This is a genomic window from Natronospira proteinivora, assembly GCF_024170465.1.
GTDB lineage: Bacteria > Pseudomonadota > Gammaproteobacteria > Natronospirales > Natronospiraceae > Natronospira > Natronospira proteinivora.
In genome coordinates this window covers 1033068-1088439 of sequence record NZ_JALJYF010000002.1, presented here as the reverse complement: position 1 = coordinate 1088439, position 55372 = coordinate 1033068, and the positions used below count along the sequence as shown (strand labels likewise).

The 55372-nt window shown below is 60.6% G+C and carries 58 protein-coding genes and 1 riboswitch (2 of these 59 only partly in view); of the genes, 28 read left to right on the top strand and 30 right to left on the bottom strand.

What is annotated here, in order from left to right; all coding sequences use genetic code 11:
• A protein-coding gene (locus J2T60_RS11945; protein WP_253450513.1) for an adenosylmethionine--8-amino-7-oxononanoate transaminase crosses the window boundary here: on the top strand, positions 1 to 328 show its 3' portion. 1025 nt of this gene lie to the left of the window's left edge; only the last 328 of its 1353 coding nucleotides appear in the window; the start codon falls outside the window, past its left edge; it ends in the stop codon at positions 326 to 328.
• A gap of 5 nt (positions 329 to 333) precedes the next feature.
• Here the strand turns inward: J2T60_RS11945 and J2T60_RS11940 are convergent, their stop codons facing one another.
• From J2T60_RS11940 to J2T60_RS11910, 7 genes are all read right to left on the bottom strand, one after another.
• Entirely contained in the window at positions 334 to 1047 is a 714-nt protein-coding gene (locus J2T60_RS11940) for a 16S rRNA (uracil(1498)-N(3))-methyltransferase (RefSeq protein WP_253450510.1), read from the bottom strand.
• 44 nt (positions 1048 to 1091) lie between these two features.
• Positions 1092 to 1595 (bottom strand): chemotaxis protein CheW, encoded by a 504-nt coding sequence (locus tag J2T60_RS11935; protein ID WP_253450507.1) that lies wholly within the window; start codon positions 1593 to 1595, stop codon positions 1092 to 1094.
• A 1-nt stretch (position 1596) separates the two neighbouring features.
• Positions 1597 to 7287 (bottom strand): FimL-related protein, encoded by a 5691-nt coding sequence (locus J2T60_RS11930; RefSeq protein WP_253450504.1) that lies wholly within the window; start codon positions 7285 to 7287, stop codon positions 1597 to 1599.
• Positions 7288 to 7346: 59 nt separating this feature from the next.
• Positions 7347 to 9632 (bottom strand): methyl-accepting chemotaxis protein, encoded by a 2286-nt coding sequence (locus J2T60_RS11925; protein ID WP_253450501.1) that lies wholly within the window; start codon positions 9630 to 9632, stop codon positions 7347 to 7349.
• 66 nt (positions 9633 to 9698) lie between these two features.
• On the bottom strand, positions 9699 to 10268 hold the full coding sequence (locus tag J2T60_RS11920) for a chemotaxis protein CheW (protein WP_253450498.1): 570 nt from the start codon (positions 10266 to 10268) through the stop codon (positions 9699 to 9701).
• Between the two features lie 6 nt (positions 10269 to 10274).
• Positions 10275 to 10640, bottom strand: coding sequence for a response regulator (locus J2T60_RS11915; protein ID WP_253450495.1), 366 nt, complete (start codon positions 10638 to 10640; stop codon positions 10275 to 10277).
• A gap of 69 nt (positions 10641 to 10709) precedes the next feature.
• Complete coding sequence (locus J2T60_RS11910) at positions 10710 to 11117, bottom strand: response regulator (RefSeq protein WP_253450855.1); 408 nt, start codon at positions 11115 to 11117, stop codon at positions 10710 to 10712.
• A 426-nt stretch (positions 11118 to 11543) separates the two neighbouring features.
• Here J2T60_RS11910 and gshB point away from each other — a divergent pair, with 426 nt between their 5' ends.
• The 9 genes from gshB (at position 11544) to J2T60_RS11865 (ending at position 18322) form a co-directional block, all read left to right on the top strand.
• Positions 11544 to 12515 carry a glutathione synthase gene (gene gshB, locus J2T60_RS11905; protein ID WP_253450493.1) on the top strand — a complete coding sequence of 324 codons (972 nt, stop codon included), beginning with the start codon at positions 11544 to 11546 and terminating at the stop codon, positions 12513 to 12515.
• A 13-nt stretch (positions 12516 to 12528) separates the two neighbouring features.
• Entirely contained in the window at positions 12529 to 13569 is a 1041-nt protein-coding gene (locus J2T60_RS11900) for an FAD:protein FMN transferase (protein WP_253450490.1), read from the top strand.
• On the top strand, positions 13566 to 13937 hold the full coding sequence (locus tag J2T60_RS11895; RefSeq protein WP_253450487.1) for a NusG domain II-containing protein: 372 nt from the start codon (positions 13566 to 13568) through the stop codon (positions 13935 to 13937). The genes J2T60_RS11900 and J2T60_RS11895 overlap by 4 nt, the downstream gene beginning before the upstream one ends.
• Positions 13918 to 14442 (top strand): Gx transporter family protein, encoded by a 525-nt coding sequence (locus J2T60_RS11890; RefSeq protein ID WP_253450483.1) that lies wholly within the window; start codon positions 13918 to 13920, stop codon positions 14440 to 14442. Before J2T60_RS11895 ends, J2T60_RS11890 begins: the two co-directional genes overlap by 20 nt.
• 7 nt (positions 14443 to 14449) lie before the next feature.
• Positions 14450 to 15388: an energy transducer TonB gene (locus J2T60_RS11885; protein ID WP_253450480.1), complete on the top strand. Its 939-nt coding sequence runs from the start codon at positions 14450 to 14452 to the stop codon at positions 15386 to 15388.
• Between the two features lie 81 nt (positions 15389 to 15469).
• A complete protein-coding gene (locus J2T60_RS11880; protein ID WP_253450463.1) occupies positions 15470 to 16036 on the top strand; it encodes a YqgE/AlgH family protein in 567 nt (188 codons plus the stop codon).
• Positions 16033 to 16494: a Holliday junction resolvase RuvX gene (gene ruvX, locus J2T60_RS11875; RefSeq protein WP_253450460.1), complete on the top strand. Its 462-nt coding sequence runs from the start codon at positions 16033 to 16035 to the stop codon at positions 16492 to 16494. The genes J2T60_RS11880 and ruvX overlap by 4 nt, the downstream gene beginning before the upstream one ends.
• Positions 16491 to 17411, top strand: a complete 921-nt coding sequence (locus J2T60_RS11870; RefSeq protein ID WP_253450457.1) for an aspartate carbamoyltransferase catalytic subunit — start codon at positions 16491 to 16493, stop codon at positions 17409 to 17411. Before ruvX ends, J2T60_RS11870 begins: the two co-directional genes overlap by 4 nt.
• Entirely contained in the window at positions 17408 to 18322 is a 915-nt protein-coding gene (locus J2T60_RS11865; protein ID WP_253450454.1) for a dihydroorotate dehydrogenase electron transfer subunit, read from the top strand. Before J2T60_RS11870 ends, J2T60_RS11865 begins: the two co-directional genes overlap by 4 nt.
• 293 nt (positions 18323 to 18615) lie before the next feature.
• Here the strand turns inward: J2T60_RS11865 and J2T60_RS11860 are convergent, their stop codons facing one another.
• The 3 genes from J2T60_RS11860 to J2T60_RS11850 are packed head-to-tail and all read right to left on the bottom strand — an operon-like array spanning position 18616 to position 21975.
• Complete coding sequence (locus J2T60_RS11860) at positions 18616 to 19671, bottom strand: PilT/PilU family type 4a pilus ATPase (protein ID WP_253450451.1); 1056 nt, start codon at positions 19669 to 19671, stop codon at positions 18616 to 18618.
• 58 nt (positions 19672 to 19729) lie between these two features.
• Complete coding sequence (locus tag J2T60_RS11855) at positions 19730 to 20896, bottom strand: PilT/PilU family type 4a pilus ATPase (protein WP_253450448.1); 1167 nt, start codon at positions 20894 to 20896, stop codon at positions 19730 to 19732.
• A gap of 41 nt (positions 20897 to 20937) precedes the next feature.
• The gene (locus J2T60_RS11850) at positions 20938 to 21975 is read right to left on the bottom strand and encodes a type IV pilus twitching motility protein PilT (protein ID WP_253450852.1); all 1038 of its coding nucleotides are present in this window, start codon (positions 21973 to 21975) and stop codon (positions 20938 to 20940) included.
• A gap of 173 nt (positions 21976 to 22148) precedes the next feature.
• Between J2T60_RS11850 and J2T60_RS11845 the strand changes: the two genes are divergently transcribed.
• From J2T60_RS11845 to J2T60_RS11825, 5 genes are all read left to right on the top strand, one after another.
• A complete protein-coding gene (locus J2T60_RS11845; RefSeq protein WP_253450445.1) occupies positions 22149 to 22856 on the top strand; it encodes a YggS family pyridoxal phosphate-dependent enzyme in 708 nt (235 codons plus the stop codon).
• A 57-nt stretch (positions 22857 to 22913) separates the two neighbouring features.
• Positions 22914 to 23741, top strand: coding sequence for a pyrroline-5-carboxylate reductase (proC, locus tag J2T60_RS11840; RefSeq protein WP_253450442.1), 828 nt, complete (start codon positions 22914 to 22916; stop codon positions 23739 to 23741).
• 2 nt (positions 23742 to 23743) lie between these two features.
• Complete coding sequence (locus J2T60_RS11835) at positions 23744 to 24322, top strand: YggT family protein (protein WP_253450439.1); 579 nt, start codon at positions 23744 to 23746, stop codon at positions 24320 to 24322.
• 90 nt (positions 24323 to 24412) lie between these two features.
• Positions 24413 to 24847, top strand: a complete 435-nt coding sequence (locus tag J2T60_RS11830) for a DUF4426 domain-containing protein (protein ID WP_253450436.1) — start codon at positions 24413 to 24415, stop codon at positions 24845 to 24847.
• A gap of 144 nt (positions 24848 to 24991) precedes the next feature.
• Complete coding sequence (locus J2T60_RS11825; protein WP_253450433.1) at positions 24992 to 25336, top strand: HU family DNA-binding protein; 345 nt, start codon at positions 24992 to 24994, stop codon at positions 25334 to 25336.
• 209 nt (positions 25337 to 25545) lie between these two features.
• Here J2T60_RS11825 and J2T60_RS11820 read toward each other — a convergent pair whose 3' ends face one another.
• Entirely contained in the window at positions 25546 to 26181 is a 636-nt protein-coding gene (locus J2T60_RS11820) for an alpha/beta hydrolase (RefSeq protein WP_253450431.1), read from the bottom strand.
• An 84-nt stretch (positions 26182 to 26265) separates the two neighbouring features.
• Here J2T60_RS11820 and J2T60_RS11815 point away from each other — a divergent pair, with 84 nt between their 5' ends.
• Entirely contained in the window at positions 26266 to 26895 is a 630-nt protein-coding gene (locus tag J2T60_RS11815) for a YbhB/YbcL family Raf kinase inhibitor-like protein (RefSeq protein WP_253450428.1), read from the top strand.
• Between the two features lie 70 nt (positions 26896 to 26965).
• Here the strand turns inward: J2T60_RS11815 and J2T60_RS11810 are convergent, their stop codons facing one another.
• The gene (locus tag J2T60_RS11810) at positions 26966 to 27451 is read right to left on the bottom strand and encodes a TonB family protein (RefSeq protein WP_253450426.1); all 486 of its coding nucleotides are present in this window, start codon (positions 27449 to 27451) and stop codon (positions 26966 to 26968) included.
• 355 nt (positions 27452 to 27806) lie between these two features.
• Here J2T60_RS11810 and J2T60_RS11805 point away from each other — a divergent pair, with 355 nt between their 5' ends.
• Complete coding sequence (locus J2T60_RS11805) at positions 27807 to 28445, top strand: c-type cytochrome (RefSeq protein WP_253450423.1); 639 nt, start codon at positions 27807 to 27809, stop codon at positions 28443 to 28445.
• A 97-nt stretch (positions 28446 to 28542) separates the two neighbouring features.
• Positions 28543 to 28629, top strand: a riboswitch (cyclic di-GMP riboswitch).
• Positions 28630 to 28801: 172 nt separating this feature from the next.
• Here J2T60_RS11805 and J2T60_RS11800 read toward each other — a convergent pair.
• Positions 28802 to 29368 (bottom strand): hypothetical protein, encoded by a 567-nt coding sequence (locus J2T60_RS11800; RefSeq protein ID WP_253450420.1) that lies wholly within the window; start codon positions 29366 to 29368, stop codon positions 28802 to 28804.
• 135 nt (positions 29369 to 29503) lie between these two features.
• On the opposite strand from J2T60_RS11800, the gene J2T60_RS11795 reads away from it, so the two are divergent.
• Complete coding sequence (locus J2T60_RS11795) at positions 29504 to 30733, top strand: TraB/GumN family protein (protein ID WP_253450417.1); 1230 nt, start codon at positions 29504 to 29506, stop codon at positions 30731 to 30733.
• 34 nt (positions 30734 to 30767) lie between these two features.
• On the opposite strand, the gene J2T60_RS11790 is transcribed toward J2T60_RS11795, so the two are convergent.
• On the bottom strand, positions 30768 to 30965 hold the full coding sequence (locus J2T60_RS11790) for a hypothetical protein (RefSeq protein WP_253450414.1): 198 nt from the start codon (positions 30963 to 30965) through the stop codon (positions 30768 to 30770).
• Between the two features lie 115 nt (positions 30966 to 31080).
• Between J2T60_RS11790 and J2T60_RS11785 the strand changes: the two genes are divergently transcribed.
• The 3 genes from J2T60_RS11785 (at position 31081) to azu (ending at position 32276) form a co-directional block, all read left to right on the top strand.
• Positions 31081 to 31488, top strand: a complete 408-nt coding sequence (locus tag J2T60_RS11785) for a DUF4156 domain-containing protein (protein WP_253450411.1) — start codon at positions 31081 to 31083, stop codon at positions 31486 to 31488.
• Positions 31481 to 31717: a DUF2835 family protein gene (locus J2T60_RS11780; protein WP_253450409.1), complete on the top strand. Its 237-nt coding sequence runs from the start codon at positions 31481 to 31483 to the stop codon at positions 31715 to 31717. The genes J2T60_RS11785 and J2T60_RS11780 overlap by 8 nt, the downstream gene beginning before the upstream one ends.
• Before the next feature lie 103 nt (positions 31718 to 31820).
• Positions 31821 to 32276, top strand: coding sequence for an azurin (azu, locus tag J2T60_RS11775; RefSeq protein ID WP_253450407.1), 456 nt, complete (start codon positions 31821 to 31823; stop codon positions 32274 to 32276).
• 85 nt (positions 32277 to 32361) lie between these two features.
• Here the strand turns inward: azu and J2T60_RS11770 are convergent, their stop codons facing one another.
• On the bottom strand, positions 32362 to 32736 hold the full coding sequence (locus J2T60_RS11770) for a PilZ domain-containing protein (RefSeq protein WP_253450404.1): 375 nt from the start codon (positions 32734 to 32736) through the stop codon (positions 32362 to 32364).
• A 68-nt stretch (positions 32737 to 32804) separates the two neighbouring features.
• Positions 32805 to 33224, bottom strand: coding sequence for a DUF4168 domain-containing protein (locus J2T60_RS11765; protein ID WP_253450401.1), 420 nt, complete (start codon positions 33222 to 33224; stop codon positions 32805 to 32807).
• Between the two features lie 209 nt (positions 33225 to 33433).
• Between J2T60_RS11765 and J2T60_RS11760 the strand changes: the two genes are divergently transcribed.
• Positions 33434 to 34189, top strand: coding sequence for a hypothetical protein (locus tag J2T60_RS11760; protein WP_253450398.1), 756 nt, complete (start codon positions 33434 to 33436; stop codon positions 34187 to 34189).
• 17 nt (positions 34190 to 34206) lie between these two features.
• Here J2T60_RS11760 and J2T60_RS11755 read toward each other — a convergent pair whose 3' ends face one another.
• From J2T60_RS11755 to J2T60_RS11735, 5 genes are all read right to left on the bottom strand, one after another.
• Positions 34207 to 35214, bottom strand: coding sequence for a YbgA family protein (locus J2T60_RS11755; RefSeq protein ID WP_253450395.1), 1008 nt, complete (start codon positions 35212 to 35214; stop codon positions 34207 to 34209).
• Positions 35215 to 35227: 13 nt separating this feature from the next.
• A complete protein-coding gene (locus tag J2T60_RS11750) occupies positions 35228 to 36436 on the bottom strand; it encodes an NHL repeat-containing protein (RefSeq protein WP_253450392.1) in 1209 nt (402 codons plus the stop codon).
• 133 nt (positions 36437 to 36569) lie between these two features.
• On the bottom strand, positions 36570 to 36797 hold the full coding sequence (locus J2T60_RS11745; protein WP_253450389.1) for a hypothetical protein: 228 nt from the start codon (positions 36795 to 36797) through the stop codon (positions 36570 to 36572).
• A 223-nt stretch (positions 36798 to 37020) separates the two neighbouring features.
• Positions 37021 to 38307, bottom strand: a complete 1287-nt coding sequence (locus J2T60_RS11740; protein ID WP_253450385.1) for an amidohydrolase family protein — start codon at positions 38305 to 38307, stop codon at positions 37021 to 37023.
• Positions 38307 to 39734, bottom strand: a complete 1428-nt coding sequence (locus J2T60_RS11735; RefSeq protein WP_253450382.1) for an amidohydrolase — start codon at positions 39732 to 39734, stop codon at positions 38307 to 38309. Before J2T60_RS11735 ends, J2T60_RS11740 begins: the two co-directional genes overlap by 1 nt.
• A 125-nt stretch (positions 39735 to 39859) precedes the next feature.
• On the opposite strand from J2T60_RS11735, the gene J2T60_RS11730 reads away from it, so the two are divergent.
• On the top strand, positions 39860 to 41494 hold the full coding sequence (locus tag J2T60_RS11730; protein ID WP_253450378.1) for a cation:proton antiporter: 1635 nt from the start codon (positions 39860 to 39862) through the stop codon (positions 41492 to 41494).
• Between the two features lie 9 nt (positions 41495 to 41503).
• Here J2T60_RS11730 and J2T60_RS11725 read toward each other — a convergent pair whose 3' ends face one another.
• Positions 41504 to 43105 carry a Na/Pi cotransporter family protein gene (locus J2T60_RS11725; RefSeq protein WP_253450375.1) on the bottom strand — a complete coding sequence of 534 codons (1602 nt, stop codon included), beginning with the start codon at positions 43103 to 43105 and terminating at the stop codon, positions 41504 to 41506.
• Positions 43106 to 43149: 44 nt separating this feature from the next.
• Here J2T60_RS11725 and J2T60_RS11720 point away from each other — a divergent pair, with 44 nt between their 5' ends.
• Positions 43150 to 43542 (top strand): hypothetical protein, encoded by a 393-nt coding sequence (locus J2T60_RS11720; RefSeq protein ID WP_253450372.1) that lies wholly within the window; start codon positions 43150 to 43152, stop codon positions 43540 to 43542.
• Between the two features lie 63 nt (positions 43543 to 43605).
• Here the strand turns inward: J2T60_RS11720 and J2T60_RS11715 are convergent, their stop codons facing one another.
• From J2T60_RS11715 to J2T60_RS11700, 4 genes are read right to left on the bottom strand one after another with little or no spacing between them, the layout of a single operon-like run.
• Entirely contained in the window at positions 43606 to 44523 is a 918-nt protein-coding gene (locus J2T60_RS11715; protein WP_253450369.1) for a hypothetical protein, read from the bottom strand.
• Positions 44520 to 45398, bottom strand: coding sequence for an ABC transporter ATP-binding protein (locus J2T60_RS11710; protein WP_253450366.1), 879 nt, complete (start codon positions 45396 to 45398; stop codon positions 44520 to 44522). The genes J2T60_RS11715 and J2T60_RS11710 overlap by 4 nt, the downstream gene beginning before the upstream one ends.
• A gap of 12 nt (positions 45399 to 45410) precedes the next feature.
• Positions 45411 to 45770: a GntR family transcriptional regulator gene (locus J2T60_RS11705; protein WP_253450363.1), complete on the bottom strand. Its 360-nt coding sequence runs from the start codon at positions 45768 to 45770 to the stop codon at positions 45411 to 45413.
• Between the two features lie 59 nt (positions 45771 to 45829).
• The gene (locus J2T60_RS11700) at positions 45830 to 46147 is read right to left on the bottom strand and encodes a hypothetical protein (protein WP_253450360.1); all 318 of its coding nucleotides are present in this window, start codon (positions 46145 to 46147) and stop codon (positions 45830 to 45832) included.
• A 224-nt stretch (positions 46148 to 46371) separates the two neighbouring features.
• Here J2T60_RS11700 and J2T60_RS11695 point away from each other — a divergent pair, with 224 nt between their 5' ends.
• A complete protein-coding gene (locus J2T60_RS11695) occupies positions 46372 to 47346 on the top strand; it encodes a malate dehydrogenase (RefSeq protein WP_253450356.1) in 975 nt (324 codons plus the stop codon).
• Between the two features lie 219 nt (positions 47347 to 47565).
• Positions 47566 to 49050, top strand: a complete 1485-nt coding sequence (locus J2T60_RS11690; protein WP_366518311.1) for a rhomboid family intramembrane serine protease — start codon at positions 47566 to 47568, stop codon at positions 49048 to 49050.
• An 8-nt stretch (positions 49051 to 49058) separates the two neighbouring features.
• On the opposite strand, the gene J2T60_RS11685 is transcribed toward J2T60_RS11690, so the two are convergent.
• On the bottom strand, positions 49059 to 50357 hold the full coding sequence (locus tag J2T60_RS11685; RefSeq protein ID WP_253450353.1) for a tol-pal system YbgF family protein: 1299 nt from the start codon (positions 50355 to 50357) through the stop codon (positions 49059 to 49061).
• A 104-nt stretch (positions 50358 to 50461) separates the two neighbouring features.
• Here J2T60_RS11685 and J2T60_RS11680 point away from each other — a divergent pair, with 104 nt between their 5' ends.
• Positions 50462 to 51151: an SDR family oxidoreductase gene (locus tag J2T60_RS11680; RefSeq protein WP_253450350.1), complete on the top strand. Its 690-nt coding sequence runs from the start codon at positions 50462 to 50464 to the stop codon at positions 51149 to 51151.
• Here J2T60_RS11680 and J2T60_RS11675 read toward each other — a convergent pair whose 3' ends face one another.
• The 3 genes from J2T60_RS11675 to J2T60_RS11665 form a co-directional block, all read right to left on the bottom strand.
• The gene (locus tag J2T60_RS11675; RefSeq protein WP_253450347.1) at positions 51152 to 51619 is read right to left on the bottom strand and encodes a DUF6491 family protein; all 468 of its coding nucleotides are present in this window, start codon (positions 51617 to 51619) and stop codon (positions 51152 to 51154) included.
• Positions 51620 to 51688: 69 nt separating this feature from the next.
• Positions 51689 to 53341: an ABC-ATPase domain-containing protein gene (locus J2T60_RS11670; protein WP_253450344.1), complete on the bottom strand. Its 1653-nt coding sequence runs from the start codon at positions 53339 to 53341 to the stop codon at positions 51689 to 51691.
• 43 nt (positions 53342 to 53384) lie between these two features.
• Entirely contained in the window at positions 53385 to 54239 is an 855-nt protein-coding gene (locus J2T60_RS11665) for a M48 family metallopeptidase (protein ID WP_253450341.1), read from the bottom strand.
• Between the two features lie 161 nt (positions 54240 to 54400).
• On the opposite strand from J2T60_RS11665, the gene J2T60_RS11660 reads away from it, so the two are divergent.
• Positions 54401 to 55372, top strand: the beginning of a protein-coding gene (locus J2T60_RS11660) for a DUF305 domain-containing protein (protein ID WP_253450338.1). The gene runs 1434 nt beyond the window's last position; only the first 972 of its 2406 coding nucleotides appear in the window; the start codon lies at positions 54401 to 54403; the stop codon falls past the right edge of the window.

The following is a 55372-nucleotide window of genomic DNA, read 5'->3' as shown; positions in this document are numbered from 1 at the left end:
CGACGTCATTCAACGGAATCGAGTCCTGGCGGATCGAACGGCCAAGGCCTTCGCCCCTCTCGCGGATCATCCCCATATCCGGGAAGTACGCCAGCACGGCATGATCCTGGCAGCGGAGATGATGAAGGACCCGGCCAAGAAAGAGCCCTACCCCTGGCAGGAGCGACGCGGATTGACGGTCTATAAACACGGGCTGGAAAATGAAGTGCTGATGCGCCCTCTGGGCCATGTGGTGTACTTCATGCCGCCTTATGTGATCAGCGAATCACAGATCGATCATGTGGCCAGGGTGGCACTGGAAGGCGTGGACCGGGCGACGCGGGACTAAATCCTTCAGCCCAGATCCCCCCACAGGGTCTGAATGGCGGCCAGGGCCGCGACGCTGGCCGTTTCGGTGCGCAAGACCCGGGGGCCCAGACGGGTGCCCCGGTAAGCGGCCGCTTTCAGGACCCGGATTTCTGCATCACTGAGCCCGCCTTCCGGCCCGATGACCAAACTCAGGGCCTGGGGGCGGGCGACAGTGGCCAGGGATTGCTCTGCCGACGGCGCTAGAAAAAGCCCCTCGCCGGTGGCCGGTTTCTCGATATGGATCAAGCTGAATGGTGGCTGGAGTTCGGGCACATAGCTACGCCCCGACTGGGCACAGGCTGACTCGATCACGCCCTGCCAATGATCCAGGCGCTTTTTCAGACGCTTGTCATCCAGGCGAACCACACTGCGCTCACAGAAAGCCGGCCGGATGGCCGTCACCCCCAGCTCCACCGCTTTCTGCAGAGCGTAATCCATCTTCTGCCCCCGACTGATGCCCTGAATCAAGGTGACCGGCAAGGGGGATTCGGCTTGATGATCAATGGCCTGAAGGATTCTGGCCTGTTCGCCAGGCCCCAGTGTGGCTTCGTACTCCTCACCCACCCCATTGAAAATCCGCAGGGGGTGCTCGTCCTTGAGTCGAAGCACACGCCGCAGATAGTGAACCGTGGAACCGTCCAGAGGAACGATTTCGCCGTCTTCAAACGACCCTCGGGCAAGGACGCGGGGAATACGCATGGGGCTGCATACCTAGCTTGGAGCTCTCGGCAAGTACGGCCGGGTCAGGCGTCGCTAACTTCCGCATCGCCGCTACGAGCCGGCAAAAATTCCCGGATTCGCTCTTCCAGGCTTTCCATATCCGGCACCAGGGGCCGCTCATTGGCCATGCGAATACGGGCAATCACCGGCGCATGCTCAAGCTCTTCGGGCTTCTCACTGGGACTCAAGACCCCTTCAGTGACCCGCACCAGATAAGGGTAGCCCTGGGTCATCAGAGCAATAATGGGTGGATTGAGACGACCCTTGAGTGCGTGAAAATAGGTAATACGGGTTCGACTGCTGCTTTCTGGAATACCCCGGCCACAGGCGGCCTCAAAACAGATCAAGGGGACTTCCGAGCGTTCCCAGCGGACCATGCCCAAAAACCATTCCGGCGCATTATCCGGCCGGCTATGGGGTGGGGTATAGCCCATCACCTCACTCACCGCCGTGCGCGGGACAATCAGCTTGCCGCCGCTGATGGGCACCAGCAGGCTGTAGACGTCTTTAATCGGCTGCTCTGCCATTTTATTCACTGCCCCAACGGGTGTTCTGCGGATCAAAGTCCCCCACCAGGGCCCGGATGTTCTCCATCAATTCCGTCTCCTGGTAAGGCTTGCCGAGATAGCGATCAACACCGATCTCAAAGGCTCGGTTACGGTGCTTCTCCCCGGTCCGGGAGGTGATCATGATGATGGGCACTTCCTTGAGCTGTTCATCATTGCGCATATGGGTGGCCAGTTCATAACCATCCATCCGCGGCATCTCGATATCCAGCAGCATCACATCCGGACGCCGGTCCTGAAGCTCGGCCAGGGCATCCACCCCGTCCTTGGCGGTCATCACTTCATAACCCTGGCGCAGCAGCAATCTTTCCGTTACGCGGCGCACGGTAATGGAATCATCCACCACCATCACCATGGGGACTTGGGCCTTGTGGGGTTCGGTGCGAATATCCTTGTTGCTATCCGCCATGTCGGTGGTCACCGAACGCATGCCACCGCGGACCATGCCGCCCACATCCAGAATCAGAACGATACTGCCATCCCCCATGATGGTGGCGCCGGAGATACCGCGCACATTGGCAATCTGCGGGCCCACGGACTTAACCACCACTTCCCGACTGCCACGCATGCCTTCAGTGACCAGGGCCGAGGCATGATCACCCACCCGGACCAGCAACACCGGCAGGGAGGCGGCATCATCCGGCAAATCCGGCCGGCCGAAGCCCAACAGGCCACTCAGGTGCTGGAGCTCGTAATCCCGGCCACCATAGCGGAAGCGGGGAGATTCCTCGGCCAGCTTTTCCTGAACTTCCTTTTGCGGAATCCGCACAATGCCCTCAATGGACGGCAAGGGAATGGCGAAGACTTCATCGGCCACATTCACCATCAAGGCCTGGGTAATGGCCAGGGTGTAGGGCAGGCGAATAGTGAAACGACTGCCCACCCCTTCGCTGGAGGTCATGTGCAGGCTGCCGCCCAATTGCTTGATCTCGCTATGGACCACATCCATGCCCACACCGCGACCGGCGGACTGGGTCACCGTCTCGGCAGTGGAGAAACCGGGCTCCAGAATGTATTGAATAATGTCGGATTCAGGCAATTGGGCGCCGTCACGAATCATGCCCATTTTCTCGGCCCGCTTACGGATCTTGTCCACGTTAAGGCCACGACCATCATCCATGACCTCAATCACCACTTCCGAGCCTTCACGATGTAGCTCGATGGCGATCAGACCTTCTTCAGGCTTGCCCTCCTTGTCCCGGTCCTGGGGAGTCTCCAGGCCATGGATGACCGCATTGCGAAGCATGTGCTCCAAGGGGGCAATAATCCGTTCCAGCACCTGCCGATCCATCTCCCCTTCGCCACCGATCAAGCGCAATTCCACTTCCTTGCCTTCTTCCTGGGCGGTCTGGCGCACCAGACGACGCAGGCGCTGGGCGTGGCGCGAGAAGGGCAGCATACGGGTGCGCATCAACCCATCCTGCAAGTCGGTATTCACACGAGATTGCTGGACCAGCAGCGTTTCGGCTTCCCGGGCATGGTTGGAGAGCAGGCCTTGGAGACTCACCAAGTCACTCACCGATTCCTGAAGCGCTCTTGAAAACTGCTGCAGCTGGGAGTAACGATCCAGCTCCAGGGGATCAAACTCGGGATTCTCACCACCCTCTTCCTTTTCCCACTGGTAGCGGACCTGGGCTTCAATCTCGATCTCCAGGTTCCGGAACTGTTGCCGCAGACGATCCACCGTCTGATCCAGCTCCTTGAGGTGGAAATCCATATTGGACAGCTGCTGCTCTACCCGGGCGCGATAAATGCTGACCTCACCGGCGTTGTTCAGCAGATTTTCCAGCAGGTCGGCGCGCACGCGGACCACTTCCTGCTGGACCCGCGGACTGGCGCGGCGCTCGCCATGTTCGGCTACCGGATCATGGCCCTTGTCCGCTGTTTCGACTCGGCCGGTAGCTGCTGCAGGCTCAGTGGGGGCGGCAGCTTGATCCACAGCGGCTTCATCCGGCCCCGTTTCAGCCGGGCTCGGCTCAAGGGATTCCTCACCGGACCCGCTTGCTTGGGGCGGTGTTTCAGCGGGCTGGTGCTCCGCCGCCGGCGCCTCGGTCTCTTCCGAGGATTCCGGCATCTCCAGAGTGGCGTCATCCTCGTCTTCAAAGACCTGACCACCACGGGCATCCAGGCGCTGCAGCTCGTCGATCAAGTCGTCGCCGGTGATGATGGCATCGCCACCCTCCACCTGTTCGATCATGCGATGAACCCGGTCCACGCAGCGCTGGATGAGATTGGTCATCTCGCCACTGATGGGCAGCTTGCCATCCACCGCCTTGGTCAGGATGGTCTCCATCTCATGACTGAGATCCCCCATGGGGGTAATGCCGGACATCCGGGCCCCGCCCTTGAGGGTGTGAAGATGACGTTGCAGAGCCGCCACCAGGGCGGCATCATCATGACTCTGATGCCATTCCTGCAGCGCCTCGTCCATGGCCTCCTGGAGCTCATTGGCCTCTTCCATGAATACACCGGCCAGCTCCTGGTCATAATCGAGCAGGTCGTCCAGGGGAATGTCCGCCGGTGTCGGCCCCGGAGGACCGGCGGCTTCCTCTTGCACCGAAGGCTCGGCCCCGTCCGGGGTGAGTGTTTCAACCGGGGGCGGCGTCTGCGCTACGGGCGCCTCGGTGGGCAGGGCTCGAATACGGTCCAGCAAGGCCGGGTCGGGTGCGGGCGCGCCCTCGGGGGTGGCCAGGCCATCCAGCATGCCGCGGATCGCCGCCACCGCATCACGCAGTACCTCGGCCATTTCCGGCCCCGGCGCAACGCCGTTTTCGTTCATGGCCAGCCCCGCATGCTCCAGTGGACCGGCAATTTCAGGAATCTCGTCCACGTCGGCGGTATGGGCGCTGCCCTTGAGGGTATGCAGGGCACGCAACAGTTCGGCACTGACCTCGGAAGCGTCTTCAATCTCCTGGAGTTCGCTTTCTACCGTCCCCAAGTGACGCTCGGTTTCCTTGCGGAAGATGTCATAGAGCACCGGATCCATGGCCGGCTCGGGCTCATCCTCTCCCACTTCCAGCCCGTCCAGGGACAGCGCATCATTCTCGTCACCGAGGTCAAGGACATCGTCCTTATCAGCCGCGTCCCGGCTGTCGACTTCTTCAGCTGAAGCTTCACCGGAAAACTCACTGCTCAGGGCATCCAGGGCGGCGTCCAATGCGTCGTCCCGCTGTCCCTCGTCTTCCAACTTGAGATCCGCATCCGGCTCATCCTCGGCTGAGGTCGAGAGATTGGCTTCGAGATCGACATCGGCGGCGGCGAGATCGGAATCCGTTTCGGTCGCGAGATGACCGGAATGCAGATCCGGCTGCTGAGCGTCGGCAGGCGGTCCTGCGGGTTCTTCACCACGGCTGTAGGCATCGGCGGCTTCCATCAAGCCGATGGCATCCACTTCCGGTTCGCCTTCACCCTTGAGTTGCGCCACCAGTTCTGGAATAGCCTCAATAGCATCCGACACCATAGAAACCATGGCCGGCTTGGGCTCGATGGTCTTGTCGATAATCCGATTGAGCAGATTCTCGAAGGACCAGGCGAACTCGCCAATGAATTCCGCTCCGACCATCCGACCTGAACCTTTGAGGGTATGGAAGGAACGGCGAATTGTGGTCAGGGCATTCTCGTCGTCAGGATTATTCTGCCAACGCGGGAAATACTCGCGCAGGGAAGCCAGCTCTTCCTCGGCTTCTTCCAGGAAAATCTCGACAATCTCCGGCGCCACCTCGTCCGGCTGGGGAATACGCTTCTTCTCGGGCTTGGGCGGTCTCGGCACATCGGCGGCCGCTGGCTCAGGATCCGCCTGCTCCGGCTCGGTAGCTACTGTCTCATCCTCGATGGACAGATTCGGCGTCTCAGAGGCTGCTTCAGAAGCCTCCTCCTCGCTCTCGGGCAAATCAATACTCAGCTCATCGGATTCCGATGGCATAGCCGATGGTGCTTCAGGCTCATCAGCCTGGGTGACCTCCGTGGCCGACTCCGGAGGCTCGGTAGGCAAGGCCCCGGGACGATAACCTAGCTCAGAAATGCATTGCTCGGCGTTGTCCAGCATGGACTCGGGCCGGCCGCGACCCTGTTGAATGGTTTCCAGATAGAATTCGGTACTGACAATGGCATCGGCCAACAGATCCAGGGATTGCTGGGTGGGCGCCTGCTCGGCGCCGAAGATGCGATCCCGGATGAAAAACGCCGCAGCCTGCAGGATTTCCCCCACTCGATCCAGGTCCAACAGGCTCAGACCAGCACGAATCTGCTGAACCAGCTCGGGCACGTTTTCCAGCTCACCACGGCGTTCCGGGGCTTTGACGTAGTCCTGAACCTTTTCCTTGACCCGGGCCAGATTGACGATGCATTCGCGGATGACCGCACCGGATGCCTGTTCAAAGTCCTCGCTGTCATCCTGATCAACAGCGGGTACACCGACCATTTGCCGGTCCAGCCGCTGCTCCACTTCCAGCAGGGTGCTGGCTGTGCGCATCAAACTGTCATCATCCACGCTTGCCTGGCCACCACTCATTTGCGCCAAGCTTTCCTGCTCACCGGCAACCTGCTCCTTGAGCTTGTCCAGGCCCAGCATTCCCAGGGTATCGGAAACCTTGCGCAGCAATTCCGACAGGGGCTGCAGTTCCTCGGTATCCGCCTGCCCGGTACGCACATAGATATCCAGGGTGTCCTTGACCCGCGCCAGGTCTTCTTTCACCGCCGCCGACACCGTCTGCATCAACGCGGCGTTGGGGCCGGACAAGGCGGCCTCCACGGACTTGACCTTCTCCTCGTCCGGCAGGAATTCATCCAGGCCGAAGGATTCCCGAATACCACTGACTCGATCACCACCGGCGGTGGCCCGGGCAATGTAATACAGGAGGTTGTTGATGAGTTCTTCCGGCGGATCCGCCTGAATGGCGCCCTCACCGTCAGTGGCCAAGCGTTTGATCTCCCGGTCCACGCGACCCATCAGCTGCTTGAAGCTCACATCCGCTTCCAAGCCGCCATGGGCCAGGGCTTCCAAGGCACCACCCACGACCCACCACAGCTGAAACACCGGAGGCGATTCGGAGGCTTCTTCAAGCTTCTCGGAGATCTTGGCCAGGGCCTTGAGGTATTTGCCGGCGGTGGGTTCCCGATACCAGCCCAACAGGGCCTTCTGGAATTTACTACGAAGCTTCTGGGCCAGTTGCTGGCTATCGCCCACGGCAGTGCCAGGGCGGGCAACCTTCTCCGTCAGGCCGCGACCCCCGATATCACGGGCAAAAATGGCGCTTTCGCTCAACAGGGGACGACCACGAGCGGCGCGCATGTCATTGATCAGGGACAAAAGGGCCATGGGCATATCCGGCTGCCCGGCCGCAATGCGCTCCAGATAGTCGGGCAGTTGCAGCAAGCCCCGGGTCAGCACTTCCAGACCCGCTTCTTCTTCCTTGAGCTCCCCGGAGGAAACAGCCCGACCCAGGGCCGCCATTTCCTCGGCCAGCATGGCGGCCCCATAGACTTCCACCATGCGCAAGGTGCCATGGGCCTGGCGCAAGGCCTTGAGGCACTTTTCCAGGCCCTCCGGGCGCTCATCCTCAACATAGCTTTCAAGGCCCTGCCGGGCCTCGGTGAAGATGGTGTCGAGCTCGCCCTTAATCCAAAGCAGCGAGTCGGAAGCGGCCTGTGTCATGGCTCTTAATCCCGGTCCCTAAATCACGCAATCAAATGGCCGCTCCGCGGCCATTCGCTTTAATCCACGCGTTCCGCCTTGCGGGACGCATCATCATCCCCCTCGGCATCATCATCCTCCGCCCAGTCAAGGTCATCGGCGAAGTCACTGTCCTGTTCGGAATCCAGCTCTCCTTCCCCTGACAGATCGGAGAAATCCTCCTCCTGCGCGGCCCCATCCTGGCCTGAATCTTCCAGATCCACACTATCCTCCTGCGCCAGAGTGTCCAACCCGCTTTCAGGAGAGTGGTCACCGGAAGACATGACCACAGTCTGATTCTCTTCCTTGCCCGGCAGCTTGAAGCCGGCAACCGACTTACGCAGTTCAGTGGCCAATGCCGCGAGCTTGCCAATATTGTCCGCGGTGGCCGTAGTCCCCTCATGCGTCTGGGAGGTGATCTCCTGAATCACCTGCATGGTGCGGGAAACATCAGTAGCCGCCTTGGCCTGCTGACGGGCCGCCCCGGAAATGCTCTGAATCAAGGTCGCGATATGGTTGGACACCTTCTCGATCTCATCCAGAGCCTCACCGGCATTTTCAGCCAACTGTGCCCCGTTCACCACACCAGAAGTGGAATGCTCCATGGAGATCACGGCTTCGTTGGTGTCGGTCTGAATCGTTTTCACCAGGGCTTCAATCTGCCGGGTCGCGTTACCGGAGCGTTCAGCCAGCCGCTGCACTTCATCAGCCACCACCGCGAAACCGCGACCTGCCTCACCAGCTGCCGATGCCTGAATCGCGGCATTCAGCGCCAGAATATTGGTCTGCTCGGCAATATCGTTAATCAGCTCCACAATATCACCAATTTCCTGGGAACTCTCGCCCAGGCGTTTGATTCGCTTGGAGGTTTCCTGAATGTTTTCCCGGATATTGTTCATGCCGTCGATGGTGCGACGCACCGCGTCACCGCCTTTATGGGCGATCTCCACCGACTGCTGAGCCACTCGGGTAGAACGTTCGGCGTTCTCGGACACCTGCTCAATGGAGTTGGCCATCTCCTGAATCTGGCGACTGGCGGAAGAAATCTCCGAACTTTGATGTTCGGACGCTTCCGCCAGATGGGACGCCGTGGCCCGGGTCTGCTGGGCCGTGGCATCCACCCGCACAGCCGTATCATTAATAGTGACCACCAGCTCCCGGAGGGCGTCAACGGCATAGTTAATGGAGTCGGCAATGGCACCGGTAATATCCTCGGTCACCGAGACCTGCACGGTGAGGTCACCATCAGCCAGACTGCCCAGCTCATCCAGCAGGCGAAGAATGGCCTCCTGGTTCTTTTCATTTTGTTCCTGCTGCAAGGCAGCGGCTTTCCGTGTATCGGACGTCAGCACGTAGATGTAGATCATGATGGTCATGATCAACAGAGCCAGGCCACCAAAGATATAGCCGTAAGTGGCGGAGAACATGCGATCATCCATGGTGCTGCGGTAGGTGCTTTCCACACTCCGCGTCCCGGACAGCAAACGGTCACTGAGTTCAGCCAGCGTCTGGTTAGCGCCATGGATCTGCACCAGATCGGCACGCTGGCCTTCTACCCGCTCCACCGCATCGTCGATACGGCCGTAATAGAATTGGATATCATCGATGATTGACAAGGCTTCGCTATCGGCAATGGGTTCAATGCCGAGGTCATCCTCACCATCCAAAAAGCCGTTGAGCACTCGCTGGAAGAAAGCATTGTCATTGCCCAGTCGGCGGGCTGCCACGGAGGGCTCCCCGGAACCGGACACCAGGGAGTCCGTCCATTGCTGGATACGAGGCGCCAGCTGTGCCAGTCGGCCCTGATAGAAGACCTGGCTGGCCCCCAGATTCAACTCCAGCATCCGATCCCCCAGAGCCTCGATGTTGCTCTGGAGTTCAGGCATATTCTCTTCCACCACGCCCCGGGCTTCATTGCCGCGACGCAACAGGTCACTGTTCTCGAGAATCCGCTGGGCAGCGTTTCGGCCCCGGTCCCAATCTTCCTGAACCCGGGACACTTCCTCACGGACCGCCCGAGGCGGTGGGTTGATAATGGCATCCCCTCCCCCGCGGCGCATGATCTGCAGGGCCCGGTCAAAACGCTCCCGGTCCGTATAGAGATTCTGAATAGCTTCCCGATCGCCACCAATGGCCAACTGGGCGTTCTTGGACACACTCTGGGAAAGGACCGCCGATTCAGCCGCCAGACCCAGAAACTCCTCATCCTGCGCCACTCGCTGAGTCACGAAGAAGAAGTTCACGATTGCCGCACCCAACAGGGCGAGGACTGTGAGAATCAGTACCCACAGTAGTTTATTGGATGTGCTTTCCGAGGACTTAGCCATGGTTTGTCACCTGGTATCGTTCATCATTCCCGTTGCAGGGGCCGTAGCCCTCAAACTGTCGAATTGTCATTTGGCTGCCTGCAAAAACAACTGGCTTTCCACCAGATCCCGCAGACTCAATACTGCCCAGTAATCCTTGCCCCGCTTAAAGCCGCCGCGGAAAAAATCGCGGAACTCTTCACTGAAGACATCGGGCACTTCCTGAACGGCCTCATCAGGCTGGAATCGGCGGAAACCTCGCACCTCGTCCACCATCAATCCGGCCGGGATTTCGGGGTGTTTAACCGCGACCACGCGACTGGAGCGCGAGATCGTTGCGGGCTCCCCCCCCGCCAGTTCCTGAAGGTCCACCACGGACAAGAGCTGGCCACGTACATTGGCCAGCCCCCGTAACCAGGAACGCGCGCCCGGCACCCGGGCCATTGAAGGCACGGTCAACACCTCCCGGACTTCATCGCGCTCTACCAGAATACTGACATCGCCAATTCGAATCCCCACACCGACCCACTCGTCACCGTCTTCCAGCGTCGCGTCCTGCTGGCGTCCTGCGGCCGCCTGACGGCAACGCCGGTCCAACTCCTGAAGCAGCTGAAACGGCTGATTGGCCAAATCGGCCAGTGTGGTGATTTCGGCCATGGTGACTTAGCTCTCCAGCACCTCTTTCACCTTATCGATCAGGGCTTCTTCCTTCACCGGCTTGACCAGATAGGCGATGGCACCCTGGCGCATGCCCCAGATCTTGTCGGTTTCCTGATCTTTGGTGGTGATGATAATCACCGGGATGTCCCGGGTGGATTCATCCTTGGCCAGTTGACGAGTAGCTTGGAAGCCACTCATTCCCGGCATGACCACGTCCATGATGATGGCGTCCGGCTTCTCAGCGCGGGCCTTTTCCAGGCCTTCCTCGCCATTTTCGGCGGAAATGGCGTCATAACCATGTTTTTCAAGCTGGGTCTTAAATACATGCACCTCTGTGGGGGAGTCATCAACGATCAACACCGTCGCCATCAGCCTGTTCCTCCAAAATCCGTTGCGATAAGTTAAAAGTACTGCCTAGTCAATTTGCCGAAAGCATGATCAAGCCGTGCGGCGCACATGATTCTCGATCGCCCCCAAAAGCTCATCCCGGGTAAAAGGCTTGGTAAGGTACTCCTCCGAGCCAACGATTCGTCCCCGCGCCCGGTCAAACAGACCATCTTTGCTGGAGAGCATGATCACCGGAGTCGCCCGAAAACTGGTATTTCGCTTGATCAAGGCACAGGTCTGGTAACCGTCCAGACGCGGCATCATGATGTCCACGAAGATAATATCCGGCCTGGATTCGGCGATAATGGACAAGGCCTCGAAGCCGTCCACTGCGGTAAGCACTTCACAGCCAGCCTTCTTGAGCAAGGTTTCAGCCGTGCGGCGAATGGTCTTGCTATCGTCAATGACCAGAACCTTGAGCCCAGTCAGATCACCCTCATTCGCCACCGGCACCTCCATCATGTTGCGCATCCTGGATTGGTTGACTGGCGGGCGTGCTGTCTCGCTTGCCCTTTCGGCAGAGGCGGCCTCCGTGCGAATCATATCTCGTCACCCCCCCTGGGGCGGCCCCTTGTAAGACACTGTACGTCATTTTGGTGTCGAAAACCGCCCCACGCTATGTCGAATCCCCGTCCCCTGGTTCGGTTTTACCAGAAGATGTCACCAATATTATCGCGTTCTATCATAATATTAGCGAACAATCCACAAAATTCCCTTGAACTCGTTCACGGAACGCCGCGGAATCTTGTTGGTTTTTTCGATTCCTGGTCCATCGCAGGCGGGTTCAGATCCACTGCTCTGGACACATGAAGGTACACTGTACCGAGCATTAGGCGCTTTCGGAAGCGTTGGCCCCCACATCCATTGTTGGCAAAAGGAAGCAGCATGGGCGATGGCAGTAGCAAGACTCCCCGCATCGGCGTGGTCATGGACCCCATTCAGGGCATTACGCCCTACAAGGACAGCACCCTGGCCATGATGCTGGAAATCCAGCGTCGGGGCTGGTCACTGTATTACCTCACCCTGGCGGATCTCTACCTGGACAATGGCCGGCCCATGGGGCGTTACCATTCGATCACAGTGCGCGATGACAATCATGACTGGTTCGATCTGGGCGAGACCCAGGAAGGGCCACTGAGCGAACTGGACGGCCTGCTGATGCGCAAGGATCCACCCTTTGATATGGAATACATCTATGCCACCTACATCCTGGAGCGGGCCGAGGAGGAAGGGGTTCGGGTGGTCAACCGCCCGGCCAGTCTGCGGGATGTGAGCGAAAAGGTTTACACCGCCTGGTTCCCCGAGTGCTGCCCGCCCACCGTCATCACCCGGGACCGATCCCGCCTGCGCGCTTTCATCCGGGAGCAGGGCAAGGCGGTTCTCAAGCCCCTGGATGGCATGGGGGGCCGGGATATCTTCATTCTGGCCGACGGTGACAACAACACCAGCGTGGTCCTGGACCATTTGACCCGGGAAGGACAGCGTTATGCCCTGGTGCAGAGCTACCTGCCCGCCATCCGTGAGGGCGACAAACGCATCCTGCTGGTGGACGGCCACCCCACGGGCCCGGCGCTGGCCCGCATTCCCGCGGAAGGGGAAAGCCGGGGCAACCTGGCCGCCGGCGGCCGGGGACAGGGCGTGGAGCTGAGTGAACGGGATCACTGGCTGTGTGAGCGGATTGGCCCGGTCATGCGAGACAAGGGGCTGACCTTCGTGGGGCTTGATGTAATCGGCGACTATGTCACCGAAATCAATGTCACGAGCCCCACCTGTATCCGGGAACTGGATAAGCTCTACGGCAGCAATATCGCGGGCGAACTGATGGATGCCCTTGCCCGCCAGGCCGGTTGGGCCTGACCCCATGAGGGCGATGAATCGCCACCCCACCATTCCGGTCTGGCTACTGGTATCGGGTTTGATTCTGCCGGTGATGGCCTGCGAGCCGGCCGCTGAGCCCGAGCACAGCCACTTCTATGCCATGGGGACCCGGATTGAACTGACAGTACAGGGAGATGCCGACGCCGCCCGGCAATCACTGGCGCCCCGCTTCGAGACATGGCAGCAACGCTGGGATGCCTGGGGCAGTGGCGAACTGGGCGAGCTGAATGAAGCCCTGGCCGGCTCAGGGCAAGTGACCGTACCCGACACCCTTGCACCGGTATTGGACAAAGCCTTTGAACTGGGCCGGGACAGCCAGGGTTATTTCCACCCCGGCCTGGGCAACCTGGTGGAAGCCTGGGGCTTTCATCGCCAGCCACGACCGGATGCTAGCCCGCCGCCAACAGAGACAGAACTAAGCACCTTGCTGGCAGCACTGCCGACAATGGAAGAACTGAGACTGGAAGGGAATCGACTGCATGTCCCTAGACCGGGCCTGCGACTGGACCTGGGCGGGCTGATCAAGGGGGTGACCCTGGACCAGCTCAAGCAGCTATTGCCCGAAAAGGGCATCACCTCCGGCATTATCAACCTGGGAGGCGATGTGCTGGTACTCGGCGAGGCCGGGCAGCGCCCCTGGCGGATCGGCATTATCGACCCCCGGGGCGAGCAGGTGCTGGCCGGCCTGGAGGTGGCCGATGGCGAGTGTCTGCTGACCTCCGGCGACTATGAACGGGATTTCGAGTACGGCGGGGAACGCTTTCACCACCTGCTCCACCCGGAATACGGTCGCCCGGCCCGAGGCACTGCCTCGGCTACCGTGGTGGCGCGGGATTGTGCCCGGGCGGATGCGGCCGCCACCGCTCTGTTCGTGGCCGGCCCCGAACACTGGCCCGCTATTGCCGCCCGAATGCAGGTCCGACAGGTAATGATCGTCACTCATGAAGGCCAAGTGGAAGTCACGCCCGAACTGGCCCCCCGGCTGGACTTCCCCCACCGTCAGCCCGAGATCAGGGAGCGCACCCTGCCATGAGCCGTTCACGGATCTCAGTCCTCGACATCACGGTCATCGCCTTGCTGGGGCTGGGCCTGGGTTTCTGGCTGGCGGCCAGTCTCGGCGGCCCGGCAGCCGGAGAGGCCCACCTCTATCTGGACGGCGAACGGCATGGCAGCCTGGCGTTGAACCAGGACGGGGAATATGCAGTCAACGGCCCGCTGGGGGAAAGCCGGTTGGCCGTTCGAGACGGCCGGATCCGGATCACCCAGGCCCCCTGTCCTCACCGTCTCTGCATGCGTCAGGGCTGGCAGGAACAGGCCGGTGCCACCATCAATTGTGTCCCCAACCGACTGCATATTCGATTGCAGGGAAGGGAGACCGCCTATGACAGCCTCCATTACTGAGGCCAGCCGGGATCGACTGGTGGTGGGTTTCGCGGCGCTGGCGGTGGCCATCCATGTGCTGGAAACCGCCATTCCCAGCCCCCTGCCGGGCTTACGGCCGGGCCTGGCCAATGTCATTACCCTGATTGTGCTGTTTCGCTACGGCTGGCGCATGGCGGCCTGGGTCACACTGCTGCGGATTGTGGGGGCCAGCCTGCTCATTGGCACTTTTCTCACCCCGGCCTTCGCCCTGAGTCTGAGCGGTGGTCTGTTGAGCCTGACCGTCATGGGCCTGGCCAACCCCCTGATGCGATGGGGTCTGGGGCCGGTGGGCATGGCGGCTATGGCATCAATGGCCCATATTGGGGGACAATTGCTCATCGCCTGGCTGGTTTTTATCCCCCATCCGGGGCTGTGGAACCTGGCGCCTTTCCTGTTGGCCGCCGCCCTGCCCCTGGGGATAATAACCGGCTTGATTGCGGTCGAAACCCTGAAATGGCTGAACCAGGCCGAGGCAAGGAGATAAACACGGCATGCGCAAGGTGGAAGTTGTCAAACTGCGCCCCCAGTCCAGGGACCGGCTGTTTACCACCCTGTTTCTGGCCGCCCTGCTGCATGGCATGATCATCCTGGGCATCAGCTTCGGCGGTGAAGACCGCCAGGATGCCCTGGCCAATACCCTGGAAGTCACCCTGGTGGCCACCCCGGACGAGACCCCGCCGGATCAGGCCGATTATCTGGCCCAGGCAGATCAACGGGGGGCCGGCAATATTGAAGAACGGGTGCGACCGGAATCGGCCCAATCCACCCTCGACCAGCTCCCCAACCCGGGCCTGGAAGAAGGCTGGGCCGAAGAAACCGAGGTGGACAGCGTGGACGGCAGCGAGTCCCCGGATAGCCTGGATACGCTGACGCCGGAGCCGGAAAGCGATCCCCTGCTGACGGCCGAAAACAGCCCCCAGCAGACCCGGACCGCGGCCACCAGCCCCCATAACACCCGCCAACCCTTGCAGCTGGCCCGACTACTGACCGACGGCGCGGAACAGGCCGACCCCATCAGCGACGACGACCGCCAGCCATTGGCCCATAGCGACGACCCGCGGGAAACCTTCATTTCCGTCAACACCCGGGAATCCCGATTCGCCCGCTATCTGGAAGAATGGCGCCAGCGAGTGGAAGAAGTGGGCAATGAGCATTACCCCGAAGAGGCCCGCCGCTCGGACCTGACCGGTGTACTCTCCCTGGAGGTGGCCGTGGGTGCGGACGGTACCCTGAAGGAGATCCGCCCCCGTTCAAGCTCCGGACACCCGGTGCTGGATCGCGCGGCCACCCAGATCGTGCGCATGGCCGCGCCCTTCCCCCCCTTTCCCGACAGCATCCGGGAAGACACCGATGTGCTGCGCTTTGTCTATCGCTGGGAATTCGGTACCGATCGCACGATTCGCTCCGGTGTCCACGTCTCCGACCCCTGATCCATCTGGGACTTCATCGGCCTTGGCCTGATAGAATGGCGCCTTCGCATACAAAGGCTAAAGCCGCGGATTCCGCCGATCATGAGCCAACAGGACTTCCTCAACGGACACTTTCTCATCGCCATGCCGGCGCTGGGTGATCCCAACTTCCATCATTCGGTGACCCTGATCTGTGAACACAACAGCGATGGCGCCCTGGGGATTACCGTCAACCGTCCCCTGGATGATATTCACCTGCTGGATGTGCTGGAACAGCTGGAACTTGAGCAGCAGGATCCAGCCATTGGCGAACAGGTGCTGTTCAGCGGTGGGCCGGTGGAAAGAGAACGGGGCTTTGTCATCCACCAGCCAGTGGGGAACTGGGAGGCTACCCTAGACTTGGGGGACGAGTTGGGCGTGACCAGTTCACGGGATATCCTGGCAGCCATTGCCGAGGGCAAGGGGCCTGATCGCAGCTTTGTGGCTCTGGGCTATGCCGGCTGGGAAGCCGGCCAACTGGAACAGGAGATCACGGAAAACGCTTGGCTGAGCAGTCCGGCCGACCCACGCATCCTGTTCGATGTACCACCAGCTGAACGTTGGCGCGAGGCCGCCCGCAACATGGGCGTGGACATCCATCGATTAAGCGGTCAATCCGGCACCGCATGAATAGCCCATCCCGCGCTCGGCCCCAAGGCACCTGGCTGGGCTTTGATTACGGCTTGAAGAGAATCGGCGTAGCAGTGGGGCAAACCCTGACGGCCCAGGCCAACCCCCTTAAAATCGTGGCCTGCGATCAGGGTAAACCGGATTGGTCCGCCATCGAGGCCCTGATTCAGGAATGGCGACCGGTGGCCCTGGTGGTGGGCCTTCCGCGTCACGCCGACGGTACGGACAATGACCTCACGCCGCGAGTAAGGCGCTTTGCCCGACAGTTACACGGTCGCTTTGAACGGCCGATTTACGGCCTGGATGAGGCCTTGAGCTCCCAGGCCGCGCGGGAGATGGCCACTATCATGGGCGACCGCCGCCCGGCCGGGGCGGCCATTGATGACTGGGCCGCAGTCTGCATATTGCAGGATGCCCTGGGCGGTGGCGGAGAGTTGATCGGAAAGGACGAGACATGAGCCAACATCTGCTCAGCATCCGGGATCTGGATGCCGACACCCTCAAGCGCCTGGTGGCGGATGGTCAGGCTTTTGCCAAGCAGGGCCCGACCCATCGGCAAGACCTGCTCCAGGGTCAAACTATTGCCATGCTCTTCTACGAACCCAGCACCCGCACCCGCTGCTCCTTCGAGCTGGCCGCCCGCCGCCTGGGGGCCGATGTACTCAATCTGGACATGCAAAGCAGCTCCAGCCGCAAGGGCGAAACGGTGGCCGACACGGTGGCCACCCTGGCCGCCATGGGGGTTCGTCTGTTCGTCATGCGGCATGAGGAAAGAGCCGCCATTGACGCCGCCGCCCGGGCCCTGCCCGATGGCTGCCATTTGCTCAATGCGGGCGCCGGTACCCGGGACCATCCCACCCAGATCCTGCTGGATCTGCTGACACTGGCCCGGGAAGGCCATGACATCCAGCGTCTGGATCTGAGCATTATCGGTGACCTGCGCCACTCCCGGGTGGTCAATTCCTGGCTTCAGGCCATTGAGCATCTGGGCTGTCACCGATTGCGTCTGGGCGCGCCCGGCGTCTTCCGCCCCGAAACCGTACCCCCTGAGGCGACGCTCAGCGATACACTGGCGGACAGCATCCAGGGCGCTCAGGTCATCATGGCCTTGCGCATCCAGCAGGAGCGACTGACCAAAGGGACCACCGGTGAAAACGAACTCTTTCACGAGCACTGGGGCCTGAATGAGGCGCGGATCGCCGAATGGGCCCCCCAGGCCCAGATCATGCATCCGGGGCCCATGAACCGGGGGGTGGAGATCGATAGCGCCCTGGCGGACGGGCCCCGTTCACTGATCCTCAAACAAGTAGAGAACGGCGTACCGGCGCGAATGGCGGCACTGGCCTGGCTTTTTTCTGGAGACAAGCAGCGATGACAACGCATCCTGAACACCGTGGCAGCATCTTTGTCGAGGACGCCGAGATTCTGGCTCACAGCCGGCATCCTGCCGAGCAATATGTGTTGCGTTTTCAAGCACCGGAAACCGCCCGCCGGGCCGAGCCGGGAAGCTTTGTCCATATCCGTTGCTCGGACGCTTTGGCCATGCGACGCCCCCTGTCCATCATGCGGGTGGATGCGGAAGCCGGCTGGGTGGAATGCCTGTACAAAGTGGTGGGCAAGGGCACCCAACTGCTGGCCGGACAAAAAGTGGGCGACACCCTTAGCGTGATGGGCCCCATCGGCCAGCCTTTTAAACCCCGGCCGGATCGGCGCCGCCCCCTGCTGATCGGCGGCGGGGTAGGGATTCCTCCCATGGTCTTTCTTGCCGATCGCATGCGCCGCGACGAGGCCCTAAAGCCCTTTGCCATCCTCGGCTCGGAAGTACCTTTCCCCTTTAAGCCGCACCCGTCGACCTTGCTAATGCCCGGCATTCCCGAAGGGGTGATTGCCACCATGCCCTTGCTGGAGGACTGGAACATCCCCTGCCGGCTGGCCAGTGGCGCAGGCTTTGCCGGCTGTCATGAGGGCTTTGTCACGGAACTGGCAGACCATTGGCTTAACAGCCTGGCCCCGGAAGAACACGCCCAGGTGGAGATTCATGCCTGTGGTCCCACCCCCATGCTGGCCGCCACCGCCCGACTGGCCCAAAAGCACGGCCTGCCCTGCCAGGTGGCGCTGGAGGAATACATGGCTTGCGCGGTGGGCGGCTGTGCCGGTTGTGTGGTCCAAGTGGAAACCGAGCAGGGCCCGGCCATGAAACGGGTCTGCGTGGACGGCCCGGTCTTCGAAGCCAACAGCGTCTTCCCCCCCGACCAACCCGCCAACAAGGCCGGCCTCTTCCACTAGCTGCTTAGCGCAAGCTGGCAGCGCAGGAAAAACGTCAGGTAAAAACCCACGAGGTGGTTCGAGCTACAACCAGCTGAGGGTATTGGTTTCTGTTTGAATTTCACGGCTCGAGTACAGGGTGGAACTGTCCAGGAACGCTGTGAATCCGTCCCTGAGACGCTCTGGGCGCAGGATGGGTGCGGCTGAGCGCCGCGCTGGAGCGAATGCTTTAGTGGCGCTAAAGCTTGAGCGAAGCGCAAGCTCAGGCGTGCCCAGACAAGCCTGGTGGGTGCTGCCCGCCAAGGCAGGCGTGCTCACCCAAAGTTGATCTTGGCTTCCAGATTGGCTCGCGAGTCGGCGTTATTCAATGCTTCTTCCAGACTGATGCGGCCATCCTGATAGAGGCGGTTCAGGGATTCATCAAAGGTCTGCATGCCCGGCTCATTGGAATCCTCCATGGCATCGGCCAGGGTCTCGATCTGCCCCTTGAGAATCAGCTCCTGGATATAGGCCGTGTTGATCATCACCTCACAGGCCGCCACCCGCTTGCCATCGGTCCCCTGAACCAGTCGCTGGGAGATCACCGCTCTCAGATTCAGTGACAGATCCATAAAGACCTGCGAATGCAGCTCCTTGGGGAAGAGATTCACGATGCGGTCCAGGGTCTGGTGGGCATTATTGGAATGCAGGGTGGAAATGGCCAAGTGACCGGTACCCGCCAGCTGGATACAGGCCTCCATGGTTTCCCGGTCCCGGATCTCACCAATCTGGATCACATCCGGCGCTTCACGCAAGGCCGAACGCAGGGCCTTGGCATAGGACAGAGTGTCCTGATGCAGCTCCCGCTGATTGATGATGGACTTGCCATGCTTGTGGGTGTATTCAATGGGATCCTCAATGGTGAGGATGTGGTCATTGGCATGCTGATTGCGGTGATTAATCATGGCCGCCAGGGTGGTGGATTTACCCGAGCCGGTGGAACCGCACATGAGTACCAAACCGCGGGAGGTCAATGACACCTCCTTGAGCACCTCCGGCAGCCCCAGGCCGTCCAACTGCGGCACGCTGGAGGGAATGTAACGCAGGACCATGGCCAACTGGCCGCGCTGATTGAAGGCATTGCCCCGGAAACGCCCCACACCCTTTTCCGACAGGGCAAAGTCCACTTCCAGATCCACTTCCAGAATACGCCGGTCCCGTTCAGAAAGAACGCTCATGACCACTTCCTCGACCAGATCCGGGGTCAGCACCGTCTTGCCCACCGAGGCCATTTTGCCTTCCAGGCGCATCTTCACCGGCGCATTGGCCGTGATGTAGAGGTCCGAGGCCTTTTTGTCGGCCATCAGCTTCAGATATGGGGCAATATTCATGATGTCCTTTCGTGCTAATCGATTGGCTTGATGGGCTTGCGGTTCGAATCAGGAAAGATCAACGTCGCATGCCACCACCGTCATCCTCGTCTTCCATGATGTGCAGTCGCTCCGTACCCTTCTCCAGATCCCTGGGCTGGCGCTCGCTTTCCAGCTTGATCTTGAGACGCAACTCATTGGTGGAGTCGGCATTGCGCAGGGCATCCTCATAGTTGATCTCACCGGCCTCGAACAGATCAAACAGGGATTGATCGAAGGTCTGCATGCCCAGCTCCCGGGAGCGGCCCATGACTTCCTTGATCTCGCCCACTTCACCTTTCTCAATCATATCGGCAATCAAGGGGGTATTGAGCAATATTTCCACCGCCACCGCCCGGCCCTCGCCATCCGACTTGCGGATCAGACGCTGGGATATGATGCCCCGTAGATTGAGGGCCAGATCCATGAGCAATTGCTCACGACGCTCCTCAGGGAAGAGGTTAATGATGCGATCCAGGGCCTGGTTGGCGTTATTGGCGTGCAGTGTGGACAGGCAAAGGTGGCCCGTCTCGGAAAACTGCACCGCGTAGTCCATGGTCTCCCGGTCCCGGATCTCCCCGATCAGAATCACATCCGGTGCCTGACGCAGGGTGTTTTTCAAGGCCGCATGCCAGTCCTCGGTATCCACCCCCACTTCCCGCTGGGTCACCACGCAGCCTTGATGGGGGTGGACGAATTCCACCGGATCTTCAATCGTGATGATATGACCTCGGCTCCGTTGATTACGATAACCCAGCATGCCGGCCAGGGTGGTGGACTTACCGGAGCCGGTGGCCCCCACCACGATCACCAACCCCCGCTTGGTCATGGCCACTTCACCCAGGGCCTCGGGCAGATTCAGGTCCTCCAGCCGCGGAATATCGGTATTGATAGTCCGCAGCACGGCACCGGTGCGCCCTTGCTGGACAAAGGCGCTGACACGGAAGCGGCCGATACCCCGGGGACTGATGGCGAAGTTGGCCTCCTTGGTGGAATCAAACTGCTTGGCCTGCTTGTCATTCATGATGGCCCGCACCAGCAAGGCACTCTGGTCCGGCCCCAAGGGCTTGTCCGTCAACTGCTGCAGTTCACCATCCACCTTGATGGCCGGAGGAAAACCCGCCGTAATAAAGAGATCGGAACCGCCCCGCTGGCTCATGGCCCGAAGCAGGTCCTGCATATAGCGTGTCGCCTGTTCTCTATCCATTTTCGATCCTCACCGCGCCTCGCCCCATGGCAGGGCCGTTATCATGCAAAGCCTTCCTTGTTGGCGGCCTTGAGCCGAGCCTGCTGCTTGTCGATCACCCCGCGGCGCAGCAACTCCTGAAGGTTCTGGTCGAGGGTCTGCATACCGCTGCCCTGACCGGTCTGGATGGCCGAATACATCTGCGCCACCTTGCCTTCCCGGATCAGGTTCCGAATAGCCGGCGTGCCGATCATGATTTCGTGGGCCGCCACCCGGCCGCCGCCGACCTTCTTCATCAGAGTCTGGGAAATCACCGCACGCAGTGATTCCGACAACATGGCCCGGACCATGTCCTTCTCCGCCGCCGGAAAGACATCGATGATACGGTCGATGGTCTTGGCCGCGGAACTGGTGTGCAGGGTACCGAAGACCAGGTGACCGGTTTCCGCTGCCGTCAGGGCCAAGCGGATGGTTTCCAGGTCACGCATTTCCCCCACCAGAATCACGTCCGGATCCTCACGCAGTGCCGAACGCAAGGCTTCACTGAAGCCCAGGGTATCCCGATGCACCTCACGCTGGTTAACCAGGCATTTCTTGCTTTCATGCACAAACTCAATGGGATCCTCCACGGTGAGGATATGCCCCATATGGTTCTCGTTGATGTAGTTGACAATGGCCGCCAGGGTTGTGGACTTACCGGAACCGGTGGGCCCGGTCACCAGGCAGATACCCCTCGGGTTTTCGGCGATATCGGCAAATATCCGGGGGGCATTGAGATCTTCCAGGGTGAGGATCTTGGAAGGAATGGTACGAAAGACCGCACCGGCGCCCCGTTTCTGGTTGAAGGCATTGACACGAAAACGGGCCAGCTCCGGGATCTCGAAGGAAAAGTCACATTCGAGAAACTCCTCGAAATCCTTGCGCTGCTTGTCATTCATGATGTCGTAGACCATGGCGTGCACATCCTTGTGCTCCAGCGCGGGCATGTTCACCCGGCGGATATCACCATTGACACGAATCATGGGCGGCACCCCAGCCGACAAATGCAGGTCCGAGGCGTCATTCTTGACGGCGAAGGTCAAAAGCTGGGCGATGTCGATCGCCATTGCAACTCTCCTGTCAGAAGCATGGTCTACCCCCCGGCGGCGCGATAACATAAGGCGTTGAATAGCCGTCGCCGCCGCCAGGTCTCCGGGAATTCGGATACCAAGATAGCGCCGAACATGCGAACTCCGCAAACCCATCATGCATGCAGGCCATACGCAGGAGCACCATGAAGCCGGAAATGCCGTCCTCCCTAGCCAGCCAGCGCCTCACTTCGGTGAGACGACGTATTCGCGACGCCGCCCGGCAGGCCGGGAGAGATCCTGAAGCGATTCGCCTGCTGGCCGTGAGCAAGACCAAGCCCATGGCCGATATCCAGTCGCTGGCTGAGGCGGGTCAGCAGGATTTTGGCGAAAACTATCTCCAGGAAGCGCTGGACAAAATGGAGGGCCTGGCCGAGACCGAGCCGCCCCTATGCTGGCATTTCATCGGCCCCATCCAATCCAACAAGACCCGCCCCATCGCCACGCATTTCGACTGGGTTCACTCGGTGGACCGCTTCAAGATCGCCCGGCGGCTGAGTGAGCAGCGTCCGGACCATCTGCCCCCCCTGGCGCTCTGCCTCCAGGTGAACATCAGTGAGGAAAGCCAAAAGGCAGGGGTGGCTCCGGATCAGGCGGCCGAGCTGGCCGATGCCGTGGCTGAATTACCGAAAGTACAGCTGCGGGGGCTGATGTGCCTGCCGGCTCCCGAGGAGGAGGAGAGGGCCCAGCGGCAACCCTTCCGAAAGCTGGCCGCACTGATGGCGGATCTCAATGCCGGTGGACACAGTCTGGATACCCTGTCCATGGGCATGTCGGCGGATCTGGAGGCGGCGGTACTGGAAGGCAGCACCCTGATACGCGTGGGGACCGCCCTGTTCGGCTCCCGGGACTGATATCATTCCCCATTATACGAAATGAGAGAATTCCGGTCTCTGACACAGGAGCAAGGCATGAGTGAAGGCAGTATTGCATTCATCGGCGGCGGTAACATGGCCGAAAGCCTGGTGGGAGGATTGATCGCGGACGGTCGTTCGCCGGAGTCCATCTGGGTGGCCGACCCGTTTGTGGACAAGCTCGATGAGCTGAGATACCGCCACAAGGTCAATGTGACCCAGGAAAACACCGAAGCCGCCGCCCATGCCGATGTCATCGTGATGGCGGTCAAACCCCAAGTCCTGCGAGAAGCAGCCGCCCAGATCAAGGACCTGGTTCAGGAAAACCGGTCGGTGGTACTCTCCATCGCCGCCGGCCTGCGGGAGCCGGACATCAGTCGCTGGCTGGGAGGCAATGTACCGGTGGTCCGGGCCATGCCCAACACCCCGGCCCTGCTACAGACCGGTGCCACCGTGCTGTATGCCAACTCCTCCGTGGACGCCGAACAAAAAAAGCAGGCCGAAACCATTATGGCTGCAGTGGGTATGACGCTCTGGGTGGAAGAGGAAGGCCATATGGATGCGGTGACCGCCACCTCCGGCAGCGGCCCCGCCTATTTCTTCCTGGTGATGGAGGCCATGCAGGCAGCCGCCCAATCGCTGGGCCTGCCTGGCGAGGTGGCCGAAAAACTGGTTCAGCAAACCGCTTTGGGTGCGGCGCGCATGGCTCGTGAAGGGGAGGATGATGCAGCCACCCTGAGGGAAAAGGTGACGTCCCCCGGCGGCACCACGGCGGCGGCGTTGGAGGTTCTCCGGGAGGCCGGCATCGAGGAAACCTTCACCCGGGCCCTCACCGCCGCCCGGGACCGTTCACGCAGCCTTTCTGACGAATTTGGCAAGGATTAACCATGGATACCCTGGCAACCCCGCTGTCATTTCTGGTTAACACCCTGATCAGTCTTTACACCCTGGCAGTGCTGCTGCGTTTTGTGCTGCAGAAACTGCGGGCGGACTACTACAATCCCTTAAGCCAGCTAGTGATTCGAGCCACCGACCCAGTAATGAAACCGCTGCATCGGGTGATGCCGGCCTGGCGCGGTTTCGATCTGGCCGCCATTCTGCTGATGCTGGTGTTGCAGGCGATCAATATTCTGCTTCTGGCGCTGATCCAGAGCCGACTAGGGGTACTGGACCCCATTCAGCTGCCCTTCTATGCCGCTCTAAAGATTATTCACCTCAGCATCATGCTGTTCATATTTACCATTTTGATTCAGGTCATTGTCAGCTGGCTCAGCCCCGGCAATCCCAATCCGGTACTGGGCGCCATCTGGCAACTCAACCGACCTCTGCTGCAACCTGTACGTCGACTGATGCCGGATCTAGGTGGCATAGACCTGTCTCCCATGCTGGTTATCATTTTCCTGTTTTTCCTGAACTTGTTGTTGCAGGGCATCATGGCCGGTCTACCCTTGGCCATGTATGGCTGACGGTGAGTGGGAGGTGGTGGGCCCACGGGGCTGCTAAACTGAAGGTGGGCCCCAACGGGGCAAATAGAAGCCGTCCTTTGAGGTGGGAACATGACTAAGCGACTGGGAATATTTTTGATCACCATGCTGCTATCCATCACCCCGGTGGCGGGCGAAGTGGAGCAGGCCCGGGAAACGGATCGGCATACCATCTACTACAATGTATTGCCCACCAGTGCCTTGCCGGAGGCCATGGCTCGCGCTTACGGCATCACTCGCAGCGACACCCGGGTGCTGCTGAATATTACCGTTCGGGAGCGGGAAGAAGACCGCACAATTCCGGTCTCCGCGCGAATCAATGCCCAGGCCGTCAACCTCAATGGACAGCTCAAGCGCTTCAGCATGCGGGAGATCAGCGAAGAAGATGCTATCTATTACATTGGCGATGTGGGGGTAAACAGAGGCGAAATCCTTAATTTCACCCTGAGGGTGGCGCCAGAAGGGGAACGCCGTGAAGAGGTCATTGAGTTCCAACGCGCTTTCTAGCCTGCCCACCGAAATGGCAACAAGGCTGACCCTGAGGGAGCCACTGTGGTATTTTCCGAAGTCAGGTGATCTGACCCACCAACGAATAGAGGCGGATCATCCCTTTATCTGAATCGCTGAGCACCAATTGAGAAGGAGCCCTTAATGGCAACTCGCAAGAAAAAGAAGACGGCTGCCAAGGCAGCCGCCAAGCCGCCAACCAAGGCACAATTGATCTCCAAGATTGCCGACGACACAGGTCTCACCCGCAAGGATGTGGACGCGGTGTTTGACTCCCTGCATGCGGAGATCAAGCGCAATGTGGGTCGTCGGGGACCGGGAGTATTCAACATGCCGGGTCTTTTGAAGATCAAGACGGTGAAAAAGCCGGCCACTAAATCCCGCAAGGGGGTCAACCCCTTCACCGGCGAGGAAATCACCATCAAGGCCAAGCCAGCTCGCAAGGCGGTGAAGGTCCAACCCCTCAAGGGTTTGAAAGAAATGATTTGATCACGCTTTCCCCCATGGGGATTGTCGTAAAAAGCCCGCCTGGATTCAGGCGGGCTTTTTTATGGTTCCTCGTAGCATTGATCACCTTGCCAAGATAGAGCACTCGTCAAGCTTCACATTGGGCATATTTTGTGACTGCGCAATGGAATGACGTATTGGCGGTCCGCTCTTATCCTCCGAGGTATTCCACGAAGATTTTTTGGCCTTTCTCATTCCTTGAGAAAGGCCAAAACCCGTTCGCGGAGCGGCGTGAGGTTGGCATGGAAGAAATGCCCCACCTCGGGAAAACGGGCGATCTCCGGCGGCTCGGCATAGCGCTCGGCCCAGTCAAACACCGCCTGGGGATCCACCACCTCATCCGCCTCCCCCTGCAGCAGCAACCAGGGGCAATCCGGCCGGGCCGGTCGGGTACCACCGAATCGCTGGACCGGCGGCGCCACGGTGATCAGACGATCCGGCCCTGCCTTGGGGCTGGCCTGCAGGCTGACCTGGGCGCCGAAGGAAAAGCCCGCCAGCCACAGGGGCAATCCGGGATAGTGTTCCCGCATCCAGGCCACCGCCGCCAGCGCATCGGCCGTCTCCCCCACCGCCTCATCGAATTCCCCTTCGCTGCCACCCACGCCGCGAAAGTTGAATCGCAGGCTCACGGCCCCGGCCTCGCTACAAGCCCGTGCCAGAGTATGCGCCACTTTGTTGTGCATGCTGCCCTGGTGCAAGGGATGGGGGTGGCAAACCACGGCGATGGCCCGTGCCTCGTCGCTGTCCGATTCCTGGAGCAGGCCCTCCAGCTTGCCGGCCGGGCCGGTGAATGCCAGTGCTTCCCCCTGAGTGGAAAGTTTTGCCATGATGGGATGTCCTAGGATGCTATCTGGGAAATGGAACGTCGAATTTTAACAAGGCTGCCCGCCAAGGGCAGGAAGGAGGCAGAGATGGAACTGCGCATTGAAGGCTTTGAGGACAATGGCCCCATCCCCGAACGCTTTGCCTTTGGGGTGCCGGACACCAAAAACCATATGCGCCTCGGCGACAATCGCAATCCCGCCATGCAGTGGTCCGGCTTGCCGGAAGGTACCCGTTCCCTGCTCATCCTCTGTGTGGATCCGGATGTACCCAGCGAAGCGGATGATGTGAACCAGGAAGGGAAAACCGTATCCAAAGATCTGCCCCGGGTCCCCTTCTATCACTGGGTCATGGTGGATATCGACCCAAGCCTGGGCCAGATCGCAGAGGGCAGCTGCTCCGACAGCGTTATCCCGCGAGGCAAGCGTAGACCGGATGGGCCCAACGGCACTCGTCAGGGCTTGAACGATTTCACCGGCTTTCTGGCGGGAGACCCGGACATGGAAGGCCAGTACTTCGGCTATGACGGACCCTGTCCACCCTGGAACGACGAGATTCCCCACCGCTACCGTTTTCGACTGATCGCCACCTCCCTGGCACGCGTGCCTGTGGAGGGGGATTTCCGCGGTCCGGATGTGGAAGCCGCCATCAAGGGTCATGTGCTGGGCGAGGCTTCGATTACCGGCCGCTACACCCTGAACCCAAAGGTGAAGCTGTAGCGCGGCCTCTTGCTCCCCCGCTGGGCATCGACCATCGCGAAGGGTCGAACCCGGGCGGGGGCTATCCGATTCAGCGTTCCATTTCGCTGGCGGGCACGGTGAACTCGACGATTTCGGTGCGTCGCTCCCCATCCTCCTCGGCCGGACTCACCTGGCCGGTGTAATCTGCGGCCTCAACCTGTTGGAGGGCCTGTTCTTCGTAGATCCCTTCAGGCCGAGCACCCACCACTTCCACTTCATCCACACGGCCATCCGGAAATACGGTGAATTCGACCTGAACAAAGCCGGTGATTTCCCGCTCCGGGACCTCCACGGCAGGTGTCGGACGTTCTCTCTCCTGGGGCCCCTGACGCACGAATTCCCGGCGAGCGTCCCGCTCTCGTTCACTTCCGCCGGGCCCATCGAACAGTCCGGTCAGCCCCACCTGCTCGATAAATTCGGCGGCGCTCTCTTCCTGCTGGTCCCGGTCATAGAACCAACGCACGCCCACCGCCGCCATGGTCAGGACGACAACGCTGGCGATCAGCACACAAATCAACATTCTTAGCCAGAGCATTGGGACGCTCTCCACCCGATTAGCAGAAATTTCACCCACCATTATCCGTCACCCCACTCCCCAGACCAAACACCATTGGCTGACGAGTAGGCCTGGAAGGGTTCTGACCCTGAAATGGCGATGAGGTTCGCGCCAATCAGAGACCATCGTCAACGATCAATCAGCGGTCGAAGCAGGATTTGCTGATCCGGGTGCGGTATTTTCGCTCGGAATCTGATACATTTACGACCTTTCGTCAGGCGGGCCGGGGCGCCGACCCGGGCATCGGCCCCGCCGGACGACTCCCAAGCCCATTAATAGCTGTCTCGCTTCGGCGAGACACAGCAAGCACTCCGAAAAGCTGGAGACAGAAACAATGCGCACCGCACTGCTATCCCTGGCCCTGCTGGGCCTTCTGACGGCTTTTGATGCCCGCGCCGAGGGCGATGCGGAAGAGGGCCGAGTCCTGTCCGACACCTGCGTCGGTTGTCACGGTGTGGACGGCTACACCAATGCCTACCCCACCTATAAAGTGCCCAAGATCGCCGGCCAGCACTCGGCCTTCATTGTGCATGCCCTGGAAGCCTATCGGGATGGGGAACGGGAGCACCCCACCATGGTGGGGCAATCCCAAGGCCTCAGCGAACAGGAGATCCAGGATATTGCAGCCTATCTGGCCAGCATGCCGCGGGAAGAAAAAGCCGCCTATAAGCGGGCTCGGTCGGTGGGCAATCCGGCACGCGGGGAAGAAGTGGCCCAGGACCGGGGCTGTGCCGCCTGCCACGGTGATGACGGCAATAGTCCTGAAGGTATGGCACCACCCAGCCCCATCTTGGCCGGACAGTATGCGGACTACCTGTATAAGTCCCTGCGTCAATATCAGGACGGCACCCGAGACAATGCCGTCATGGTCGGCCAGGTCCAAGACCTGAGCGACCGGGACATGCGGGATCTGGCCGCCTTTTATGCCAGTCAGCCTGGACCGATCCAAATCATGGAACAGTACCGGCGCTGAACCGGACACGGGCAAGGAAGGCTACCGCAGAGGTCAGCCTTCCTTGCCAGAAGGCCGCGCGCGGTCTACAATAGGCCGAAATTGCACGATGCAATTGCACGATAAAGGGTAAACCCATCGAAAGATGGGGGCGCAAAATCACCGGTCTAAGGGGCGTAGGCCCTACGATGGCGGGATTGCCGAAAGCAAGTGCTTCTTTGCCCGGACCCCCCCTCCCAAGGCAAAGAATGGACTCCCCCCACCCGCCATCGGGTCTGCGCCCCTTTTCTTTCGAGCTTGCAGCGCCACGCTTTTTGGAGCCTGGCGCTGTTTTTTTTGGTCCGTCAAATTCTCCCCGAAATCGTCGAGACCGCGACTTACTCCTTACGCCGCACACTCACCGTACGATTGCTACCCTCCAGGGACAGGCGAAAGCTGCCAAATGCGCCTCGACTGATGATCAACCGATCGCCAGCCTCGGCACTGGGAAGTCCTGAGCGGACAGTGCCGGCCACTTGCCAGATCTGGCCATTTTCGAGAAAAATGCGCGTATCGGATTGCCAGCGGGGAATCGCCTCGGCAAGTTTGGCCGGCATTTCATCCTGGGCCCTTGAGGCCGGATGTTCGTCACCCATGCCAAAGGTGGCGAAGGGATTGCTTTCACTGACTTCCCAGGCGGCCATAGGACCCTCGTCGGCCCGAGGGCCTTCATCGCCAGCGGCCAGTGCCCGGCCAAGTGCCTGGTTCAAGGCCGCGATCTCTTCCTCGCTCAGGCGGTCCAACCCAGCAGCCCGGAACTCCTCCACCGTCAGCAAGGACGCCACCGACACCGGGCCCGAGAATGCGGCCTGGCCCTCGGAACGTTCTTCGGGTCCCGCGCAGGCGGATAAAATCATGACAGTGGCCAGAACGATGATTCCATTCTGCAAGGTCTGCGTAGTCATGGCGCTGTCTCAAATCAAGGCAATATCAATTAAGCCCAGATCGCACTGAGCTCCCAAGCCCCCTATAATGGGCCGCTTTTGCCACTGGCTCAAGCCATTACCGGCTAACGCTGGCGACTTGCCTGGAGAACGCCCATGCCACAAACGCGACACGCTGAGGGGACCAACACGCCCGCCCAAGGGCCGCGAGAGATCGTGGAAAGAGACGGTGTTCGCTTCACCCTTCTGGGAACCGCCCATGTTTCCCGGGCCAGCGCGGAAGAAGCAAGGCAGATGGCGGGCGAGACACGCTTTGATGCAGTTGCTGTGGAATTGTGCGAGACACGGCGGCAAGCCATGCGGGATCCGGAACATCTGGCCAAGCTGGACCTGTTTCAGGTTTTTCGGGAAGGCAAGGCCGGCATGGTGGCGGCCACACTGGCCCTGGGTGCCTATCAAAGACGACTCTCCGAACAACTGGGGAGTGAACCGGGCGCCGAGATGCGGTGGGCGGAGGATGCCGCCCGGGAGCGGCAGGCACCCGTCTGGCTGGTGGACCGGGAAGTGGGCATCACCTTGCGCCGGGTCTACCGCTCCCAAAAATGGTGGCAACGGCTGCCGATGATTGCGGGTCTGTTCACCTCGCTGCTCAGTCGGGAAAAGGTGGATGCCCAACAGATCGAACAGCTCAAGGAAGGCGATGTGGTGGAAAGCAGCTTTCGGGAGCTGGCCGAACAATCACCGGCCCTCCACCGCACTTTGGTGGAAGAACGAGACCACTACATGGCACAACGCCTGTTGTCGGAACTGGAAAACAGCGAGTCACGGCCGCGTGAAGTACTGGTCGTGGTGGGCGCCGGCCATTTGAAAGGCCTGGCGGATGCGCTGAAAAACCAGGCGCGGGATGCGCAGAGAGAGGCTGAGCTGGCCACCACCCCGCCACCGGCGCGCTGGCCACGCTATCTGCCCTGGGTGGTGGTGGCCATCATCCTCAGTGGCTTTGCCCTGGGCTTCGCAAGAAGCCCGGAGCTGGGTCTGCGGATGTTCGGAGACTGGGTATTGATCAATGGTGGACTCTCGGCACTGGGGGCGGCTGCCGCCCTGGCCCACCCCCTGACCATTCTCGGCTCCATGCTGGCGGCCCCCCTGACCTCACTCAACCCGACGATTGGTGCCGGCTTCGTGGCCGCCGCCATTGAATTAAGCCTGCGACGACCGCGAGTAGCCGATTTCCAGGGTCTGCGCGATCAAGTGGTCCATTGGTCGGGATGGTGGCGCAATCGGGTGGCACGGACCCTGCTGGTCTTCCTTTTTGTTTCCCTGGGCTCGGCGGCAGGCACCTATCTAGGGGGATTTCGGGTATTCGAACACCTGTTTTCGGCCTAACCCGCCCGGCTGTAAGCGGTGGCCACACAGGCCACTAGCGTGACACCATCATCATCATGAACAGTACAAAGGCCACCACGGCGGCCAGGGGCAATAGCAACCCAACCCAGTCTTTGGGAGCTTCCCGGCTTTCCTGGAACAAATTGCCAAGACCGCGGCTAAACCAAAAAAGGACAGCAATCACCAAGGCGCCAATCAATACCAGCTCGATTGTGGAAAGGTTATCCGTCATGCGCGCATTCCTCTGCTTTGCAATGAATGTTAAACAGCTTTACACCATGCCATGACTCGGTTGAAATGGCAGTATATTGCGACAATATTCACCGCTCACAGCGAGGAGATATCCCATGGGCTTGAACAGCAAGACGCTTGGAAACTATGGACTGCTACTGGCGGTGCTGACGCTAGCCGCCTGCACCTGGGTCCGCCCGGATACCGGTGCCGACGAGGTACTGGTGCTGCCGAAGGAAAGGGTAGCGGACTGCGAACGACTGGGTTCGGTGGAAGTCTCCGTACTGGCCCGGGTCGTGGGCATGGACCGGCACGAGGAGGAAGTGGAATCCGATCTGCAGGTTCTGGCCCGCAACCACGCAGTGGAACGGGGCGGCGATACGGTGGTCCCCTTGAGCGAAATCAAGGACGGCGAGCAACGCTACGGCATATACTCCTGCCAAGGAAACCAGGCTGGTGAAGGGGAGCCGGAAGCGGATGAAGACGAGGAAGAAGGGGTAACGGTCCAGCAATACAATGGCTGACCGGCCCATTCGACTGGTACTGCGCATCGACCTGGATTGGGCCGACATCCAGGCGTATTACCAGGGCGAGATGCCCCGCATCACCGCCTTGGCCAAGAATGGTCAACAGGTGGTGATGCCCACGACTACGCTACGGAACTTCCTGCACCAGGACGGAGTACACGGCTACTTTGCCATGATTTACGACAGCCACAGCAAACGCATCCTCAGCTTCGAGCCCGTGGATTGAAGCAAACGGGGATTGAACCAAACGGCCGTTTTTTCTGTCCGACTAAACACTGGTGGCCGAATCCATTCAAGCCATAAACCCGCAAAAAAAGAAGGAGCGCACTATGAAACGCTCAATCATCATCACCCTCACCGGGCTGGCCTTGCTGGGCTTCGCCACCCATGCAAGCGCCGACAACTGCAGTATTACCGTCGACAGCGATGACAACATGCAGTTTGATACCGACGAGATTACCATTGACCGCAGTTGTGACAGCATTGAACTCACCCTGACCCATTCGGGCGAGATGCCGGTAACGGCCATGGGCCACAATATCGTTTTTACGACAGCCGATGACCTGGAAGATTTGGCTGAGGATGCCATGGCTGCGTCCGACGATGACTATGTGCCCGCCGGTGACGATCGGGTGATTGCCGCCACGGATCTGATTGGCGGGGGTGAATCCACCACCCTGGAGCTGGACCCCGGCTTGTTCGAGGAAGGAGGCGATTATCGCTTCTTCTGTTCCTTCCCGGGCCACTGGAATGCCATGCAGGGAACGGTTCAGATCACCGACTGACCCTTCGATTGCAGACGCTAAAAAAAAGCCGCGGCAGGGCTCACCCGCCGCGGCTTTTTACGTAAATCCAGCCTGAACCCGAAATTCAGTCTTGTTCGAGGAAAGCGAGTTCCTGGGCTACCTGCTCCGGGTCCCCCAACTGATACTCCAGCATGTTGCGCAGCTGCACAAAGCCGGCAACATTAAACATATCCCAATCACAGGCGATCTTTTCAGCTTCCACCCGGACCACGTTGACTTCCATCTCCACCGGCTTGCCCCCATTCAGAGCAATCTCCAACAGGCAACGATCCCCCGCGCTTCCCGGCCAGCCAGATGGCTGCGTGAGCAAGGCCCCCTTGACTGAAACATTGAGCAACTCGCAAGGCCATTGAGTGCCGTCCGTGAACAGGCGTGCGCTGGCCCGGAACCGGACCCGCGTATGCCGTCGCCGTTCACCATTCCCTGTTCCAGCCATCATTACGCCTCCCTATGGCAAGGCGGGAAGAACCGGACGTTGCCCCGAGCGCCCGCCACGTCAATGCCGGCTCAGTTTTCGAAATCCTCGGGGTATTGGTCTTCAATATATTCACGCAGGTCTTCGCTCTGGGCCATACCCTCCAGAATCTGGCGATATTCCTCCGAGGTCAGTCCTGCATCCTCGATCATCTCCAGCCGTTCCTCGCTCAGCTCCCGCTGCATCTCGCGGGTATCCTGCCCCTCCTCGCGATCACGCAAGCGACGAACAAAATCCTGTTCCAGCTCTCGAATCCGAGGGTGAACCTCAGCAAATGAATCAACCTTGCTCTGCTCCAGGTCGCCAAAGAAGGCCTCTTCTTCATCGTCATCATCTCGCTGCTGCGCCGAAGGGCTGGTCTCAGGGTCCGTCTCCGGGGGCTCCTGGGCCAGGGCCGCATGGGCGCCGAACAACAGAATCAGCGCAAGCAGCATCAAGGAAGCACGTGTCATGAACCTCTCTCCTCAAAATCCAGGCCGATATGGCACTTGTTTTCAGTTAGATCAGACGCTAAGGCTACCACAGCCAGGCTTGATTGGCGCCCCTTTCAGGGACCCCGGCACCGCCTGGGGGATAGAAAAAACAAATCAACAAAGCAATGAGAAAAGTGGACCAAGTCTCTATAATGGCAGGCATTCCACCAACCCGGAAGCCCGCATTTATGACCATCAAGCTCTCGATACTTAGCGCCGTTTTTGCCGCATTCCTCCTGGTTTCCGGCGGGACGGGCGCCAGTCAGTTCCCAACCGAGCCTGACGGCAGCCTCGCTGACCCCATGAATGCCGCCAATGAGTGGCAAAGCGTGGAACTGGCCATGCAATCCCGTCAGCCAGGCCAGGAGCGCCGGCAACCCCCGGCCCAGCGCAGCCCCCAGTCCCAACGAGGTGGCCTGAACTTCGATTTCAACCATGTCACCGCCTGGGTGGGCACCGAGGAACTGGAAGAAACGGGCGTAGAGGCCGACAGCTGGCGCCTGGAGGGCGCCATTCAGGCCGGAGATAGCAGTTATCTCTTTCTCAATTGGCAGGAAGGGGATTATGAGCACCGGGGCGAGCGCACCGCCCGGGAGTTTGGCATGGGCCTGCAGGAACACTATTCCGACCGGGCCGCCTTCTATTTGACCGTCAGTTATTTGCAGGACCGCTGGGACACCGCCGAGCTCGATCGTGAAGACCTCAATATGCTGCGGGGCCGCTATGGGATTCGTGCCCGACCCACCGACCGAATCGAAGTGGACGGGGCCGTGGTCTATACCCGGGGAAGCGGGTCCACGGATATTGAGAGCCAGTGGAGCATGGACGTGGGCCTGTCCATCTATGTCACCGACGCCATTGCCATTCGTGCCGCGGCCATGGACCTGGACGGGATCCAGCCCAGCAGCATGCTGGGACTGCGCTTCGAATTCGGAGGATTCTGAGGGTCAAGCGGGCAGTACTAGCGTTCACCACTGCCCAACTCCCGTGGGAAGGGGTCCAGATAGTGCTGCTCGGCAATATAGGTATCAGGGTGTCGGTGGAGATGGTGGCGCAATAGGGTTAAGGGCACCAGCAAGGGATGATCCCCTCGCCGATAGGCATGAATGCTCTCGTGGAGTTCCTCCCGATCCTGGGCATCGAGCTTTTTCTTGAAAAATCCCGCCATGTGCATCAGCACATTGGCGTGATTCCGCCGGGAGGCATGGCGTGACAGGGCCTTCATCAGGGTCTCAATATACTCGCCGGCCAGCGTCTGCACATCTTTTTGGCCGGCAAGAGCCACCTTCCGCCCCAATGCCCGGTAAGCAGCCTGGTCATGGGCCAGAATCAGGAATTTGTGTTGGGTATGGAAGTTGACCAGGGCCTTGTTGGTCAGCCCTTCGGAAATCATGCGCCGCCAACGGTCGTAGACAAACACTCGCTCAATGAAATTGTCCCGGATATGGGGATCATTCAGCCGACCCTCTTCTTCCACCGGCAGTACCGGCTGGGCCGCCATCAGCTCGGCCGCAAAAAGCCCCCGCCCGCTGCCGGTGGGCATGCCCTTGCGGTCATAGACCTTGACCCGCTCCATGCCGCAACTGGGTGATTTGGCCTTCAGAATATAACCACTGATGTGACCGGCCAAGCGCTGGCCCTGCCGACGGCCGTAGCCGGACAGGTCCTGGCTCACCTCGTGATCCGGCTGATCCACGTGCACAGCTCGAGGGGCATCCGGATCACCGACCAGGCGAATGGGTGGTCGGGGCACGCCCAGGCCGATGGCCACTTCCGGACACAGCGGCAGGTAATCAAAATAGCGCCCCAGTACCTGCTCCACATAGCGATGCCGCTTGTGGCCGCCGTTGTAACGGACTTCCTCCCCCAGCAGGCAACTACTGATTCCCACGGGAATCCGGTCACTGCCACTGAGGCGGGGTAGGACACCGCCCCGAGCGGCCATGGATGGCTTGCCGTGCTCCGACATGGGCATCCCTGGATCAGTTGTCGAGGGAAAACATCAGCACCCGATCATTGCCCGTATCCGAGACAATCAGGCGAGAGTCGTCCGCCCACACCGTCTCGGGCCGACGAAGGCTGCGGGCATTGATGGTGTTTTCATCACCGGTGTTATTGGCCTGACTACTGTTTCGATCGGGTTGGCCGATCACCGCATCGGGCCGAACATGGTCGCCGGTCGGCCAACCGGAGTACACCAGAATGCGATGGTTATCCTGGTCGGCCACAAACAAGCGGCCGTTGGCCCAGAACACATCACTGGGGGCATTCATCCCCCGCTCCAGGTCACCGGCATTGCGGTTGCGAGAGGAAAAGTCCGCCTGTCCCAAGACCCGGTCGGCAGGTTCGCCGGCGTCAGGAAAACTGTCCCACAACAGGACCCGATTATTGTTCTGGTCAGCTACTGCCAGGCGATTACCATCGGACCAGATGCCGGCGGGTCGATTGAAGGTATCACCAGCGGGAACGCCTTCTCCGCCATTGGCGTTGCAGCTAAAGGCGTCAAATTGACCAAGCACCCCCGCAGCAGGCTGTCCGGAGGGATCGTTGCGGTCCCAGATCATGAGCCGATGGTTGCCGTGGTCGGCCACTACCAGACGATCATCGGAAAGAGACAGCCCCCAGGGCTGGTTCAGCCCGTCATCGGTACAAGCCGAACCCAGATCTGAGGCCACATCAGGCTGGCCGAAGGCGCGATCCGGCGAGACATTGCCGGAGCCGGGCAGAGAATCCCACAAAAGCACCCGGTGATTATCACTGTCTGCCAGAACCAGGCCCCAGCTACGTGCCAGCAGCCCCTGGGGCCTGGCCATGCCCTCATCGGCCCGATTACGCTCCGATTCGGTGAAATCCGGCTGACCCAGAACGAAGGCGGCAGTCTCATTATTGGTATCGGGGACAGGCTGATACACCATCACGCGATTATTGGCAAAATCCGCGACAAAAAGACGGTTGCTGGCAAGGGTCAAGCCCACCGGATCATTGAGCGTATCGGCATCCGCCGAGCGGCCAGTCGTGCCACTGGTGAAATCCGGCTGGCCGACCACCCATTCAGCCTCGGCATGGGTCAAGCCGTCGGTGCCGCCGCCGGTATCATCGATCAAACCATCGAGATCGAAGGGGCAGCCATCCGAGCCGGCCAGCAACAGCCAGGCCAATGAAATCAACAACAGTTTGATGACAGTAGGCATAGGGGAATCATACCAGCTTGATCTGGCACTGTATTGGAGAGAACGGCCAGACGCCCCCTCCAAGGCTGCTCCATGAAAACCCAGTTTATCCCAGGATGATATCCACAGGAATCAATCCACGAATAACGCTTAGCTACCGTTCGGATTCGGTATGCTTCTTCGTGGGTGGGTTAACCCAAATCACCCGAGCCCCGGATCGATTAGCGGCCCGGTTTACCGCCTCGATCTTTTCATAGTCCAGGTAGGGCTCCATTTGCAGCATCTTTCCATCTTCAGGTGCCTCAGGCGGAGCAAGGGCACAGCCAGTAAACAGAAAGAACGAAAAAAACAGGAGAAATACCGATAGCTGGGTCCGCTTCATGGTGCACCTCCGCCGATTGACGGCCATTTACGGAAATATCCTGAATCCGGGCAGGTAAGGCCTGTCGCCTTTGTGGCCCACCTGGAATTATAGACCAGCCCAGAGGGCTTTTTTTAGCGCCGCTCGTCGGATAGAAAGGCCAAAAAAAAGGCGCCCCGGGGTCCCCAGGGCGCCTTCCTGCCTTTTTCCCTGTCTCGGGCCATTCCGACCCGAACAATAACGCCTAACGCGGGTACGCCAGAGGCAGGGTAAGGTCGTGGACCTCCAGGTAACGGTCCCGGAGCCGGGTGTGTCGGGTTTCCATGGGCATTTCAGCACCCCGGATAAAGACATGATCCGGGTAGCTGGTTACATCCAGGGGATCCCCGTCCCAAATCACCAAATCTGCTTCCAATCCGCTCTCCAGACGACCAACTCGGTCTTCAATGGACCAGATGTCGGCCGGAACAGACATGATGGCCGCCATGGCAGCCTCATGGGGCAAACCGTGGGCCACGGCATTGCCGGCCGCCTGTGTGATGTTGCGGGCATTGTGGCTGTCACCGGTGGCAAAAGCGAAGCGAACGCCATCCTCATGCAGGCGAGCCGCGTTTTCCAGCGTCGAACCCAGGCTCTCGAAATTGCCCGGCAGGTTCTGCAGTGGATCGATCAATACCGGCACGTCCACCGCCGCCAATTCCTCGGCCACTTTCCAGGCCTCGGCTCCACCCCGAATCACCAATTGCAGATCGAAGTCGGTGGCCAAGCGGAGCGCGGCCCGAATATCGCTGGCCCGGTGGGCATTGATAATCAGGGGCATTTCCCCTTCCAGCACCGGCCCCAGGGCGTCGAGATCCAGGCGTCCCAGGGCATATTCCCGACGCTCGCGACGTTCGTAATCCGCCCGATTGTCCTGGTAGTCCTGGGCATCCTGCAGAGCTTCACGCAGGTGCAGCATGGCCGCCGCCCGGGAGCCGCCGGACAACTGCGCCCCGGTTTCACCCAGGCTGGCGTACATGGCCGCCCCCTGGCGGGTCAGGGTGTCATACCCGTTGCCGAGGTCGATGATGGCCCCCTGACCGGCGATCAAACTGCCGCCGCCGCCATGACCAGGCGCCACCACCGCGCGGGTAATGCCTTCCACCCGGTTGATGGGGATCAGGGCCGAGGCCGGATTGATGGCGTCGGCCACATCAAAGGCGGCGGTAAAGGCTCGGCCACTGACAGCGCCGTCATTGCTGCCGGAAACCGCACTCACCTCCACCAGGCCAATCTGGCCATGGGCATCGATGATGCCCGGTGTCACGGGCCGGCCCTCGGCATCGATACGCCGGGCATCGTTGGGAATGCTCACGTCCTGACCGACGGCCTCAATGCGGCCGTCACGGATGAGCACAGTGGCGTCCTCAAGCACACCCGCTTCACCCAGGGTGTGAACCTGGCCACCGGTAATGGCAATGACCTCGGCCTTGAGGGGAAAAGCCAGAGTGGCCGCAGCCACCGTGATAATCGTTGCGATGGTTCTAAGCATTACTGCGCTCCTTCACCAAGCATGCCGAGGGTGAAATCCAGCTCGCCCTGACGGGCGGGATCGTCCCGATCGAAGACCCGGGCACCATCCACGTAGACCTGCTGGGTGCGGCTATAGACGCTGAAGGGGTCACCGTCCCAGATCACCACGTCGGCGTTCTTGCCCGCCTCCAGGGAACCGGTGACTTCATCGATGCCCAGGATTTTGGCGGCATTGAGGGTGATCCAGCCAATGGCCTGTTCCCGGGTCACGTCCAGGCCGACCCGGTTGGCGGCAGCCATGGCCTTGGCGGCCTCCTGGTTCAGGCGCTGAATATCCTGGGCCGAATCGGAGTGCAACACGGCGCAGGCGCCAGCGGCCTCCACCATGGGCACGTTTTCGCGAATCCCGTCCCAGGCCTCCATCTTGAAGCCCCACCAGTCGGACCACATGGCGGAGCAAACATCCGCCTCAGCCAGGGTATCGGCAATCTTGTAGGACTCCACCGCATGGTGAAAGGCCGTGATCTGATAACCGAATTCCTCGGCGATATCCAGGCGATGCTTCATTTCATCGGCACGATAGCAATGATTATGAACCAGCACTTCATCGTTGAGCACACCGGCCAGGGTCTCCAGGCTCAGATCCCGGCTAGGTGCCTCCGCATCCTCGCCTGCGGCCTTCTTGCGCTCGTAGTCAATCCAGCGATCCAGGTAGTCCTGGGCATTGATGAAGGCACTGCGCACCTCGGCCTTGTTACCCATGCGGGTGTAAGGAGAAGAACCCCGGCCCTGACCATAAACTCGCTTGGGGTTTTCGCCGCAGGCCATTTTCAGGGTCTGGGGCGCATCGGGGAATTTCATGTCCTGGGCGGTGCGCCCGGGCACCATTTTCACCGTCACCCCCCGTCCGCCGAAGATATTGGCGGAGCCGGGCAGAATCAGCGCCGAGGTCACCCCGCCTTCAATGGCGCGCAGGAAACCGGGATCCTGGGGCCACAAGCCGTGCTCGGCGCTCACATGGGCGGTATTGGGGCTGACCATTTCATTGCCGTCGGCATGGGCCCAAACACCGGGGGAAGGATAAACCCCCAGGTGGGAGTGGGAATCGATGATGCCGGGCGTCACCCAACCGCCTTCCGCATCCACCACCTGCGCGTCACCCGGCACATCCATCTCCTCGGCAATGGCCTTGATCTTGCCATCACGAATGTGAATGCTGCCTTTATCCAGGCGCTCGCCATTACCCACCAGGATAGTGGCGTTGGTAATGACCACATGTTCGGGCGGCAAGGGCTGATAAGTGGATTCAAAATTGTCCTGGAGGACGGAAATATCAAGATCCTCGGCATCCGGTGCCGGGGGGTCGGACTCGCCACAGGCGCTCAGACCGAGGGCCAAGCCCACGGCCCCGGCCACAAGGGCGTTCTTCAATGGGGGTATCGCCATGGATCCTCCTCATGCAATGGTTGGATGGATGGATTTCAATCCCTGAATTGTTTCTTGTCATATAAAGAGAGCACAATCAGGGCTATGGTTCAATCTCGTTGCGTTTTCAGGCTTTAGGAGCACCCGTGGAAACTGGTTTCATCGATATTGCGATTTTGCTTGCGCTGGCCGTGGGCCTGGGTGCCCTGGCCATGATCCTTCGACAACCGTTAATTGTCGCCTTTATCGCCGCTGGCATCATCGCTGGCCCTGCGGTGGCCGAACTGGTGCCCGAGCCAGACGATATTGAGCTGCTGGCCGAACTCGGGATCGCCCTACTGCTGTTCGTGGTGGGCCTGAAGCTGGATCTAAGCCTGATCCGCACCATGGGGCCGGTAGCGCTGGCCACCGGCATGGGCCAGGTGCTGTTCACCTCCCTGGTGGGCTATGCCATTGCCATTGCCCTGGGCATGTCCCCGGTGACCGCACTCTATGTGGCCGTGGCGCTCACCTTCTCTAGCACCATCATTATCGTCAAGCTCCTCTCGGACAAGCGGGAAATCGACGCCCTGCATGGCCGTATCGCCATCGGTTTTCTGATCGTACAGGACATTGTGGTGGTACTGGTGATGATTGGCCTGTCGGCCTTTGGCGCCGGAAGCGGGGCTGAGGGTCCCTGGCTGGAAGCCGCCCGGGTATTCGGGGCCGGCGCCTTGATGCTGGTGGGCATTGGCATCGCCATGCGCTACGTACTGCCCCGGCTGCTGGAATTCATTGCCCATAACCGGGAATTGCTGGTGTTGTTCGGCATCGCCTGGGCGGTGGCCCTGGCGGCCCTGGGGGATGCCATGGGCTTTAGCATGGAGGTGGGCGCCTTCCTGGCCGGTATCTCCCTCGCCTCGACCCGCTTCCGGGATGCCCTGGGCGCCCGCCTGACCACCATCCGTGACTTCCTGCTGCTGTTCTTCTTCCTGCATTTGGGCGGGCAGTTGGAACTGGACTTGCTCGGCGCCCAAGTGGGTCCGGCCCTGATACTGTCGGCCTTCGTGCTGATCGGCAATCCCATTATCGTGATGGTCATCATGGGCCTGATGGGCTATCGCAGCCGCACCGGCTTTTTGGCCGGGCTCACCGTGGCCCAGATTAGTGAGTTCTCACTGATCCTGGCTGCCCTGGGCTATAGCCTGGGCCATATCTCCTCGGAGACAGTGGGCCTGGTCACCCTGGTGGGCCTGATCACCATTGGCCTGTCCACCTACCTGATTCTCTATTCCCACCCCATCTACGATCGCCTGGCCCCCTGGCTGCGCGTCTTTGAACGCGCGCAACCGAATCAGGAACAGGAAACGGCAGAGGACGCCAAGCCCGCCGACGTGATTGTGGTGGGGCTGGGCCGTTTCGGCTATGACCTCTGTCTGCAATTGGACAAACGCAATGTCACCGTACTGGGCGTGGATTTCGATCCATCGGCAGTGGATGCCCTACAAGCCACAGGGATCAATGCCTGCTATGGGGATGGGGAAGATCCGGAGCTAGCCGAGCGCCTGCCCCTGAATCAAGCCCGCAAGGTTATCAGCACCATGCCCGATCCGGTTGCGAACCGGGGATTGATCGACAGCCTAACTCACGCCGGATTCAAAGGCGGGGTGATGCTTACCGCGCATCATCCGGATGATATCCGTGCCCTGGCCGGCCTGCCGGATCACGATCTGCTGCTCCCCTTCCAGGATGCTGCCGAGCGTACGGCAGAGCGGGTGGCAGAACGACTGCATCGCGCATGAAATCTTGTCTCACGAAGCCTGGTCGCCGGGTTCCGCCATGCTACTCACCCGGGCTGCATGGCGGACCGCCCGGCTATTGACCTTTACCGCCCGGCGCAGGGTGGAGAAATAATCCAGCCAATCGCTCATAGCCCGGCTGGGGAGACGGCCGGTGGCCCCTGCGGTCAGCAGATCAGACTTGAGCCGCTGGTAACACTGCTCAAACTCATCCAGGCGATTGTTCTCCGGATCCCGTTCCCGGCTAATCTCGCCCGCCAGGGCAGATAAACCCTGAGACTGCGCCGATTCCACCGGACAGCGCAGGGGCAAACGGCGCGCCATCTCATCCAGTTCCACGGCCCGTTCAGCCAATTCCTCCAGATACCGTGTGGTCCTCAGGATGTCGGGCAAACGTTCGGCCGCCGATTCCGAGAGCTCATGACGAGACAAGCTCTGGGTGGCCTCATTGATGGCATCCAGCAGTTGCTGGAGATCATCCCGGTTCTGGTTGAGCAGGCGCGGATCCGGGCGCCGTGCCCCCACTGCATCGCTGAGCAAATGGGAAACCGCCACCAGAGCCCGCTGTAACTCCTGATCAACTGCTCGAAGCCCCAGACTGGGCGTCGACAAAACCGCCTCGTCCAGATACTGGGGCCGGGCCAGATCGACGCCCCCTTTTCGAAAACGCCGCTCCAGCCAGGCCACCAACAATCCCGTCAGCGGCCACATCAGGGCCAGGCCGATCAGTTTTCCGGTGGTATGAAAGATGGCCAGAGACACCGCAATGGACTGGGCCATGCCGATCAGGCCGGCCATCCATTGTACAAATCCCAACAGAATCCCGAACAGGAGGAAGATGGCCGCCGCTTCCACCACATTAAACAGGACATGGCTGGCTGCCACCCGGCGGGCATTGGCGGTCGCGCCCAGGGCAGCGAAGACGGCGGTGGAAGTGGTGCCCAGGTTGGCCCCCACCACCATGGCTGCGGCCCCGGGCAATCCCAGCAGGCCCCCGGCAGCCGCCGTCAGGATCACCGCCAGGGCAGCGCTGGAAGACTGCATCACCACGGTCATGAAAAAGCCGGCCAGCAAGTGTAAAAAAAGCATGCCCAGCCCAAGGGCCTCCGAGCCCGGCGTAAACATCGGCCCCGTATCCCGGAAAAGGTCGGTGAGCACATCCAGGCCCAGGAAGAACACCCCGAAGCCGGCAATGGCATCGCCCAAGGCACGCCATTGCCCGGAACGGGCTGCCAGGCGCATCATCATGCCGACGCCGATAAAGGGCAGGGCAAAGGTCTTGAGACTGAAACCCAAGCCCACCACGCTCACCAGCCAAGTGGTGACCGTGGTGCCCAGATTGGCGCCGTAAATCACCCCCACTGCTTGGCTGAGGCCAAGAATGCCGGCGTTTACAAAACCAATGGTGGCGAAGATCACTGCACTGGAAGACTGAACCACGCCGGTGATCAGGGCGCCCGAGGCCAACCCCCGCCAGCGGCTGCGGGTGGCAAAGTTGAGAATACGGCGCAGGGCATCCCCGGCGGCCACCTTCAGGCCCTCGGTCATCAACTTCATGCCGAGCAGGAACAGGCCCACTCCGCCGACAAAGTTCAGTACGTTCCACACCGTCATGATCCAATGATAGCCTGAAGTAGTTCATCACCGAGCCCGAAATCATGCGACGAGCACCCAGTCAGCAGACACACCGACGATGGATCAAGGCCATGATGGGCTTTGGTCAGCGCTATGGCCTGTACGCAGCCCTGATACCGGGGACCTTTTTGCTCTGGATGGCCTGGCAGGATGCTCTGCTCCTGTCAGCGATTGTCGCCGGGCCCATTGCCGGCGGCCTGAGTTTTCAAGCCGCCTACCGCTACTACCAGGGCGGTGATGAAAGTCAGTGGCTTTTAATGCTGGCATTTGGTTTTTCCGGCTGGCCCATATTGCAATTGCTTGAGCGCGATGGACTCACCCACTGGGAACAGGGTCAGTTAACCCTTCAGTATTTCGCCCTGGTGATCGCCATCTGGTTGGTGCTGGCCTGGATGCGGGGCCGCTTGTCACAATAAAAGAAGCCCGGCCTTTTAAGGCCGGGCTTTTTGAGACAGCCGCTTAGGGCTTGGCTTGATGGCTCAGGTGGTTTCACCCCGATAACGACGGATGGCGACGGCCACCGCCAACATGCCAATGCCCAGGGCCAGCCCCACCCAGAAGGCGGGCTCGGCCAGACCACTGAGCCCAGTCAATTCGGCGGTACTAGTCTGGATTTCGCTGACACCCCGGTCAGTGTCAAAGCGGAAGCCAAACTGGTTTTCCGCCATGTTCTTGAACGGCAGGGCAAACTGCTCCCCGATCAGGGACAGGAAGTGGATGCTTCGGAACAACAGGTATTCGGCCAGCGCCACTCCCATCGGCGGCAGCAGCGCCCATAGGAAGGCCGCCTTGCGGGCCCAAGCCGACACCAGGAACAGCCAGCCGAAGAAGGGCAGATACCATAGCCCCAGCAACCACATGTCCCGCAGGGATTCCAGCAGCGCCATGATCACTGCACCGGGTTGCAGGAAGTCCCAATAACCGAGATCCGTCCCCAGGGCCATCAGGGGGGCGGTGGTTACCAGGTCCAGCAATTCCAGTATCAGGGCAATGGCAATCACGATCAGTGGCGCCACCAGCAGTGCCACCACCACCTTTGAAATCACGGTGAGGGTGTCCGAGACCGGCAGGGAGCGCCAGAAAAGAATGCTGCGGTCCTTGCGCTCTCCATAGAGGCTGTCCAGGACATAGAAGAACAGCACCACCAGGGTCACCAGATAGAGCAAGGCGATGCCGGCCCGGACCATGCCGTGGGCCATCTGGCTGGCGCCTTCGCCAGCCAGTTCCGGCACCGCATGTTCATTAAAGGCACTCACGCCCTCCGGGCTGGCAACCATGCTCGCCAGGGCCCAGAAGGTGGCGACCCAAAGCAGTGCGGCGGTCACCACCGGGGCAATCCAGAGAGCCTTGTGTTCCCAGAGTTCGCGTCGGATGAGGGTCTGCAATTGCCGGATCATGACTGGACCTCCCCGGCGGTGGCCCGCCCTTGTCCCATTTTGGCAACGAAGATATCGGCAATTCCGGGACTGTGAATCTCACCCAGGGCCGAGAGTTTTTCATGATCCTCGTTCTCGAACAGGAAAAGATGGCGGCCCAGCAGCTCTCGTTCATGCAGGGGATGCATGGCCCGGGCCTCGTCCGCTCGCTCCGGTTTGACCAGCACTTCCGAAAAGCGCTGGGGCAGGGACTCCATCTCCTCATTGAGGACGATTTTGCCGGCCTTGATGAACATCACATGGGTGAGGATCTTCTCGATCTCTTCCACCTGATGGGTGGTGACCAGAATGGTACGGTCGCCATCGAAATAATCGTTCAGCAGGTTCTCGTAGAAACTTTTGCGATAGAGAATATCCAGTCCCAGAGTGGGCTCATCCAGCACCAGCAGCTTGGCATCGATGGCCATGATCAGGGCCAGATGCAGCTGGGTGATCATGCCCTTGGAGAGCTGCCCCACCTTCCGGTCCCGGCGAATCTCGGTCCGGTCAAGAAAGTCTTCGGCCCTTTGGCGATCGAAGCGGGGATGGATACCCTCCACGAAATCCAGGGCCTGGCGCACCTTCAACCAGCGTGGCAACACCGCCACGTCGGCGATGAAGCAGACATCCTTCATCAGCTCCTGACGTGCCCGGCGTGGATCCTGGCCCATGACCTCCAATTCCCCCTCGAAACGGGTCAGGCCGAGAATCGCCTTGAGGGCAGAAGTCTTGCCCGCCCCATTGGGCCCGATCAGACCCACGATGGAACCGGGCTGGACTTCCAGATCCACACCCGACAGGGCCTCGGTGCGTCCATAGCGCTTTTTCAGACCATTGGCCTTGATTACGGCATTCATGTTGCTGTCTCCCTAGTTGCGACCTGCTGCCTTGAGCAGCTCGTCCAGATCCAGTCCCAGGCGTTCCACGCGCTCGACAATCAGGGGCCATTCCTGCTCCAGAAATTGTTGGCGCTCAGAGGCTCGCAGCTTATCCACGGCACCGTCGCGCACGAACATGCCCCGGCCTCGACGCTTGTCCACCAATTCCTCGTCTTGCAAGGCCTGATAGGCCTTGAGCACAGTCAGGGGATTGATCTGGTATTCCGTAGCCACATTACGCACCGAGGGCAGGGCATCCCCCTCCGCAAGGGTTCCCTCCAGGATCATATCCACCACCCGGTCCCGCAACTGGCGATAAATGGGCTGATTGTCATTCCAGTCTTGATCCATGGTCTGCCTCGGCACTCTTGGGCCTGTCGGTTCCCGGCAAGCCGGTCGCGGTCACTACATTAACGGTTACCGATATATATCACCAGCCCACTAGCCAAACGGGCGGCCATCGGGTTCCCGGCGATACGCATGGCCGGGTCGGAAATGTACCAGTCCTGTTGGGCCATCTCGCCATTGAGCGAAGTTTGGAGCCAGTCCTGGCGTTGCTCGCGCAGGGCCTGACGGGCCTCGCTCAGCCCCAGGACCACCGACTGGTTGATAGCCAGGCGATCAAAGCTCTGGGCGTCCAGATCGTGGGTAGCGGCCTGGGCGGATACCGCCATCCCCGCCGTCAATGCGATCATCAAAATGCTTTGTTGAATCGTGCGTGCTTTCATTTTCCACCTCCGTGGGGCCTTGCCCCGTTTGCTGTTGTAGCTAACTATAACACCAAATCTGACGAATGCAAGGGGTGGGTGATTATTTTTTACCCATCGGGGCAACAGCAGGGGTGGCGCCGGGATGCTAGAATACGCGCCACTCGGGGGCCCTCCCCCAGCGGGGCCGCTGCGTTGGCAGCCCCGGGGCGACGAATCCACCACTCAATTCAAGGGAGCAGACGATGAAAGAACCGCTTCGCGTGACCATTACCGGGGCCGCCGGCCAGATCGGCTATGCCATGGCCTTCCGCATCGCCGCCGGCGACATGCTGGGCAAAGATCAGCCGGTGATTCTGCAGCTGTTGGAGATCCCCCCGGCCATGGACGCCCTTGAGGGCGTGGCCATGGAGCTGGATGACTGCGCCTTCCCCCTGCTGGCCGACATCGTCACCACCGACGACCCCTCGGTGGGCTTCAAGGACACGGATTTCGCGCTGCTGGTGGGTGCCAAACCCCGAGGCCCCGGCATGGAGCGCAAGGATCTGCTCAAGGAGAACGGCAAGATCTTCGGTCCTCAGGGCAAGGCCCTGAACGACCACGCCAGCCGTGATGTGAAAGTGCTGGTAGTAGGGAACCCGGCCAACACCAATGCCCTGATTGCCCAGGCCAATGCCCCGGATCTAAACCCGCGCAACTTCACGGCCATGACGCGGCTGGACCATAACCGGGCCCTGGGCCAACTGGCCAACAAGACCGGCAGCCACAACAGCCACATCAAGGGCATGATCATCTGGGGCAACCACAGCGCCACCCAGTATCCGGATATCAGCCAGTGCACCGTGGACGGCAAGGCCGCTGCCGAGCTGGTGGATGATGACTGGTACAAGGACAGCTTCATTCCCACCGTGCAGCAGCGCGGTGCCGCCATCATCAAGGCCCGCGGCGCCTCCTCCGCCGCCTCCGCTGCTTCCGCCGCCATTGATCACATGCATGACTGGCATCTGGGCAGCAACGGCGAGTGGGTAAGCATGGCCGTGCCCGCCGACGGCAGCTACGGCATCAAGGAAGGCGTCATCTACAGCTTCCCGGTCATCTGCAAAGGTGCCGATTACGAAATCGTTCAGGGATTGGAGATCAACGACTTCAGCCGCGAGCGCATGACCGCCACGGACGAGGAACTGCGCGAGGAACGGGAAGGCGTCAAGGAACTGCTCTGACTCTACCCTGAGCCAAGCCAAAAGCCCCGCCAGAACCGGCGGGGCTTTTTTGTTTGCGCGAGCCCCTTCCGGCATTGCCATTCCGGACGACAATCCAAGGACACCAGGGCCGGGGAGATCCGACCTCCATCGAAATCCCGGTCGGGCCTTGGCATAATCATCACGAATGGGGAACAAGGAAGGGGGAGCACGGCGGCCAACACCGCCGTCCAGTACAACGTGATCATCCTGCCACTGCATAAAAAGCCCAACCGCGAGAACTTCCCCTACGTCACCGCCGTCCTGTTGCTGCTCAACCTGTTGGTGTTCTTCGGCCTGCAAGGCAGTGACGGAAAGATCGAAGAGGATGGTGCCCGCTACTACCTGGAAAGCAGCCTGGCCGAGACCGAATGGGAATGGTTTGAACAGGCCGTTGAGCCAGCAGACCGCGCCCATTGGCAGCAATACCAGGAGGTGGAGGACTTGCGCGCCCAGGGCGCGCCCGATCTGTTCCTGGCCAGCTACCAGGCCCATGTAATTGAAGGCCACCCCCGTTTCCTGGACCAGGCCGAGGCCGGCGCCTTTGCCGAGCGGAGCAGCGAGGACTGGCAAGCCTGGGCCGATAAACGCCGGGAATACGAAGCCATCCTGGACGAAAGCTTCTCCCGTCAGTATCTGCTCAGTCAGCAGGATACCCGGCCACTTACATTCCTCACCCACATGTTCATGCACGGCAGCTTCATGCACCTGTTCGGCAATATGCTGTTTCTGGTCTTGCTGGGCCTGCTGGTGGAAGGGGCGCTTGGGCGGGGTCTGTTCCTGGGCAGCTATCTGGTCTCCGGCTTGGCAGCCGCCGGTCTTTCACTGGCGGTGAACTGGGGTAGTGCCGGGGGCATGCTGGGGGCATCCGGGGCCATTGCCGGGCTTATGGGGCTATATGCCGTGCTGTACGGGCGCCGCCGGGTGCGGTTCTTTTACTGGTTCTTTGTCTATTTTGATTATGTCCGGGCACCGGCGATTGTGCTGTTGCCGGCCTGGCTGGGCTGGGAGGTCTTTCAGTTCCTGCTGGACAGCGGCAGTAATGTGGCCTACGAGGCCCATATTGGCGGCCTGGTGGCCGGGGCCCTGATGGGCTTGGCGATTCGACGGCTGGGATTGGCCAGGGAGGCCTTTCTGGAGGAAGACAGCCGCCGGGAGGAAGATCAGGCGGCTTTGCGTGAAGCCCGCGAGGCCGTGGCCGACCTCAAGCCCGACCGGGCCAAACTCAAGCTTCGCCCCCTGCTGGAACGCCATCCCCATGATCCGGATGTCAATCGCTGCTGGTACGCCGCCTGCAAGTTAAAGACCGATGACCCGGAACGCCACCAGGCAGCCGAACAGATCTTTCTCATCCCCGGAGAAACCCCGCCCATCCGGGCCCTGATCGTGGAAACCCTCAAGGATTACCGACAGCAGGGCCGAATTCGCCTGCGCCCGGCCACCTTGCTTGAGTTAGCAGCTCGCCTGACCCGCTGGGGTGAACTGGAAGAGGCCAGTCGTCTGCTGCGGGCATTGCTCCGAACCCGCAAAGCGGTTCCAGGCTTGGCCGATGCCTGCCTGATGCTGGGCCGGCGACTGCTCCAGCAAAGCGGCATGGGAGCCGCCAAGCCCTATCTGGAGCAGGCCGAGGCCCGGGCAGAACGACCCGGCCAACGCCAGGCCGCCCGAACCCTGTTGAATCAGTAAGGACACTGCTAGGCCCCGGAGGGCTTCATACGACCCAACTGCCCGCCACCCTGGATGATCTCAACCAGGCGCTTCATGTCATCGGCCAGGGGATGCTCGGGATAACGCTGGCGCAACTGCTTGAGAATACCGGCCGCCTGTTGGCCCTTGCCTCGGCCGAACCACAGGGCCTTGGCCGCCAGGTAGTAATTCTCGGCCACATCCGGGTGATGGGGATGCTGTTTGGCGAAACCATTGGTGATCCGGATGATGGATTCATAATCCCCAAAACGATCCATCACCCGAGCCAGATCCAGTACCTGCTTGGGCTCCTTGGGCCTGAAGTCGGGGTCCTGCTTGAGTGACTCGGCGGCAATGTTCATGGCCTTTTTTTCCTGTTCCAGACCATAAAGCAGAACGGGGATATAGGCACGGGCATGTTCCAGCAGACCCGCCTCATCCTCTTTCAGCTTGAGCAGCCGCCGGTACTGATCATGCTCTTCGGGCAGACCGCCCTGATTGAGAGACTGTTTCAGGGATTGAACCGCCTCATCCACTTGGCCGTCCCTGACCAGCGCTCGGACTTCCTGAAGCAGGGGTGAATCGCCCCCCGCCTCCGGCGACTGGGGCGACTCGCTGGGCACCCGGGCATCCACTCCCAGAGCCTCATGGTTTTCGAAGATGAGATAGCCCATCAGATGGTAACTGGCGATCAGGAAATAACCCCCAATAAAGAACAGACCCACCGCCGTCATGGCGCCAAGCCCGGCCAGATTAACCAAGAGGGTTTCCGCCACACCCTGGCTAAGCAGCAACAGGGCCAGCAGCAATACCGCAATGAAGTAACCCCAGCCGATGCGGGTGATGACGGTCATCCAGCCCAGAGGGTTCAGGGCATTGAGCAGGCTGTTGGTCATCACCACGATCATGATGGCGGCCGGCAGGCAAAGGGCGAAGACCAGACCAGTGATCACCGTCAGGAAAACCGACCCGGTGGTGGCCACCACCAGCCCCAGCGTGAAATACAGAACAAACAACAGGCCGAACAGCTTCAACAGCATCCAGCTGGTACTGGCGCTTTGGGTCTCCGGCGGTGTCAATTGCCCATAGGCGGTGGCCTCCAGGCAGTCGGCGGCGAACTTGTAGAGCCCCACATAGGCAAGCAACACCAGTAACCAGCCGGCCAGAGGGAAATACATGCCCGCCAGGTACAACAGGGAGTAAAGACCCAGGGCCACCAGGCAGGCGGAATGCAGGGGGTAAAGGAATATCCTCGGCAAGCGTTCCCAGACCGGCGGAATACGCTCCTCATCGTCCAACAATGCCATAAAGCCCCCTTTTCCCATGTGCACGGCAGGTCAAAAACGTCATACTATTTCCCCAATACCGTTTATTCTGGGTAGTTTGATCCCATCGCGCAAGGGAGCGGATTATGACCGATCCAGTCTTGTTGATTACCGGGGCCTCCAGCGGCATCGGTGAGGAAACCGCCCGCCATGCCGTGCGGGCCGGCTATCGTGTGGTGATTGCCGCCCGCCGACAGGAACGGCTCGACGCGCTGGCGCGGGAACTGGGCGGACCGGACAAGACCCTGGCGCTGGGCTGCGATGTCACCGACGAGGCTTCCCAGAAGACGCTGGTGAAACGAAGTCTGGAACACTTCGGTCGCTTGGATGCCGTCTTCGCCAACGCCGGCCGTGGCGGCAGCCCGGGCGGCTTTGCCGAAGCCGACCCGGCCAGCTGGAAGGATCTGGTACTGACCAACATTTACGGCGTGGCCCTGACCATACAGGCCACGCTGCCGGCCCTGAAGGAAAGCGAAGGGCATATCATTCTTACCGGATCCGCCGCCGGACGAGCCACTATTCCCGGCTCCATGTACAGCGCCAGCAAGTGGGCGGTTACCGGCATCGGCTACAACTTGCGGGAAGAGTTGCGGGGCACGGGGATCAGGGTCACGCTGCTGGAACCCGGCGTGGTGGACACCCCCTTCTTCGACCAAACCCCGGAACAATACATGCTGCCCGAGGACATCGCCGCGGCGGTTCTCTATGCCCTGTCACAGCCTAAGCGGGTGGATGTGAACGAGATCCTGATCCGGCCAACACCCCTCAAGGCTTGATCAGCGCTCGCGAATCCGCAGAAAGGCATGTTCAATGCCTTCTTCGTCCAGTTCTGCCCGGGCCGCTTCGTGATCCACCCGCCAGATACCCGTAATGCGGCAGGATTGTTCACCCATGATGATGCGGTCCTGCCGGGTCAGACGATTGCGGGATTGCTGGTCCAGGCTGATGCGTGGGACCGAGGCAAAATGCAGCTCATTGGCGCACACCGGGCTGACTTCCACCAGGAAGTACTTATCGTCCCGGGTTCGGACCACCAGCTTCTCATCCAGGGAGAACCAGCGATCCACCGCCGGGTAGACCGTTTGATCCCGGGAGCCGGTGGCATGCCGCTCGTAGATTTCGGCAATGGATTCCCGTTCGGCCCGGCGTTCGCTGGCCGGTGAACCGGCACAGGCCATCACCACAAAGGGCAACAGGACGACCACCACCATCAGGGTATGATGAAATCGGGGTGCATGAATCATGGCCCGCCTCCTGTCGCTAGGGTCATACCCTTAAAAGATAGGGTTTCACCGCTTGCTTCACAAGCGTGGCTAGAAGCAGGGTTGAACGGCCCGCAAACGGGACAAGGTGGCCAGCACGTCTACAACCCGGGGCCGGGCCGCATCCACCGGGGTGCTACCGGCCAGACCATGCCAGTCCTCCCGGTCCAACCATTCGGCCAGCTTGCCGGGCAGGCCTTCCAGTCGGGCCGGACCTTCTTCTCCAATCAGGGCCATGAGAAGCCAGGCCACACCTCGCTGCAGGGAAGGGTCCTGCAATTGTTCCACCGCCGCCAGATTGATCTCGGCGGCCCCCACCGTTAGGCCGGTCTCCCGCACCCGGATTCGCATCCGTCCCTTGCGACCCAGAATAGCCTCCCGCAGGGCCGGCATCTTCAGAGTCCGAGCGACAGGCAGCAAATCCGGCCCGGCCACCGGTTCCGGTGGCTCACCGCCGATTTCCCGGGCCCTCCGGGTCACATCCAGGGGCTGGAAGGCTTTCATCTGAACCACGGTATCAGCCACAGGCAGATAATCCCCCGAGCCGCCCAGCACCAGCAGCGTGGATACCCCTTCCTCGGCCAGGCTGCGAATGCGGTCCACAAAGGGGGTGATAGGCTCCTCGTCCGCCGACACCAGTTGGCGCATGCGCTCATCGCGGATCAGGAAGTTGGTGGCCGAGGTGTCCTCATCCATCAACAGACAACGGCTGCCGGCCTCCAGGGCCTCCAGCAGGGCAGCGGCCTGGCTGGTACTCCCGGAAGCATCCTGACTGTGGAAACAGCGGGTATCGCTGCCCCCCGGCAACTCGCCGATGAAGGGGCTCAGATCGACACCGGCCACACTGCGGCCATCCTCGGCACGGATCTTCATGGTATCGGCACGGGTGACTACCGCCTCTCGGCCATCCCCGGCCACATGATCATGGATGCTTTCCTGCAAGGCAGAAAGCAAAGTGGACTTGCCGTGATAGCCACCACCCACAATGAGGGTGACGCCCGAGGGCAGCCCCATCCCGGCAATGGGACCGGCATTGGGCCGATCCAGGGTGACGCGCAGGGAATCCGGAGATTCGAAGGGCACGGCCTCGGGCAATGGCCCCTCCGAGACACCGGAAGCACGGGGCAGAACACTGCCGTCCGCCACAAAGGCCACCAGGCCCCGCTCGACCAGGGATCGACGCATGGCGGCCTGGTCTTCCACCACTTGGCAGTGGCGGATCATGGCATCGATATCCGCCCCTTCGGGGCAAAGAATCGCCTGCGCCACGGCGGGCAAGCGCTCCGTGAGGGCCTCGGCCGCCTGACGCCCCATGATCTTGCGTCCCCGGGCGGGCAAGGCCACTTTCAGGCGCAACTCCACGCCCGACTCGTCAAACAGCACGCAGCTTCGCTCCAGCACCGTTTGGCCACCGGCGTCGATGGACAGGACATTTTCCGTACGCGTCTCGGCACGGAAACAACGAGCCAACCAATCCCGGGCAGCCCGCCGTCGGTCGGGCCCGTCAAGCGCCGCATCGGGCAAGCGACATTGGGCCCAGGAGATCCGAAACCGCATTCGGCTTGGTGGTGCAAAAGGATCCGCCTGAACATGATCCACCAGCAGCTCCCGGCCAACCCCCAGGTCATGGCGACCCATGAGGCGCTTGTAGGCCTTATAGCTCCGGCCATCGATATTTCGGCATTGTTCATTGAGTGCGTTCATGGCGGCCAAGCCTGCACAGGCCGCCGGGCAGGGTCAAGCGCCATCAATGGCCGCCTACTCCCTTAACAGGCACCGGCGACTGTTTGTCGGCATCGGGCATCAGTTCACGAAAAACCGGCAGATCGGCCTCCAGGGCATCGCGGCGGGAGCGGGACGTTGGGTGGCTCGAGAGAAAAGCCGGTAGAGAGAGGGTGGCAGCCTCCATTCGCTCCCAGACTCGGACCGCTTCTTCAGGATCATAGCCGGCCTTGGCCATCAGCCGTGTCCCCAGGTAGTCGGCTTCGCTTTCATGGGTCCTGGAATAGGGCATTTCCATGGCAAACAGGGCGGCAAGCCCCAATGCCCCGAGCCAACGCTCGCCTTCATCAGGATCATCACTCAGTGCCGATGCGGCCAATAATGTCCCAGAGGAAACCAGCAGGCGCTGGCTGATGCGCTCACCACCATGGCGGGCAATCACATGGGCCACTTCATGGCCCATCACAGCGGCAACCCCTGCCTCATTTTCGAGAATCGGCATGATTCCCTGGAAAAAGACCACTTGGCCACTAGGGACCACAAAGGCATTCGCAGTGTCATCATCGATTAGATGGAAAGACCATTCCAGATCCCCGAAACCACGTGCCGCCAATTCCGGCTGGGCCACCGAAACAATGCGCCGACCGACACGCTGCAAGGTTTCATAATCCTGTCCTTCAACAATCTCCTGATGAGAACGCATCACCTGACTGAAAGCCTGATCGCCGAGCGCTTTCTCCAAATCCGGAGAGGTCAATAGCAACTGTTCCCGCTCCGTCTCTGGCACGGTCTGGCAAGCCATCAAGCATAGCGACAAGACAATCACGGCCACCGCCATCCGAACAGAGCTGCAAACGCCACGTGCCTGATCAGCCACCATCACATGACCTCCTGAAGGACCTTACCGGATTATAGCCGACCGATCGGTCGGGTGCGATGCCCTCATTGTCGGGGCACGGCGTGCTCGGACAATGGCATGCGGGCAAAAGAATCGGTAGGCTATAACGTTCGTTAATCTTTTGGACACTCACGGATATCGTCATGAATGGAAAAGTGCTTGCTCTGCTTGCCGGTCTTGTCTTAATTGCCAACACTTCACTATCTGCGGCTCCTATCATCCAACCAGGCGCGCCCGGCCAGGACAGTCGCATCATCGATGCGGAAAGCGCATCGGACTTGGCCAGTGTGGAATACAGCGAAGCGGATCTGCACTTCATGCAAGGCATGATCAGCCACCACTGGCAGGCGGTCGAGATGTCGGAACTGGTTCCAGAGCGCAGCAATAACAGCGCTATCCAGGATCTGGCAAAGCGGATCCTGGCTTCCCAGGAAGACGAAATCGAATTCATGGCGGACTGGCTGCGGGAGCGGGACGAATCAGTGCCGGGTCGTCACCACCATCATCATGATGACGAACATGGGGACATGCCCGGCATGGCCAGTGCCGAGGAAATGAATGAGCTGGAAGAAGCGACGGGCAATGACTTTGATGCCCTGTTCCTGACCCTCATGATCGAGCACCACAAAGGGGCGCTCACCATGGTGGACAATCTGCTGGCCCAGTCTGGTTCAGCCCAGGACCCGGTGCTGTATGAGTTCGCCAACGACGTGAATAATGATCAGGGTGCCGAGATCGAGCGCATGGACCGGCTGCTGGCGAGCCTGTCGCCGGATCCCCGCGTCAACCTGGCCGCCGGTTTTGACGATGCGGAAGATGCCATCTGGAACCTGGAACGGATTACCTCGTTGCCCAAACCGGCCGGCTTCCACGATCCGGAGAATCCGGCCGGCCTGCCCATGGAACGGCTGCGAGAACTGGCCGGGGAGGAAGCCGATGAAGACGAGGAAAGACCGGAACCCCGGCCGGCCCTGCTCAGCTTTGCGAACTCGGACATGGCTTTTGCCGACGACTTGATCGTGGTCGGCAACTACCACGGCTTCAAGCTGTATGACCGCAACGGGGGCGGCGAGCCTGAATTGATCAGCGCGGTGGTTTGCCCCGGCGGGCAAGGG

Excerpts from the sequence above, each read along its gene's own strand:
- J2T60_RS11940 (WP_253450510.1), bottom strand. The coding sequence starts at position 1,047 with ATGCGTATTCCCCGCGTCCTTGCCCGAGGGTCGTTTGAAGACGGCGAA.
- J2T60_RS11935 (WP_253450507.1), bottom strand. The coding sequence starts at position 1,595 with ATGGCAGAGCAGCCGATTAAAGACGTCTACAGCCTGCTGGTGCCCATC.
- J2T60_RS11930 (WP_253450504.1), bottom strand. The coding sequence starts at position 7,287 with ATGACACAGGCCGCTTCCGACTCGCTGCTTTGGATTAAGGGCGAGCTC.
- J2T60_RS11925 (WP_253450501.1), bottom strand. The coding sequence starts at position 9,632 with ATGGCTAAGTCCTCGGAAAGCACATCCAATAAACTACTGTGGGTACTG.
- J2T60_RS11920 (WP_253450498.1), bottom strand. The coding sequence starts at position 10,268 with ATGGCCGAAATCACCACACTGGCCGATTTGGCCAATCAGCCGTTTCAG.
- J2T60_RS11915 (WP_253450495.1), bottom strand. The coding sequence starts at position 10,640 with ATGGCGACGGTGTTGATCGTTGATGACTCCCCCACAGAGGTGCATGTA.
- J2T60_RS11910 (WP_253450855.1), bottom strand. The coding sequence starts at position 11,117 with ATGGAGGTGCCGGTGGCGAATGAGGGTGATCTGACTGGGCTCAAGGTT.
- gshB (WP_253450493.1), top strand. The coding sequence starts at position 11,544 with ATGGGCGATGGCAGTAGCAAGACTCCCCGCATCGGCGTGGTCATGGAC.
- J2T60_RS11900 (WP_253450490.1), top strand. The coding sequence starts at position 12,529 with ATGAATCGCCACCCCACCATTCCGGTCTGGCTACTGGTATCGGGTTTG.
- J2T60_RS11895 (WP_253450487.1), top strand. The coding sequence starts at position 13,566 with ATGAGCCGTTCACGGATCTCAGTCCTCGACATCACGGTCATCGCCTTG.
- J2T60_RS11890 (WP_253450483.1), top strand. The coding sequence starts at position 13,918 with ATGACAGCCTCCATTACTGAGGCCAGCCGGGATCGACTGGTGGTGGGT.
- J2T60_RS11885 (WP_253450480.1), top strand. The coding sequence starts at position 14,450 with ATGCGCAAGGTGGAAGTTGTCAAACTGCGCCCCCAGTCCAGGGACCGG.
- J2T60_RS11880 (WP_253450463.1), top strand. The coding sequence starts at position 15,470 with ATGAGCCAACAGGACTTCCTCAACGGACACTTTCTCATCGCCATGCCG.
- ruvX (WP_253450460.1), top strand. The coding sequence starts at position 16,033 with ATGAATAGCCCATCCCGCGCTCGGCCCCAAGGCACCTGGCTGGGCTTT.
- J2T60_RS11870 (WP_253450457.1), top strand. The coding sequence starts at position 16,491 with ATGAGCCAACATCTGCTCAGCATCCGGGATCTGGATGCCGACACCCTC.
- J2T60_RS11865 (WP_253450454.1), top strand. The coding sequence starts at position 17,408 with ATGACAACGCATCCTGAACACCGTGGCAGCATCTTTGTCGAGGACGCC.
- J2T60_RS11860 (WP_253450451.1), bottom strand. The coding sequence starts at position 19,671 with ATGAATATTGCCCCATATCTGAAGCTGATGGCCGACAAAAAGGCCTCG.
- J2T60_RS11855 (WP_253450448.1), bottom strand. The coding sequence starts at position 20,896 with ATGGATAGAGAACAGGCGACACGCTATATGCAGGACCTGCTTCGGGCC.
- J2T60_RS11845 (WP_253450445.1), top strand. The coding sequence starts at position 22,149 with ATGAAGCCGGAAATGCCGTCCTCCCTAGCCAGCCAGCGCCTCACTTCG.
- proC (WP_253450442.1), top strand. The coding sequence starts at position 22,914 with ATGAGTGAAGGCAGTATTGCATTCATCGGCGGCGGTAACATGGCCGAA.
- J2T60_RS11835 (WP_253450439.1), top strand. The coding sequence starts at position 23,744 with ATGGATACCCTGGCAACCCCGCTGTCATTTCTGGTTAACACCCTGATC.
- J2T60_RS11830 (WP_253450436.1), top strand. The coding sequence starts at position 24,413 with ATGACTAAGCGACTGGGAATATTTTTGATCACCATGCTGCTATCCATC.
- J2T60_RS11825 (WP_253450433.1), top strand. The coding sequence starts at position 24,992 with ATGGCAACTCGCAAGAAAAAGAAGACGGCTGCCAAGGCAGCCGCCAAG.
- J2T60_RS11820 (WP_253450431.1), bottom strand. The coding sequence starts at position 26,181 with ATGGCAAAACTTTCCACTCAGGGGGAAGCACTGGCATTCACCGGCCCG.
- J2T60_RS11815 (WP_253450428.1), top strand. The coding sequence starts at position 26,266 with ATGGAACTGCGCATTGAAGGCTTTGAGGACAATGGCCCCATCCCCGAA.
- J2T60_RS11810 (WP_253450426.1), bottom strand. The coding sequence starts at position 27,451 with ATGCTCTGGCTAAGAATGTTGATTTGTGTGCTGATCGCCAGCGTTGTC.
- J2T60_RS11805 (WP_253450423.1), top strand. The coding sequence starts at position 27,807 with ATGCGCACCGCACTGCTATCCCTGGCCCTGCTGGGCCTTCTGACGGCT.
- J2T60_RS11800 (WP_253450420.1), bottom strand. The coding sequence starts at position 29,368 with ATGACTACGCAGACCTTGCAGAATGGAATCATCGTTCTGGCCACTGTC.
- J2T60_RS11795 (WP_253450417.1), top strand. The coding sequence starts at position 29,504 with ATGCCACAAACGCGACACGCTGAGGGGACCAACACGCCCGCCCAAGGG.
- J2T60_RS11790 (WP_253450414.1), bottom strand. The coding sequence starts at position 30,965 with ATGACGGATAACCTTTCCACAATCGAGCTGGTATTGATTGGCGCCTTG.
- J2T60_RS11785 (WP_253450411.1), top strand. The coding sequence starts at position 31,081 with ATGGGCTTGAACAGCAAGACGCTTGGAAACTATGGACTGCTACTGGCG.
- J2T60_RS11780 (WP_253450409.1), top strand. The coding sequence starts at position 31,481 with ATGGCTGACCGGCCCATTCGACTGGTACTGCGCATCGACCTGGATTGG.
- azu (WP_253450407.1), top strand. The coding sequence starts at position 31,821 with ATGAAACGCTCAATCATCATCACCCTCACCGGGCTGGCCTTGCTGGGC.
- J2T60_RS11770 (WP_253450404.1), bottom strand. The coding sequence starts at position 32,736 with ATGATGGCTGGAACAGGGAATGGTGAACGGCGACGGCATACGCGGGTC.
- J2T60_RS11765 (WP_253450401.1), bottom strand. The coding sequence starts at position 33,224 with ATGACACGTGCTTCCTTGATGCTGCTTGCGCTGATTCTGTTGTTCGGC.
- J2T60_RS11760 (WP_253450398.1), top strand. The coding sequence starts at position 33,434 with ATGACCATCAAGCTCTCGATACTTAGCGCCGTTTTTGCCGCATTCCTC.
- J2T60_RS11755 (WP_253450395.1), bottom strand. The coding sequence starts at position 35,214 with ATGTCGGAGCACGGCAAGCCATCCATGGCCGCTCGGGGCGGTGTCCTA.
- J2T60_RS11750 (WP_253450392.1), bottom strand. The coding sequence starts at position 36,436 with ATGCCTACTGTCATCAAACTGTTGTTGATTTCATTGGCCTGGCTGTTG.
- J2T60_RS11745 (WP_253450389.1), bottom strand. The coding sequence starts at position 36,797 with ATGAAGCGGACCCAGCTATCGGTATTTCTCCTGTTTTTTTCGTTCTTT.
- J2T60_RS11740 (WP_253450385.1), bottom strand. The coding sequence starts at position 38,307 with ATGCTTAGAACCATCGCAACGATTATCACGGTGGCTGCGGCCACTCTG.
- J2T60_RS11735 (WP_253450382.1), bottom strand. The coding sequence starts at position 39,734 with ATGGCGATACCCCCATTGAAGAACGCCCTTGTGGCCGGGGCCGTGGGC.
- J2T60_RS11725 (WP_253450375.1), bottom strand. The coding sequence starts at position 43,105 with ATGACGGTGTGGAACGTACTGAACTTTGTCGGCGGAGTGGGCCTGTTC.
- J2T60_RS11720 (WP_253450372.1), top strand. The coding sequence starts at position 43,150 with ATGCGACGAGCACCCAGTCAGCAGACACACCGACGATGGATCAAGGCC.
- J2T60_RS11715 (WP_253450369.1), bottom strand. The coding sequence starts at position 44,523 with ATGATCCGGCAATTGCAGACCCTCATCCGACGCGAACTCTGGGAACAC.
- J2T60_RS11710 (WP_253450366.1), bottom strand. The coding sequence starts at position 45,398 with ATGAATGCCGTAATCAAGGCCAATGGTCTGAAAAAGCGCTATGGACGC.
- J2T60_RS11705 (WP_253450363.1), bottom strand. The coding sequence starts at position 45,770 with ATGGATCAAGACTGGAATGACAATCAGCCCATTTATCGCCAGTTGCGG.
- J2T60_RS11700 (WP_253450360.1), bottom strand. The coding sequence starts at position 46,147 with ATGAAAGCACGCACGATTCAACAAAGCATTTTGATGATCGCATTGACG.
- J2T60_RS11695 (WP_253450356.1), top strand. The coding sequence starts at position 46,372 with ATGAAAGAACCGCTTCGCGTGACCATTACCGGGGCCGCCGGCCAGATC.
- J2T60_RS11685 (WP_253450353.1), bottom strand. The coding sequence starts at position 50,357 with ATGGCATTGTTGGACGATGAGGAGCGTATTCCGCCGGTCTGGGAACGC.
- J2T60_RS11680 (WP_253450350.1), top strand. The coding sequence starts at position 50,462 with ATGACCGATCCAGTCTTGTTGATTACCGGGGCCTCCAGCGGCATCGGT.
- J2T60_RS11675 (WP_253450347.1), bottom strand. The coding sequence starts at position 51,619 with ATGATTCATGCACCCCGATTTCATCATACCCTGATGGTGGTGGTCGTC.
- J2T60_RS11670 (WP_253450344.1), bottom strand. The coding sequence starts at position 53,341 with ATGAACGCACTCAATGAACAATGCCGAAATATCGATGGCCGGAGCTAT.
- J2T60_RS11665 (WP_253450341.1), bottom strand. The coding sequence starts at position 54,239 with ATGGTGGCTGATCAGGCACGTGGCGTTTGCAGCTCTGTTCGGATGGCG.